55 protein-coding genes (1 of these 55 running past the window's edge) are annotated in these 55,646 nt (G+C 64.4%); 27 read left to right on the forward strand and 28 right to left on the reverse strand.

The genetic code is table 11. From position 1 onward, the window contains the following. Positions 1-144: 144 nt before the first annotated feature. Positions 145-1,779: a methyl-accepting chemotaxis protein McpP gene (gene mcpP, locus CAG44_RS17960; protein WP_085619327.1), complete on the reverse strand. Its 1,635-nt coding sequence runs from the start codon at positions 1,777-1,779 to the stop codon at positions 145-147. Positions 1,780-2,078: 299 nt separating this feature from the next. Here mcpP and CAG44_RS17965 point away from each other — a divergent pair, with 299 nt between their 5' ends. Together CAG44_RS17965 and CAG44_RS17970 are read left to right on the forward strand one after the other, a co-directional pair. After that, positions 2,079-2,909 (forward strand): undecaprenyl-diphosphate phosphatase, encoded by an 831-nt coding sequence (locus tag CAG44_RS17965; protein ID WP_025339410.1) that lies wholly within the window; start codon positions 2,079-2,081, stop codon positions 2,907-2,909. Further along, positions 2,902-3,315 (forward strand): DUF1294 domain-containing protein, encoded by a 414-nt coding sequence (locus tag CAG44_RS17970; protein ID WP_025339409.1) that lies wholly within the window; start codon positions 2,902-2,904, stop codon positions 3,313-3,315. Before CAG44_RS17965 ends, CAG44_RS17970 begins: the two co-directional genes overlap by 8 nt. Positions 3,316-3,373: 58 nt before the next feature. Here the strand turns inward: CAG44_RS17970 and CAG44_RS17975 are convergent, their stop codons facing one another. Both CAG44_RS17975 and CAG44_RS17980 read right to left on the reverse strand, forming a co-directional pair. Further along, positions 3,374-3,733, reverse strand: a complete 360-nt coding sequence (locus CAG44_RS17975) for an MmcQ/YjbR family DNA-binding protein (RefSeq protein ID WP_025339408.1) — start codon at positions 3,731-3,733, stop codon at positions 3,374-3,376. Next, positions 3,726-4,628, reverse strand: coding sequence for a LysR substrate-binding domain-containing protein (locus CAG44_RS17980; RefSeq protein ID WP_013972466.1), 903 nt, complete (start codon positions 4,626-4,628; stop codon positions 3,726-3,728). Before CAG44_RS17980 ends, CAG44_RS17975 begins: the two co-directional genes overlap by 8 nt. A 133-nt stretch (positions 4,629-4,761) precedes the next feature. Between CAG44_RS17980 and CAG44_RS17985 the strand changes: the two genes are divergently transcribed. After that, entirely contained in the window at positions 4,762-5,373 is a 612-nt protein-coding gene (locus tag CAG44_RS17985; RefSeq protein WP_049277030.1) for an FMN-dependent NADH-azoreductase, read from the forward strand. 165 nt (positions 5,374-5,538) lie between these two features. On the opposite strand, the gene CAG44_RS17990 is transcribed toward CAG44_RS17985, so the two are convergent. From CAG44_RS17990 to CAG44_RS18000, 3 genes are all read right to left on the reverse strand, one after another. Further along, positions 5,539-6,741 carry an NAD(P)/FAD-dependent oxidoreductase gene (locus CAG44_RS17990; RefSeq protein WP_085692671.1) on the reverse strand — a complete coding sequence of 401 codons (1,203 nt, stop codon included), beginning with the start codon at positions 6,739-6,741 and terminating at the stop codon, positions 5,539-5,541. 69 nt (positions 6,742-6,810) lie between these two features. After that, complete coding sequence (locus CAG44_RS17995) at positions 6,811-7,410, reverse strand: helix-turn-helix domain-containing protein (RefSeq protein WP_025339404.1); 600 nt, start codon at positions 7,408-7,410, stop codon at positions 6,811-6,813. Between the two features lie 40 nt (positions 7,411-7,450). After that, entirely contained in the window at positions 7,451-9,403 is a 1,953-nt protein-coding gene (locus tag CAG44_RS18000) for an FAD-dependent oxidoreductase (protein WP_085692672.1), read from the reverse strand. A 176-nt stretch (positions 9,404-9,579) separates the two neighbouring features. Between CAG44_RS18000 and CAG44_RS18005 the strand changes: the two genes are divergently transcribed. After that, complete coding sequence (locus CAG44_RS18005) at positions 9,580-10,623, forward strand: ABC transporter substrate-binding protein (RefSeq protein WP_085692673.1); 1,044 nt, start codon at positions 9,580-9,582, stop codon at positions 10,621-10,623. A 23-nt stretch (positions 10,624-10,646) separates the two neighbouring features. Then, entirely contained in the window at positions 10,647-11,402 is a 756-nt protein-coding gene (locus tag CAG44_RS18010) for a class II aldolase/adducin family protein (protein ID WP_085692747.1), read from the forward strand. Between the two features lie 88 nt (positions 11,403-11,490). Here the strand turns inward: CAG44_RS18010 and CAG44_RS18015 are convergent, their stop codons facing one another. Next, on the reverse strand, positions 11,491-12,888 hold the full coding sequence (locus tag CAG44_RS18015) for a cytosine permease (protein WP_085591244.1): 1,398 nt from the start codon (positions 12,886-12,888) through the stop codon (positions 11,491-11,493). Positions 12,889-13,122: 234 nt separating this feature from the next. Between CAG44_RS18015 and CAG44_RS18020 the strand changes: the two genes are divergently transcribed. The 4 genes from CAG44_RS18020 (at position 13,123) to CAG44_RS18035 (ending at position 15,317) form a co-directional block, all read left to right on the forward strand. Beyond that, a complete protein-coding gene (locus CAG44_RS18020) occupies positions 13,123-14,007 on the forward strand; it encodes an EamA family transporter (protein ID WP_085591242.1) in 885 nt (294 codons plus the stop codon). Between the two features lie 210 nt (positions 14,008-14,217). After that, the gene (locus tag CAG44_RS18025; protein WP_003258990.1) at positions 14,218-14,538 is read left to right on the forward strand and encodes a YbjQ family protein; all 321 of its coding nucleotides are present in this window, start codon (positions 14,218-14,220) and stop codon (positions 14,536-14,538) included. 138 nt (positions 14,539-14,676) lie between these two features. Beyond that, on the forward strand, positions 14,677-14,865 hold the full coding sequence (locus CAG44_RS18030) for a hypothetical protein (protein ID WP_003253897.1): 189 nt from the start codon (positions 14,677-14,679) through the stop codon (positions 14,863-14,865). 140 nt (positions 14,866-15,005) lie between these two features. Next, the gene (locus CAG44_RS18035; RefSeq protein ID WP_085692674.1) at positions 15,006-15,317 is read left to right on the forward strand and encodes a hypothetical protein; all 312 of its coding nucleotides are present in this window, start codon (positions 15,006-15,008) and stop codon (positions 15,315-15,317) included. Between the two features lie 46 nt (positions 15,318-15,363). Here CAG44_RS18035 and CAG44_RS18040 read toward each other — a convergent pair whose 3' ends face one another. Continuing rightward, positions 15,364-15,696: a hypothetical protein gene (locus CAG44_RS18040; protein WP_003253895.1), complete on the reverse strand. Its 333-nt coding sequence runs from the start codon at positions 15,694-15,696 to the stop codon at positions 15,364-15,366. Between the two features lie 301 nt (positions 15,697-15,997). Next, the gene (gene ampC, locus CAG44_RS18045; RefSeq protein WP_085692675.1) at positions 15,998-17,140 is read right to left on the reverse strand and encodes a class C beta-lactamase; all 1,143 of its coding nucleotides are present in this window, start codon (positions 17,138-17,140) and stop codon (positions 15,998-16,000) included. Positions 17,141-17,259: 119 nt separating this feature from the next. On the opposite strand from ampC, the gene CAG44_RS18050 reads away from it, so the two are divergent. Continuing rightward, on the forward strand, positions 17,260-18,252 hold the full coding sequence (locus CAG44_RS18050) for a bile acid:sodium symporter family protein (RefSeq protein WP_015270181.1): 993 nt from the start codon (positions 17,260-17,262) through the stop codon (positions 18,250-18,252). 113 nt (positions 18,253-18,365) lie between these two features. Here CAG44_RS18050 and CAG44_RS18055 read toward each other — a convergent pair whose 3' ends face one another. Together CAG44_RS18055 and CAG44_RS18060 are read right to left on the reverse strand one after the other, a co-directional pair. After that, a complete protein-coding gene (locus CAG44_RS18055) occupies positions 18,366-18,959 on the reverse strand; it encodes a DUF4157 domain-containing protein (protein WP_085692676.1) in 594 nt (197 codons plus the stop codon). Next, complete coding sequence (locus tag CAG44_RS18060) at positions 18,946-19,509, reverse strand: TetR/AcrR family transcriptional regulator (RefSeq protein WP_085692677.1); 564 nt, start codon at positions 19,507-19,509, stop codon at positions 18,946-18,948. The genes CAG44_RS18055 and CAG44_RS18060 overlap by 14 nt, the downstream gene beginning before the upstream one ends. A gap of 89 nt (positions 19,510-19,598) precedes the next feature. On the opposite strand from CAG44_RS18060, the gene CAG44_RS18065 reads away from it, so the two are divergent. Further along, positions 19,599-20,330, forward strand: coding sequence for an SDR family oxidoreductase (locus CAG44_RS18065; RefSeq protein ID WP_013972478.1), 732 nt, complete (start codon positions 19,599-19,601; stop codon positions 20,328-20,330). Between the two features lie 31 nt (positions 20,331-20,361). Next, positions 20,362-20,973 carry a 2-hydroxychromene-2-carboxylate isomerase gene (locus tag CAG44_RS18070; RefSeq protein WP_085692678.1) on the forward strand — a complete coding sequence of 204 codons (612 nt, stop codon included), beginning with the start codon at positions 20,362-20,364 and terminating at the stop codon, positions 20,971-20,973. 95 nt (positions 20,974-21,068) lie between these two features. On the opposite strand, the gene CAG44_RS18075 is transcribed toward CAG44_RS18070, so the two are convergent. The 4 genes from CAG44_RS18075 to CAG44_RS18090 form a co-directional block, all read right to left on the reverse strand. Continuing rightward, on the reverse strand, positions 21,069-21,614 hold the full coding sequence (locus CAG44_RS18075) for a cupin domain-containing protein (protein ID WP_003248033.1): 546 nt from the start codon (positions 21,612-21,614) through the stop codon (positions 21,069-21,071). An 81-nt stretch (positions 21,615-21,695) separates the two neighbouring features. Then, positions 21,696-22,901 carry an MFS transporter gene (locus CAG44_RS18080; protein WP_085692679.1) on the reverse strand — a complete coding sequence of 402 codons (1,206 nt, stop codon included), beginning with the start codon at positions 22,899-22,901 and terminating at the stop codon, positions 21,696-21,698. An 85-nt stretch (positions 22,902-22,986) separates the two neighbouring features. Further along, the gene (locus CAG44_RS18085) at positions 22,987-23,520 is read right to left on the reverse strand and encodes a cytochrome b (protein WP_085692680.1); all 534 of its coding nucleotides are present in this window, start codon (positions 23,518-23,520) and stop codon (positions 22,987-22,989) included. Then, positions 23,517-24,569 carry a catalase family peroxidase gene (locus CAG44_RS18090; protein ID WP_085692681.1) on the reverse strand — a complete coding sequence of 351 codons (1,053 nt, stop codon included), beginning with the start codon at positions 24,567-24,569 and terminating at the stop codon, positions 23,517-23,519. The genes CAG44_RS18085 and CAG44_RS18090 overlap by 4 nt, the downstream gene beginning before the upstream one ends. A gap of 124 nt (positions 24,570-24,693) precedes the next feature. On the opposite strand from CAG44_RS18090, the gene CAG44_RS18095 reads away from it, so the two are divergent. Then, positions 24,694-25,215, forward strand: coding sequence for a sigma-70 family RNA polymerase sigma factor (locus tag CAG44_RS18095; protein ID WP_013972484.1), 522 nt, complete (start codon positions 24,694-24,696; stop codon positions 25,213-25,215). After that, positions 25,212-25,964 (forward strand): anti-sigma factor, encoded by a 753-nt coding sequence (locus CAG44_RS18100; protein WP_025339389.1) that lies wholly within the window; start codon positions 25,212-25,214, stop codon positions 25,962-25,964. Before CAG44_RS18095 ends, CAG44_RS18100 begins: the two co-directional genes overlap by 4 nt. A 155-nt stretch (positions 25,965-26,119) precedes the next feature. On the opposite strand, the gene xthA is transcribed toward CAG44_RS18100, so the two are convergent. After that, complete coding sequence (xthA, locus tag CAG44_RS18110; RefSeq protein WP_025338931.1) at positions 26,120-26,932, reverse strand: exodeoxyribonuclease III; 813 nt, start codon at positions 26,930-26,932, stop codon at positions 26,120-26,122. Between the two features lie 132 nt (positions 26,933-27,064). Between xthA and CAG44_RS18115 the strand changes: the two genes are divergently transcribed. The 3 genes from CAG44_RS18115 to CAG44_RS18125 are packed head-to-tail and all read left to right on the forward strand — an operon-like array spanning position 27,065 to position 33,181. Further along, a complete protein-coding gene (locus tag CAG44_RS18115) occupies positions 27,065-27,715 on the forward strand; it encodes an N-acetyltransferase (RefSeq protein ID WP_075045090.1) in 651 nt (216 codons plus the stop codon). 52 nt (positions 27,716-27,767) lie between these two features. After that, positions 27,768-29,510 (forward strand): autotransporter assembly complex family protein, encoded by a 1,743-nt coding sequence (locus CAG44_RS18120; RefSeq protein WP_085692748.1) that lies wholly within the window; start codon positions 27,768-27,770, stop codon positions 29,508-29,510. Continuing rightward, positions 29,507-33,181 (forward strand): translocation/assembly module TamB domain-containing protein, encoded by a 3,675-nt coding sequence (locus CAG44_RS18125; RefSeq protein WP_085692683.1) that lies wholly within the window; start codon positions 29,507-29,509, stop codon positions 33,179-33,181. The genes CAG44_RS18120 and CAG44_RS18125 overlap by 4 nt, the downstream gene beginning before the upstream one ends. A gap of 19 nt (positions 33,182-33,200) precedes the next feature. On the opposite strand, the gene CAG44_RS18130 is transcribed toward CAG44_RS18125, so the two are convergent. The 4 genes from CAG44_RS18130 to CAG44_RS18145 form a co-directional block, all read right to left on the reverse strand. Further along, positions 33,201-33,755 (reverse strand): DUF2589 domain-containing protein, encoded by a 555-nt coding sequence (locus CAG44_RS18130; protein WP_025338935.1) that lies wholly within the window; start codon positions 33,753-33,755, stop codon positions 33,201-33,203. Positions 33,756-33,830: 75 nt separating this feature from the next. Then, positions 33,831-34,490, reverse strand: a complete 660-nt coding sequence (locus CAG44_RS18135; RefSeq protein WP_085692684.1) for a DUF2589 domain-containing protein — start codon at positions 34,488-34,490, stop codon at positions 33,831-33,833. 64 nt (positions 34,491-34,554) lie between these two features. Then, positions 34,555-34,935, reverse strand: coding sequence for a Mor transcription activator family protein (locus tag CAG44_RS18140; protein ID WP_046616589.1), 381 nt, complete (start codon positions 34,933-34,935; stop codon positions 34,555-34,557). Positions 34,936-35,186: 251 nt separating this feature from the next. Beyond that, complete coding sequence (locus CAG44_RS18145; protein WP_085692685.1) at positions 35,187-35,645, reverse strand: hypothetical protein; 459 nt, start codon at positions 35,643-35,645, stop codon at positions 35,187-35,189. A gap of 151 nt (positions 35,646-35,796) precedes the next feature. On the opposite strand from CAG44_RS18145, the gene CAG44_RS18150 reads away from it, so the two are divergent. Continuing rightward, positions 35,797-35,985 carry a hypothetical protein gene (locus tag CAG44_RS18150; protein ID WP_003248064.1) on the forward strand — a complete coding sequence of 63 codons (189 nt, stop codon included), beginning with the start codon at positions 35,797-35,799 and terminating at the stop codon, positions 35,983-35,985. 36 nt (positions 35,986-36,021) lie between these two features. Here CAG44_RS18150 and CAG44_RS18155 read toward each other — a convergent pair whose 3' ends face one another. Further along, complete coding sequence (locus tag CAG44_RS18155) at positions 36,022-36,396, reverse strand: fe2+ zn2+ uptake regulation protein (protein WP_025338939.1); 375 nt, start codon at positions 36,394-36,396, stop codon at positions 36,022-36,024. 195 nt (positions 36,397-36,591) lie between these two features. Here CAG44_RS18155 and CAG44_RS18160 point away from each other — a divergent pair, with 195 nt between their 5' ends. Then, positions 36,592-38,904 (forward strand): acylase, encoded by a 2,313-nt coding sequence (locus tag CAG44_RS18160; protein ID WP_085692686.1) that lies wholly within the window; start codon positions 36,592-36,594, stop codon positions 38,902-38,904. Between the two features lie 113 nt (positions 38,905-39,017). Here the strand turns inward: CAG44_RS18160 and CAG44_RS18165 are convergent, their stop codons facing one another. Both CAG44_RS18165 and CAG44_RS18170 read right to left on the reverse strand, forming a co-directional pair. Then, a complete protein-coding gene (locus CAG44_RS18165) occupies positions 39,018-39,740 on the reverse strand; it encodes a UDP-2,3-diacylglucosamine diphosphatase (protein WP_013972909.1) in 723 nt (240 codons plus the stop codon). Continuing rightward, on the reverse strand, positions 39,737-40,237 hold the full coding sequence (locus tag CAG44_RS18170; RefSeq protein WP_025338942.1) for a peptidylprolyl isomerase: 501 nt from the start codon (positions 40,235-40,237) through the stop codon (positions 39,737-39,739). The genes CAG44_RS18165 and CAG44_RS18170 overlap by 4 nt, the downstream gene beginning before the upstream one ends. 247 nt (positions 40,238-40,484) lie before the next feature. On the opposite strand from CAG44_RS18170, the gene CAG44_RS18175 reads away from it, so the two are divergent. Then, entirely contained in the window at positions 40,485-42,188 is a 1,704-nt protein-coding gene (locus CAG44_RS18175) for a glutamine--tRNA ligase/YqeY domain fusion protein (RefSeq protein WP_085591213.1), read from the forward strand. 9 nt (positions 42,189-42,197) lie between these two features. After that, positions 42,198-43,580, forward strand: coding sequence for a cysteine--tRNA ligase (gene cysS, locus CAG44_RS18180; RefSeq protein ID WP_025338944.1), 1,383 nt, complete (start codon positions 42,198-42,200; stop codon positions 43,578-43,580). A gap of 134 nt (positions 43,581-43,714) precedes the next feature. Here cysS and CAG44_RS18185 read toward each other — a convergent pair whose 3' ends face one another. From CAG44_RS18185 to csiR, 3 genes are all read right to left on the reverse strand, one after another. Continuing rightward, on the reverse strand, positions 43,715-45,106 hold the full coding sequence (locus CAG44_RS18185) for a HAMP domain-containing sensor histidine kinase (RefSeq protein ID WP_085692687.1): 1,392 nt from the start codon (positions 45,104-45,106) through the stop codon (positions 43,715-43,717). Then, positions 45,084-45,764, reverse strand: a complete 681-nt coding sequence (locus tag CAG44_RS18190) for a response regulator transcription factor (RefSeq protein WP_025338946.1) — start codon at positions 45,762-45,764, stop codon at positions 45,084-45,086. Before CAG44_RS18190 ends, CAG44_RS18185 begins: the two co-directional genes overlap by 23 nt. Before the next feature lie 211 nt (positions 45,765-45,975). After that, entirely contained in the window at positions 45,976-46,671 is a 696-nt protein-coding gene (csiR, locus tag CAG44_RS18195) for a DNA-binding transcriptional regulator CsiR (RefSeq protein WP_015270630.1), read from the reverse strand. Positions 46,672-46,866: 195 nt separating this feature from the next. On the opposite strand from csiR, the gene glaH reads away from it, so the two are divergent. The 6 genes from glaH to proP all read left to right on the forward strand — a co-directional run bounded on the left by glaH (position 46,867) and on the right by proP (position 54,576). Next, complete coding sequence (gene glaH, locus CAG44_RS18200; RefSeq protein ID WP_075045100.1) at positions 46,867-47,844, forward strand: glutarate dioxygenase GlaH; 978 nt, start codon at positions 46,867-46,869, stop codon at positions 47,842-47,844. A gap of 114 nt (positions 47,845-47,958) precedes the next feature. After that, positions 47,959-49,209 (forward strand): L-2-hydroxyglutarate oxidase, encoded by a 1,251-nt coding sequence (gene lhgO, locus CAG44_RS18205; RefSeq protein WP_085692688.1) that lies wholly within the window; start codon positions 47,959-47,961, stop codon positions 49,207-49,209. A gap of 150 nt (positions 49,210-49,359) precedes the next feature. After that, positions 49,360-50,751 (forward strand): GABA permease, encoded by a 1,392-nt coding sequence (gabP, locus tag CAG44_RS18210; protein ID WP_085692689.1) that lies wholly within the window; start codon positions 49,360-49,362, stop codon positions 50,749-50,751. 87 nt (positions 50,752-50,838) lie between these two features. After that, the gene (locus tag CAG44_RS18215) at positions 50,839-51,732 is read left to right on the forward strand and encodes a PA4780 family RIO1-like protein kinase (protein WP_025338950.1); all 894 of its coding nucleotides are present in this window, start codon (positions 50,839-50,841) and stop codon (positions 51,730-51,732) included. A 207-nt stretch (positions 51,733-51,939) separates the two neighbouring features. Further along, positions 51,940-52,914 (forward strand): porphobilinogen synthase, encoded by a 975-nt coding sequence (hemB, locus tag CAG44_RS18220; protein ID WP_013972900.1) that lies wholly within the window; start codon positions 51,940-51,942, stop codon positions 52,912-52,914. Between the two features lie 159 nt (positions 52,915-53,073). Beyond that, complete coding sequence (gene proP, locus CAG44_RS18225; protein WP_085591202.1) at positions 53,074-54,576, forward strand: glycine betaine/L-proline transporter ProP; 1,503 nt, start codon at positions 53,074-53,076, stop codon at positions 54,574-54,576. Here proP and CAG44_RS18230 read toward each other — a convergent pair whose 3' ends face one another. Further along, positions 54,577-55,278 (reverse strand): YoaK family protein, encoded by a 702-nt coding sequence (locus CAG44_RS18230; protein ID WP_085692690.1) that lies wholly within the window; start codon positions 55,276-55,278, stop codon positions 54,577-54,579. 10 nt (positions 55,279-55,288) lie between these two features. Next, positions 55,289-55,646: the 3' portion of a riboflavin synthase subunit alpha gene (locus CAG44_RS18235; protein WP_085692691.1), read on the reverse strand. It continues 269 nt past the right edge of the window; only the last 358 of its 627 coding nucleotides appear in the window; its start codon lies beyond the right edge, outside the window; it ends in the stop codon at positions 55,289-55,291.

Genomic DNA, 55,646 nt, shown 5'->3' on the forward strand with positions numbered 1-55,646 from the left:
AAGGGGTGGGGCGAGTTCTCCCACGGTCTGTACTGCTGTGAACAGTCAGATTCGGCTTTTTCGTCCCACCACCCCTTCGAGTATCACCATACAAGCGGCCTTGTGTCGCGAAAGGGGCGCAAAGCGCCCCCGGCATTCTCAACCTTATACCCGGAACTGCCGCAACAACTGCTCCAGCTCTTCGCTCAGCTGCCCCAGCGCCATCCCGGCATCGCTGGACTGCCGCGCCGCATCGGCGGTCTGCTGCGACAACCCGGCAGTATCCAGCACGTTGCGGTTGATCTCTTCGACCACGTGCGACTGCTGCAAGGTGGCGCTGGCGATTGAGGCATTCAACGCCGTGAGGTTGTTCAGCGCCTGGTTGATGGCATCCAGGCTGGCACCGGCCTCGCGGGCCTGCTCGACGGTCTGGCGCGAGGCCTCGCTGCTGGTGTCGATGGCCTTGACCGCAGCGTCCGACTGGCTTTGCAGGTGCTCGATCATGGTATGGATCTCGGCCGTCGACTGCGCCGTGCGCTGGGCCAGCAGGCGCACCTCGTCGGCGACCACGGCAAAGCCACGGCCTTGCTCGCCGGCCCGCGCCGCCTCGATGGCTGCGTTCAGCGCCAGCAAGTTGGTCTGTTCGGCGATGGAGCGGATCACGTCCAGCACACCACCGATGCGCGTGCTGTGCCCGGCCAGGTCGCGGATCACCTGCACGGCCTGGTCGATGGTCAGCGACAGCCGGTCGATCTGCGCCAGGCTGCCGTGAATGGCCTCCTGGCCGTGTGCTACCTGCTGTTGTGCGGTGCGCATTTCGCCAGCGGCCTGTTCGGCGGTCTTGGCCACGTCCTGCACGGCGTAGGTCACTTCGTTGACCGCAGTGGCCACCTGGTCCATCTGCAGCGATTGCTGGGCGCTGTGCTGTTGCGCGGCACCGGCATTGTCGCCGACATGCCCGGCGGACCGGGCCAGGGCATGGGCCGCCCCTTGCAACTGGCCGACCACGCCTTGCAGCTTGCCGTTGAAGCGGTTGAAGTGTTCGCCCAGGTGGGTGATTTCGTCACGGCCGTGAGTGTCCAGGCGCCGGGTCAGGTCGCTTTCGCCGCTGGCGATGTTGCCCATGGCCTGCACCGCTTCCTGCAGCGGGCGGGCGATGCTGCGGGCAATCAGCATCACCACCAGCGCCATCAGCAGGGCAATGGCCACGCCTACCAGCGAGGCGTCACGCAACTGGCGAGCGAATTCGGCCTGTACATCGTCGACATACACGCCTGAGCCGATGATCCAGCCCCAAGGCTTGAACAGCTGGATGTAGGACGTCTTGGCCACCGGCTCGCTGGCACCGGGCTTGGGCCAGCGGTAGTTGACCGGCCCGGCGTCCTGCTGCCGGGCCAGGGCGACCATCTCGTTGAACACGGCAAAGCCGTCGGGGTCGCGGATGGCCGACAGGTCCTGGCCGTCGAGCTTGGGGTTGGCCGGATGCATGATCATCTTCGGCCCCAGGTCGTTGATCCAGAAGTAGTCGTTCTGGTCGTAGCGCAGCGCGCGTACCACTTGCAGCGCCTGTTGCTGGGCCGCCTCGCGGCTGAGTGTGCCGGCTGCTTCCAGGCCTTGGTAATAGGCCAGCACACCGGCTGCGGTCTGTACCACGTGGCGGGTCTTTTCCGCTTTGGCCTGGTACAGGTCACCGTGGATCTGGCGCAGCATCAGCAGGCCCAATACCACCAGCATGGCCACCGCCACCAAAAGGATCAGCCACAGACGGCGGCTGATAGACATCGATCTCAGGGTTTTCATACCACAGCTCCCGCATTGTTCTTTTTATTCAGGCGCATCCAAGCATGCTTTGCGCCACGCCCCCACTCGACTAATGGCTAAGTGCTGTCCATCCAATAGTCTGCAGCAGTTTGTACAAGGCGATTGCAAACGCGCTCTGCTAGGATTTCGGCCGCGCAAGATGAAACCTTTAGGCGGCGTGAACTTTTCTACTGGCATTGCGCCCAACAGTCGCTGTAAAACAGCCGGGCCGCGTGCGGCAACTTCAAGCAAATCAAGAACAAGGGGCCTGCAACGAGCAGCGCTCCATCGGGGGAACGATGGATTTTTGGACTGCCTTCCAGGCAATCATCTTAGGCGTGGTCGAAGGGCTGACGGAGTTTCTGCCGATCTCCAGTACCGGCCACCAGATCATCGTCGCCGACCTGATCGGGTTTGGTGGCGAACGGGCCATGGCTTTCAACATCATCATTCAGCTGGCGGCGATCCTGGCGGTGGTGTGGGAGTTTCGCGGCAAGATCTTCGACGTGGTCTTCGGCCTGACCAGCCAGCCCACGGCGCGGCGTTTCACCGGTAACCTGTTGCTGGCGTTCCTGCCGGCAGTGGTGCTGGGCGTGCTGTTCGCCGACCTGATTCACGAATACCTGTTCAACCCGATCACCGTGGCGGCTGCGCTGGTGGTGGGCGGGGTGATCATGCTCTGGGCCGAGCGCCGCGAGCACCGTGTGGAGGTGGACCACGTGGACGACATGCGCTGGAGCCACGCGCTGAAGATCGGCTTCATCCAGTGCCTGGCGATGATCCCGGGCACTTCGCGCTCCGGCTCGACCATTATCGGTGGCCTGCTGTTCGGCCTGTCGCGCAAGGCGGCTACCGAGTTCTCGTTCTTCCTGGCGATGCCGACCATGGTCGGTGCGGCGGTGTATTCGGGCTACAAGTACCGCGACCTGTTCCAGCCCGGCGACCTGCCGGTATTTGCCATCGGCTTCGTGACCTCGTTCATCTTTGCCATGATTGCCGTGCGTGGCTTGCTCAAGTTCATTGCCAACCACAGCTACGCGGTGTTCGCCTGGTACCGCATTGCCTTTGGCCTGCTGATCCTGGCGACCTGGCAGTTCGGCTGGGTCGACTGGGCGACGGCACATGGCTGAGGCAGCGCGTGGGCAAAGGGGGGAGGGCGTACGTAATGTGCGCCTGAAGCTGCTGCTGTTGGGCCTGCTGTGCCTGCTGCCGGGCCTGGGCGCGGCGCGGATGGCCTGGGTCGACCAGGCCTGGTGGCCGCTGGCGCTGTACCCGGCAATGAGCCTGATCAGCCTGTTGCTGTATTGGCAGGACAAACAGCAGGCGCGTACCCAAGCCTGGCGTACGCCCGAGAAGGTGCTGCATGCCAGTGAGCTGCTGGGCGGCTGGCCGGGGGCACTGCTGGCGCAGCAGCTGTATCGGCACAAGACGCGCAAGGTGTCGTACCAGCTGGTGTTCTGGGGGATTGTGCTGGTGCACCAGGTGTTCTGGGCGGACTGGCTGTTTCTTGGCGGGCGGTATCTGCCCTTCAGTTGATATGTGACTGTGCCGGCCTCTTCGCGGGCAAGCCCGCGAAGAGGCCGGCACAGGCTAGCTAGATTACCAACCCCACCTGCAACCGCTTAGGCAACCGCCGCACCACCAACTGGTGCGAGCGCTGCAACAGATCACACAGCTCCTCACGCCCCATGGGGTAGGGCAATGCCATGCTGATCCACCGCGCCCGCGCCAGGTACGGCGCAGGCCGCACCCCCGGGCGATCGCAATAGCCGAGAAACAGTTCGTCGGCCACCTTGAACGACAACCCCGCACCCGCCAGGTCGAGCACCGCGAACATCTTGTTGCCCGCCACCGAGAACACCCGGATGCCACCCCATTTGTAGTCTTCCCGCGCACCCGGCAGGCTCAGGCAGAACGCTGCCACCTGGGCTTCGCTCATGTTCCGCTCAGACATACTTTTCTCCACAGGCCTCGAACGACGCCGCCAGGTGGTCGATCCATACCCGTACCGCAGGCAGCAAGCCGCGCCGGTGCGGGTACACCGCCTGCAGGTAGCCACCCGGCAGCGACCAGTCCGGCAGTAGGCGCACCAGTTCGCCGCGCGCCAGTTCTTCTTCACAGAACATGCTGGGCAGCGCGGTAAACCCGAGGCCTGCCCGTACAGCAGCATTACGTACTACGAAATCATCGATGGCGAGGCGCGGTTCCAGGGCGATTTCCTGCTGTTTGCCATGGGGGCCGAACAGGCGGAAGTGTACCAGCCGGTCCGCCTCGGCAGCGCCCAGCACCGGCAATGATGCCAGTTGGCCCGGTTCGCGGATGTGGTCGGCGAAACCGGGCGCTGCAACCAGCTGCATCTGCGCCTGGCGCAGGCGGCGGGTGACCAGGGCCGGGTCTTCATCGCCCAGGTCGCGTACGCGCAGGGCCACGTCGATACCTTCGGAAATCAGGTCGACCCGGCGGTTGAGCAGCACCATGTCCAGTTGCACCAGCGGGTACTGCGCGAGAAAGCGGCTGATCACATCCGGCAGAAAGGCGTGGGCCAATGCCACCGGGCAGGACACCCGCAAGCGCCCGCGCGGTTCGCTGCTCATGCTGGCGACGGCCTCGTCGGCGGCTTCGGCTTCTAGCAGCATGGCCTGGCAGTGGTGCAGGTAGCGCTCGCCCACCGCGGTGAGCTTCAGTTGCCTTGTAGTGCGTTGCAGCAGGCGCGTGCCCAGGCGTTCTTCAAGCTCGGCGATACGCCGCGACAGGCGCGACTTGGGGATGCCCAGCTGGCGGCCGGCTGCGGCGAAACCGCCGGCTTCGACCACGCGGGCGAAGTAGAAAAGGTCGTTGAGGTCTTGCATGGGAATGTCTCACTGTTCCACCTGTAGGACAAACTAACGCATTTTTGCTGCCTTATCAGCTATTGTTGATGTCGGTAGGATTCTCCCCATCGTGATCGCCCAACGTCGCGGTCTTCATTCACAGGAGAGTCCCATGAAACTGTTGCATATCGATTCGAGCATCCTGGGCGACAATTCCGCCTCCCGCCAACTGAGCCGCGAAGTGGTCGAAGCCTGGAAAGCCGCCGACCCGAGCGTGGAAGTGGTGTACCGCGACCTGGCCGCTGACGCCATCGCCCACTTCTCCGCGGCTACCTTGGTAGCGGCTGGCACCCCGGAAGACATGCGCGACGCAGCCCAGGCCTTCGAAGCCAAGCTGAGCGCGGAAACCCTGGAAGAGTTCCTGGCTGCCGATGCCGTGGTGATTGGTGCGCCGATGTACAACTTCACCGTGCCGACCCAGCTCAAGGCCTGGATCGACCGCGTTGCCGTCGCCGGCAAGACTTTCCGCTACACCGAAGCCGGCCCGGAAGGCCTGTGCGGCAACAAGAAGGTAGTGCTGGTGTCCACCGCCGGTGGCCTGCACGCTGGCCAGCCGACTGGCGCCGGGCATGAGGACTTCCTCAAGGTGTTCCTGGGCTTCATCGGTGTCACCGACCTGGAAATCGTCCGCGCCCATGGCCTGGCCTATGGCCCTGAGCACCGCAGCCAGGCGATCGATGCTGCCCAGGCGCAGATTGCCAACGAGCTGTTTGCTGCTGCCTGATCCTGCTGTCTTGCGCAAGCTTCAAAGGCTTGCGCGAACTCTGTGGGAGCGGCCTTGTGTCGCGAAAGGGCCGCAAAGCGGCCCCAGAGATCTCGGTGTAAACGCTGACATCCTGGGGCCGCTGCGCGGCCCTTTCGCGACACAAGGCCGCTCCCACAATCAACCTCAGGCCACTGGAATAGCCGGGTCAGCCGCTGCCAGCGCTGCAGCACGTTCGGCCGCCGGCGGATAGATCCACACGGTATTGATCTGCGCCTTCAACACCTTGGCCTCGGCCTTGTCCTCCGGTGGTGACACCGTGCGTTCCCACCCTTCGGTATACACCGCCCCCCAGGCCCCAAGGTCCAGGCAGGTCACGTACTTGGGCTGGCTGTAGGTCTTAGGTGCCACGCCAATCAGCTCGGCCGCCGCATTGTTGCCCGCATGACGCCCCAGCGGAATCGCATGCTGGCAGGACATCACCGCGTAATTGCCAAGCTCGTCGCAGGCGGCGTAGGCCACATCACCTGCTGCGTACACGGCATCATTGCCTTTCACCTTGAGATTGCCGTCGACATGCAAGCGGCCCTGGCGGTCGCGCTCGCCACTGATCTGCTCGGTGAGCGGGTTGGCCTTGAAACCCACGGTCCAGATCACCGTGCTGGCGTCGATGCGCTGGCCGTTGTCCAGCAGCACGCCGGCAGGGTCGACCGAGGCTACCGTGGCGCCACAGATCCACTCCACGCCCAGGGCCTCGGAGGCCTGCTCGATGGCGGGGCGGATGCCGTCACCCAGGGCCGCGCCAATCCTCGCCCCACGGTCGACCACCACCACGCGCAACGCCGCGTCCTCGCCGAGGATTTCGCGCAGGCGGGCCGGCAGTTCGGTGGCGGTCTCGATGCCGGTAAAGCCACCGCCGGCCACCACCACGGTATTGCGCGCCGGTGTGTCGGGCAGGTTCGCCAGTGACTTCAGGTGGGTTTCCAGGCGCGCGGCGCTGTCGAGCTTGTCGACATCGAACACATGCTCGATGCCGACCATGTCGGGCCGGTTGAGCACGCTGCCGCAGGCCATGATCAGGCGGTCGTAGGGCAGGTTGCACTGGGTACCGCTGCGGGTGCGGTAGCTGACGCGGCGGGCCGCTTCATCGATGTGGAAGGCCGTGCCCTGCACGAAGCGGACGTTGACGGCATCGAACAGCTCTTGCAACGGCGCGGCCATGGCATGGACGTCGGGCTCGTAGAAGCGCGGGCGCACATGCAGCTCGGCCTGGGGTGCAAGCAAGGTGACTTCGACATCCTTGCGGCCATGGAGGTCAAGCTGGCGGACGGCGCTGAGCGCGCTCCACAGGCCGGCAAAGCCCGCGCCAATGATCAGGATCTGCTTCATGGTTGTGCTCCTCTGAAGTTCGGTTAACAAGGTAGACCCTGTTGCTGGATGTTGGGGAGCGAGCATGCTTCAGAATGTTGGCGGCGTGATCACCCAGATCACCACGGCATCCACCTCGCCGGGGTTGCCATAGCGGTGCGGTTCCTGGCTCGAGAAGCTGAAACTGTCCCCTTCACCCAGCTGGAAATGCCGCTCGCCCACCCACAGCTCGAAGCTGCCGCTGAGGATGTAGCCGGCCTCTTCACCGTCGTGGCTGTAGCTCTGCTGGCTGTAGCTGCCCGGAGGGAAGCGCGAATGCAGGATTTCCAGCTGGCGGTTGGGCTGGGGCGTGAGCAGTTGATCGACGATGCCATCTTCGTAATGCACGCTCAGGCGGCTGTTGCGCCGTACCACATAACCCTGGTCCTCGGGCGCAGTGGTGGCTTCGCTGGCGAAGAACCACTGGATGGTCACCCCCAGGCTGCGGGCGATGTTGAACAGCGCCGGAATCGATGGATAGGAGAGGTTGCGCTCCAGCTGGCTGATGTAGCCAGCAGTCAGTTCACTGTGCGTGGCCAGCTCCGCCAGGGTCATGCCACGGCGTTTGCGCAGGCCGCGAATGCGGCTGCCGAGAAACTGCGGCGCGGCGCCCCCGGCTTCGCTGGCGGGGGGCTGGGGGAGTTGGCTCATGCACGTCGGTCCATCGTGAAAAGCCGCAGTATGTACAGCCTCAGAGCGCCCAGGCAACCGTCAGGCCATCGTGAATCGCTTCTTCGGCGGTACGCGGCGCCAGGCAGTCGCCAATGCGGCGCACCTCGACCAGGCCGGCCAGCTCCGTGGCCAGGCGGTCTTCCGGTTGATGGCCCAGGCACAGTACCAGGGTGTCGATACCTTCGAAGATCATCGGTTCGCCGCTGGCGGTGTGCTGCAGGTACACCGTGTTGTCGTCGCTGCCATACAGGCGGGCATACGGTGTGACGGGAATACCCAGGCGATGCAGCTCGCCGGCCAGTTGGTCGCGCACGTACAGCGGCAGGCTTTCGCCGCAATGGGTGCCATTGACCGCCAGTTGCACCTGGTGGCCCTCGCGTACCAGGCGTTCGGCGATGCCGGGGCCGATCCAGTCGCAGCGCCAGTCGATCACCAGCACCGAGCGCCCCGGTTTTGCTTCATTGCGCAGTATTTGCCAGGCATCCACCACCTGTAGCTCACCGGTGCGCTCGAAGGCCGGCCAGTAGGGGGTGGCACCGGTGGCCGCGATCACCAGGTCGGGGCGTTCTCGTTCTACCAGTGCGCGGTCGACCCGGGTGTTGCGCACCACTTCCACGCCTGCCAGGGCCATTTCCCGCTGCAGGTTGGTGCTGGCGCCACCGAACTCGCTGCGTCGTGGCAGCAACTGGGCCAGCAGCACCTGGCCACCGAGCTGCGGGCCAGCCTCGTACAGCGTGACCTGATGCCCACGCGCAGCGGCCACGGCGGCGGCTTTCATGCCGGCGGGCCCGCCACCGGCCACGAGGATGCGCTTGGGGTGGGTGGTGATGGACAGTTGCTCGTACTGCAATTCGCGGCCGGTTTCTGGCCGCTGGATGCAGGAAATGGGCAGGCCGCGGTGGAAGTGCCCGATGCAAGCCTGGTTGCAGGCGATACAGGCACGTACGTCCTCGACCTGGCCATGCTCGGTCTTGTTCGGCATCTGCGGGTCGCAGATCAGCGCACGGGTCATGCCGCAGACATCGGCCTGGCCACGGGCCAGGATCAGTTCGGCTTCCTGGGGCTGGTTGATACGCCCGGTGACGAACAGCGGGATGCCCAGGTGCTGCTTGAAGGTGCCGGCCTCCCGGGCCAGGTAGGCCGGTTGAATGGCCATCGGCGGCACGATATGCACGGCGCCGCCCAGTGATGCCGACGTGCCGGCAACGATGTGCAGGTAGTCGAGCTGGCCCTGCAAGGCAACCGCTGCAGCCAGCGATTCGTCCTCGCTCAGCCCCTGGCTGTCGCGCTCGTCGGCACTGATGCGCAGGCCGATGATGAACTGCTCGTCGGTGGCCGCTCGTACTGCAGCCAGCACTTCGCGCAGGAACCGCAGGCGCTGTTCGAGCTCACCGTTGTAGCCATCCGTGCGCTGGTTCACCCGCGGGTTGAGGAACTGCGCAGGCAGGTAGCCATGGCTGGCCACCACTTCAACGCCATCCAGCCCGGCCTGGTGCAGGCGGCGGGCAGCGCTGGCATAGCCCTGGACGATCTCGTCGATCATTGCCTGGTCCAGCGCGCGTGGCATCACCCGGAAGCGTTCATTGGGCACTGCGGACGCCGAGTAGGCCACCGCCAGCAAGCCGTCCGCCGACTCCATGATCTCCCGCCCGGGGTGGAACAGTTGCGACAGCACCACGGTGCCATGCTCATGGCAGGCCTCGGCAAGCTGGCGATAGCCGTCGATGCAGGCATCGTCGGTGGCCATCAGCACATGCGAGGTGTAGCGGGCGCTGTCATGCACCCCGGCCACCTGCAGCACGATCAGGCCGACGCCACCGGCGGCGCGGGCGCGCTGGTAGGCGATGAGCTTGTCGTTGACCAGGTTGTCGGTAGGCAGGCAGGTGTCGTGGCCGGTGGACATGATGCGGTTTTTCAAGCGTTTGCCGCAGATCTGCAAGGCTTCGAACAGGTGAGGGAAGGCGGTCTGCATACAGGCGGCTCCGGTGCGGTGTTGTTCTTGTTTTTTTATGAAAGTGTAGCGTCAGTAAAAAATCAACTTGTTTTTTTACTGGTCGACGACTAGGTTTTTCTCACCCTCATGGCGAGGGCGTGACCTCACAACAACAAGAAAACGGGCCCGTCGGGCACCGACAGGAGGCAACTACGATGCAGGTATTCCCACGTGTAAGCAGCCTTTGCGCAGCGTTGCTGGCCATGGGCCTGGGCAGTGCGCAAGCGGCACCGCAGATGGTCGTGGTCGGCTATGGTGGTGCCGGCCAGAAAGCCCAGGACGAGGCGATCTTCAAACCGTTCAGTGCCCAGGATGGCAGCAAGCTGATCCAGAGCGAGTACAACGGCGAAATGGCACGGATCCAGGTGATGGCCGACACCGGCAATGTCGACTGGGACGTGGTGCAGATCGAAGGGCCTGACCTGATGCGTGGCTGCGACGAGGGCATCTACGAGCAGCTGGACTGGCAGCGCATGGGCCATGCGGGTGAACTGATTGCCGACGCGGCACAAGCCTGCGGCTCGGCCGCGCTGGTATGGAGCGTGGCCATTGCCTATGACCGCAGCAAGCTGGCCCAGGCGCCTGCGTCGTGGGCCGACTTCTGGGACGTGAGCAAGTACCCAGGCAAGCGCGGCCTGCGCAAGCGTGCGGTGTACAACCTGGAGTTCGCCCTGATGGCCGACGGGGTCGAGGTCGAGGATGTATACAAGGTACTGGCCACTCCGGCCGGGGTCGAGCGTGCCTTTGCCAAACTCAGCGAACTCAAGCCGCATATCCAGTGGTGGGACGCCGGGGCCCAGCCTGCCCAGTGGCTGGCGGCGGGTGACGTGGTGATGACCTCGACCTACAGCGGGCGCATCGCCGTGGCGGCCCAGCAGGGCAGCCCGCTGGCAGTGGTCTGGCCTGGCAGCCTGTATGGCATGGATTACTGGGCGATCATCAAGGGCTCGCGGCATGTCGACCAGGCCAAGCGGCTGATTGCCTACGCCAACCAGCCGGACACCCAGGTGCGTTATGTGCAGCAGATCCCCTATGGGCCGACCAACACCCAGGCGGCCGCGAAGCTCGACCCGTCCCTGGCCAGTTGGGTGCCTACTTCGCCGCAGAACCTGCAGGGGGCGTTGGCGATGAATGTGGAATTCTGGGTCGACCATGGCGAAGAGCTGGAACAGCGCTTCAATGCGTGGGCCAGCAAATAGCGTTCTGCAAAGGAATAACAATGATGACCGCAACGGAACAAAGCCTGCGCCAGGAGCTGGCCGCCTGCTATCGGCTGATCGCCCATTTCCGCATGAGCGACCTGATCTTCACCCATATTTCCCTGCGTCTGCCGGGGCCGGAGCACCACTTCCTGATCAACCCGTACGGCTTGCTGTTCGATGAGATCACGGCCTCCAGCCTGGTGAAGATCGACCTGCAAGGCCGGCCAGTGGAAGCGACGCCGCACCCGGTCAACCCGGCCGGTTTCGTCATCCACAGCGCCATCCATGCTGCCCGCGAGGATGCCCGTTGTGTGCTGCACACCCACACCCGGGCAGGTTGTGCGGTGGCGGCGCTGGAATGTGGGCTGCTGCCGCTCAACCAGATGTCCATGGAGTTTTATGGCAAGGTGGCCTACCACGGCTATGAAGGGATTGCGCTGGACATGGATGAGCAGCGAAGGCTGGTAGCCGACCTGGGCGACAAGCCGGTGATGATCCTGCGTAACCATGGCCTGCTGACCACCGGGCGCAGCGTGGCCGAAGCATTCCTGCGCATGTACTACCTGGAGAAGGCGTGCGAGATCCAGTTGGCGGCACAGAGCGCCGGGCAGGTGATTTTACCGCCCGCCGAAGTGTGTAGGCATACCGAGCGGCAGTTCAATGATCCGGGGCGGGGCTTGAAGCCGGGCGAGCTGGCGGATGCGGATGCGCTGCAGCTGGCGTGGGCGGCGTTGTTGCGGATGCTGGAGCGAGTCGCGCCGGACTATCGTCGTTGACATTGGCGCGCTCGCGGTGAAAGCCGTCTTGCCCTCGCATCGCGTTTGCGGCGCGAGGGCAAGACGTTTCTACGCTGTCGGCGAGAGCTTACCGGACCTCAGGCACGATCATCGCTGCCGGTGCCTCGTGCGCCCGCCCCCGTGCCACCCAGTAGTACAGCACGCTCGGCACTACCAGGCCGATCAGCCACGAAATATCCACACCGCCCAGGTGCGCGACCAGCGGCCCTGTGTAGAGTTTGGTGTCGATGAACGGCATCTGTATCAGCACGCCCACGGTGTAGACGATGATTCCAGGCCAGTTCCAGCGGCCGTATCGGCCTTGCGGGTCGGCGAGGGCGGGGATGTCGTAACGCTCCTTGGTGATGAAGTAGTAGTCGACCAGGTTGACCGCGCTCCATGGCACGAAGAACGTCAGCAGGAACAGGATGAAGGACTTGAACGCGCTGAGAAACGAATGCTGGCCAAGCAAGGCCACCAGGGTGGCGGCGCCGACGATGCCCAGTACGAACAGCAGGCGCTGCGCACGGCTGATCGCCAGGTGGCCGCGGAAGCCGCTGATGATGGTTGCGATGCACATGAAGCTGCCATAAGAGTTCAGCGTCGAGATGGTCACCTTGCCAAAGGCGATGCAGAAATACAGCAGCGCTGCGGTGCTACCGGCGCCACCCAGGCCGACGATGTAGGCCACTTCGTGACCGGAGAACTGGGCACCGGCGATGGCGGCGGCGAACACCCCGAGGATCATTGATGCCTGGGCACCGATCACCGAGCCCAGGCCTGCGGCGAGGAAGGTCCTCACTGGCGATGTACTGCTTGGCAGATAGCGCGAGTAGTCGGCCACATAGGGGCCGAAGGCGATCTGCCAGGATGCAGCCAGTGATACGGCGAGCAGGAACGATGCCCAACTGAAGTGGCGGTTGTCGAGTAACTGCCCGATGTCGGCCAGCATCATGATGCGACTGAACAGGTAGACGAAGGCAATGATGCCCAGCACGCTGGCGATTCGGCCGATCCAGTGGATCACCCGGTATCCGGCCAGGGTGGCGAGCACGATTATGCTGGCGAAAATCAGGATGCCAGTGCTGTCGCTGACGTCGAGCAATTGGCCGATTGCCTGTCCGGAGAGCACCGTGCCGGTGGCGGTGAAGCCCAGGTACATCAGGCATACCAGCACCATCGGTATGGCCGCGCCGTAGACCCCGAACTGCACGCGGCTGGAAATCATCTGCGGCAGCCCCAGACGAGGACCTTGAGCGGCATGAAGGGCCATGACCGCGCCGCCGATCAATTGACCGAGCAGCAGGCCGATCAGCGACCAGAACACGTCGCCACCGAGCACCACGGCCAGGGCGCCGGTCACGATTGCCGTGATCTGCAGGTTGGCTCCGAGCCACAAGGTGAACTGACTGTACACGCGTCCATGGCGTTCAGTCTCGGGTATGTAGTCGATCGAGCGCCGCTCGAGTACGGGTTTGCTGGACATTCAGTGGCTCCGCTTCATTGTTTTTGTGTAAGCGAGTCAGTCATCGGCGGGACGCAAGGCGGATGACCTCGCATGATATGAGCATGTATATACAAGTTCGGTCAAGCCATCTATTGCGAGTGAAACAGTCGTGCTGTTGCGCAATGATGGGTTGCAACTGTGCTGGTCCCTGTCAAAGGAATAGCCTTATGCTGTAACGAAATATGTCTAGAAAGCTTGAAGAAGGATGTCGCAATGCCGCTCAAGGACCTGCTCATCGCCCTGGTGGTGATTGTTGCCTGGGGAGTCAACTTCGTGGTCATCAAGGTTGGCCTCGATGGGTTGCCGCCGATGTTGCTGGGGGCATTGCGCTTCTTGCTGGTGGCGTTCCCGGCGATCCTGCTGGTCAAGCGGCCCAAGTTGCCCTGGCGCTGGCTGATCGCCTATGGTGCGACCATTTCGTTGGGCCAGTTCGCTTTCCTGTTCCAGGCCATGTACAGCGGCATGCCGCCAGGGTTGGCCTCGCTGATCCTGCAGTCGCAGGCGTTCTTCACCCTCGGCTTTGCCGCGCTGTTTCTTGGCGAGCGGCTGCGCCTGGCCAGCGTGCTGGGGCTGCTGGTGGCCGCCAGCGGCCTGGCGCTTATCGGCAGCGAAGACGGCGGCCATGTACCGATGCTGGCGCTGATGCTGACCCTGTGTGCCGGTGCCATGTGGGGCATGGGCAACATCATTACCCGGCGCTTTGGCTCGGTTGACCTGGTGGCGCTGGTGATCTGGGGCGGGTTGATTCCGCCACTGCCGTTCCTGGCATTGTCCTGGTGGCTGGAGGGGCCGGAGCGTATTGGCCATGCCCTTGCCAATATCAGCTGGAATTCGGTATTGGCCCTGGCTTACCTGGCGTTTGTCGCCACCATGCTCGGCTACAGCCTGTGGAGCAAGCTGCTGTCGCGCCACCCGGCCGGCAAGGTGGCGCCGTTCTCGCTGCTGGTGCCAGTGATTGGCCTGAGTTCGTCGGCGTTGTTGCTGGGCGAGCGTTTGACCGCGACCCAGGGCTGGGGCGCATTGCTGGTGATGGCAGGGTTGCTGGTGAACGTGTTTGGCGCCCGCATTGGCCAACGGCTGCGCGCGGTCAGCGCGTAGTTGATCCTTCAATCACTGCCCGACTGAAAATCGCAAGCCAGCGCAAACCCTGTGGGAGCGGGCGTGCCCGCGAACACGGGCGAAGCCCGTGCCAACCACCGCGGTGCCTGCTTCGCGGGCACGCCCGCTCCCACAATGACGGCATATCTGCGAGTGGAATTGCGCTCTGTTAGAATCGGCCTCTTTTGCCAGGCCAATTGAGTGCACCCCATGATCATTTCCACCACCAGCCAGCTCGAAGGCCGCCCGATTGCCGAATACCTGGGCGTGGTCAGCTCCGAATCGGTGCAGGGCATCAACTTCGTGCGCGATTTCTTTGCACGCTTTCGCGACTTCTTCGGCGGCCGTTCGCAAACCCTGGAAAGCGCACTGCGCGAAGCCCGGGAACAGGCCACCGAAGAACTGAAGGCGCGGGCACGCCAGTTGCAAGCCGATGCGGTAGTGGGGGTGGATTTCGAGATCAGCATGCCGTCGGTACAGGGCGGCATGGTCGTGGTATTTGCTACCGGTACAGCGGTGCGCCTGAAGTAGAGCGTCTGCCGCTGGTCGGGTCCAGGGCTTCGGTCCGGGCGGTCCGCAAATGACCAGCTAGTCTCACCTTCACAGGTCGCGTTTGGTTGAGCAACTGTTCTGGTTGCTGGCGCGTCCGCCACTGGAGGGAGACAGGGCATGAGCGAATCCTTTTTCGAAGACCTGAACGACGCGTTCCCGATCAACAGCCAGGTGCGTTGCGGCCAGGCGGCATTCCGCCTGGGCTTCGCCCACATGACGCTGGATGATTCCGAACAGCTCCAGCCTGCACACCTGCAGCGCAGCAAAAAAGGCCGCTTCATGCCGCGGGTTCCGCTGAAGAAGTGATCCCGCTCCAGCACAACCCCGCCGAATGGCGGGGTTTTTATTGCCATTTCTTGATCCGCCTCATGGCATTGCCGGGTAGCGCTCGCAGGATGGCCAAGGCTGTGGTTTTCTTGCGCGGCATTCCAGCAACGGAGGATTGAATGCTCATGGGAGTCAGGGAAGAGACCTATTGGCAATGGGCCGACGCCCAGCTGCACAGCCGCTGCCACGACGAAGCACTCAGTGACGGCACCACGCTGGATGTGCAGGTGCGCTTGTCGCGCCTGGGGGCGACCCAGCTGTTCCTGGGGCTGTATGCCGGGGATGGGCGAGCATTGCTGGAGGAGTATTACCCCGCACGGCCAGGCGAGACCATGACCCGCGCCCTGGTGTGGGGTGTCGACCGTGCCCGGGCGATGGCAACCGGCGCCTTGCCGCTGCCAGAGCACCGCAGCCAGCGGCGCCAGGCATGAAAAAGCCCGGCCTATGCGGGCCGGGCTCAGGTAAGGGTGTGAACCCTCAGTTGAGCGGTTCGATCACCTTGACTGCCTGCTGCTCACGGGCAGCGGGCCATTCTTGTTGCAGGGTCTGCAGGACGCGGCCAACGAACTCGGTGTCAGCGGCGGCCTTCTTGCCGACGTAGCCTTGGCCACGGCGGTAGACCTTGAAGCGGGCACGCATGCTGGGCAGGTGCTCTTCGAATTCATCTTCGACGGTGTTCGGTGGCAGGCGGTCGAGGCGCACTTCACCGGTCTGGCTGACCCACAGCAGATGGTCGTCAAGGCTGTCCTTGCGTACGGCGAACAGCTGAGCCAATTGGTCGATAGTCGGATTGTTGTTCAAGTTCATCATAAAGCCCCCATTACCCATTCGTAGGTGATTTTTCACAGTTGGCGCTACCACGGTGTAGCGCACTACCAAGGCTGCTACAGCAGCATCGCAACAGGGGCTTTCTCACGCTGCCTTTTGGACAGTTTCCCTCTCCACGGACGGCCTGCGTTACCGCGCAGGCCGTCTGGAACACCCTTGCCACCGCTCCCGATCAGGGAGACGGCTTCATCATGCCCAAGGGCGATGAACGGCGTCAACCATTTTGTAGTGAATATTTTTAGCCACTACATCGTGTCGTTTTGTTCGACAATCGCTGCCCGCACTACAGCCCGGACAGAATGTCGAAGGCCGCGCGCACCCGGGCTTCGTTCGGGTAATTTCGGTTGGCCAGCAACACCACGGCCAGCTGTTCGGCGGGCACGAACGCGGCGTAGGCGCCGAAACCATTGGTCGAGCCGGTCTTGTTGTACCAGGCTGCCGGCAGCGGCGGCAGGGCTGGTTGCAAGCGCGTGGTTGCCTGCGGTTCACGGATAAGCTGCGGGCCGTTGCCATCGACCAGTGTGCCCAGCGTGACCGGGTAGGGGTAACGCTCCCAGCCCAGGCCCTGGGTCATGGCGCCGACCTGGAAGTAGCCCCGCTGGGTAATGGCCGTGGCTTGTGCCAGCGCCGGTGGTAGCCCCTCCGGCTGCATGTGCAGGCGCACATAGCGCAGCAGGTCGCTGGCGCTGGTCTTGATGCCGTAGGCTTCGTCGGCGTAAGGGCCGGGGCCGACACGCACCGGCTTGTCGGCACTGTCGTAGCCCTGGGCATACAACCCCTGGGCGCTGGCCGGGACCTGCAGATAGGTGTTTTCCAGGCCCATCTGTTTCAGCAGGCCCTCGCTCATCAGCGTGGAAAACGGCTGATGCTGCGCGCGGGCGGCCAGGTCACCGAACAGGCCCAGGCTAGGGTTCGAGTAGCAGCGCTGGGTGCCAGGTTTGGCGCGGGGTTGCCAGTGACGGAAGAAATCGACCACCTGCGGCGGCGTCTGCACCGCATCCGGGAACTGCAACGGCAGGCAGTCGGCACTGTAGGCGCCCAGTTCCAGCACGCTTGCGTCGCCGATGGGGGCGCCGGCGAGGGCAGGGTGATAGCGCTTGGCCGGGGCATCGAGGTCCAGCTTGCCTTCGGCACTGGCCAGTGCGGCCAAAGTGGCGGTGTAGGTCTTGCTCAGCGAGCCGATCTCGAACAGCGTGTCGCGGCTGACCGGCACATTGTCTGCCTTGCTGGCCACGCCATAGCTGAAGTAGTGCGCGTGGTTGCGAGCATAGATGGCCACGGCCATGCCGGTGATGCCTTGCTCCTGCATCAACGGGCGGATGATCTGGTCGACCTTGGCCTGCAACTGGTCGTCGGCCTGGGCGGCACTGTGGCCCAGGGTGAGAGTGATGGCGGCTGCAAGTGCAGCCAGGCGGGAGAGGGGCATGAGCGGGTCCTGTGCTGGAGCGTGTCCGTTGAGCGACACCGGTGGGGGTTCCGGCGTTAGCGGCGAAAAACCGAAGACCTTATCGTCTGCCCTTGCACAATGACAAGACGGAAACTGTGATGAAGTATTTGCGCATGTTATTCGACAATTTCACCCTGGCCTTGCTCGGGGTGGTACTGATTGCCACCGTGCTGCCTTGCTCGGGCGACGGCGCGGTGTATTTTGGTTGGCTGACCAACCTGGCCATCGGCCTGCTGTTCTTCCTGCATGGCGCCAAGCTGTCGCGCGAGGCGATCATCGCCGGTGCCGGGCACTGGCGCCTGCACTTGCTGGTGTTCTCCTGCACCTTCGTGCTGTTCCCGTTGCTGGGCCTGGCGTTCAAGCCACTGTTCGTGCCGCTGGTGGGCAACGAGCTGTACCTGGGCGTGCTCTACCTGTGTGCCTTGCCGGCCACCGTGCAGTCGGCCATCGCCTTCACCTCGCTGGCGCGTGGCAACGTGCCGGCGGCCATTTGCAGTGCGGCGGCATCCAGCCTGCTGGGTATCTTCCTCACGCCGTTGCTGGTGATGATGTTGCTGGGGGCCAGCGGCGATACCGGTTCCGGCCTGGATGCGGTGCTGAAGATCACCCTGCAGCTGCTGGTGCCGTTCGTGGCCGGGCAGGTCGCCCGGCGCTGGATCGGTGCGTGGGTCAAGCGCAATGCGCGCTGGCTCAAGGTGGTGGACCAGGGCTCGATCCTGCTGGTGGTCTACACCGCGTTCAGTGAGGCGGTGGTCACCGGGCTGTGGCACACGGTATCGCCGCAGCACCTGGCCGGATTGTTTGCCGTGTGCGGGATTTTGCTGGCAGTGGTGCTGTACGGTACCCGGCTGCTCGGCAAGCTGCTGGGCTTTGACCTGGAGGACCGCATTACCATCCTGTTCGCCGGTTCGAAGAAGAGCCTGGCTACCGGGGTGCCAATGGCGCAGGTGTTGTTCGTCGGCAGTGGCATTGGCGCGATGATCCTGCCGCTGATGCTGTTCCACCAGATCCAGCTGATGGTCTGTGCGGTGCTGGCGCAGCGTTATGCCAGCCGTGAGCAGGTGGCTGAAGAAGCTTCGGCGGCATCCTGACAGGGCCCTATCGCCGGCAAGCCAGCTCCCACCTCGACCGCACAGCTCTCAAGGCCTGTGCAGTCCCTGTGGGAGCTGGCTTGCCGGCGATGGGCTGCAAGGCAGCCCCAGACTTACCGGACCTGCCCTGAACCACGCTCGCGCAGCGCCTTGCTTACCTCGCCCTCGATCTTGTAGGCCGGCGCTTCCAGGTCGTCGTAGTTGCGCGTGTAGCGCCGGGCGAACTCTTCCACACCCAGCTGCTGATACTGCTGCACATGCTTGAGCTCGTGTGCCCACAACGCCACGTTGTCCTCGGCATCGGCGGGGCGGCGGAAAATGATCGTGTCGATCAGCGTCACGGCGTTCACGTCGGGGTTCTGCAGCAGCGCATTGGCCGCGCTCATCTGCTGTTCGTCACCCACCCGGAAGCGCGCCGCGTCGAGCACGGCAAAGTCGTACCAGGGTTCGAGTTGCGCACGGATATGCAACGGGATCGGCTCGACGCCGCTGGCGGTGGCTTCGTCGCGGGCCTGGTGCAGGGCGTAGGTCAGGCTGGACGAAGCCAGCACTTCCACATCCTTGAAAATCTGCCCGGCCTGCCCAGGGTCGATGGGCGCACAGAAACACCCCATCAGGCACACCTGGTACTGCCCTGGCGGGCAGGCCTGTTCGGCCAGTGCAGGCAGGCTCAGCAGTAGCCCCAGCAGTAGACTAATCCGCTTCATGCAGGGTCTTCTCGACAAAGTGGCGGCTGGCGTCCAGTACCTGCGACTGCACGCTTTCAGTGGCCAGCATGCGCCCGACCAGCAAGGCACCGACGCACTGGCTGATCAGCACCCAGGCCAATTCGTCGTCCTCCAGGGTCGCGCTCCAGGCCTGGTGCAGCTCTACCAGCCAGTGCTCGGCCACGGCGCGCACGGGTGCTTCGGCCCGGGCAATCTCCACCCCCAATGGCGGCAGCGGGCAGCCACCTTCGGCATTGTGCAGGTGGGCCAGGCTCAGGTACTGCTGCAGGCAACGGCCCAGGCGTTCGCGGCTGGCGCCCTGGTTGGCCAGGCGCGCCAGCGGGCTGTTGCACAGTTCCTGTCGCACTACCTCGGTGAACAGGTCGTCCTTGGACGGGAAGTGATTGTAGAAGGCGCCGCCGGTCAGGCCGATCGCCTTCATCAGCCCGGCCACGCCGGTGCTGGAAAAACCCCCGCGTTTGGCCAGCGCGCCGCTGCTGGCCAGCAGCCGCTCGCGGGTTTGCTGCTTGTGTTCGTTGGTGTAGCGCATTCAGTTGCCTCTGCAGGCGGGCTTGACGGTGGCGGCGATCATAACATAGCGTTCGTTTACTAAACGATCATTCACCAATGGGGACAGGCATGACAGAACAACAAAAAGTGGTGCTCGTGATTGGCGCCGGGGATGCTACCGGCGGCGAGATCGCCAAGCGCTTTGCCCGCGAGGGCTACATTGCCTGTGTTACCCGGCGCCAGGCTGACAAGTTGCAGCCGCTGCTGGACGAAATCCGCGCTGCCGGCGGCCAGGCCCACGGGTTTGGCTCCGATGCGCGCAAGGAGGAGGAGGTGGCGGCGCTGGTCGAAACCATCGAGCGTGATATCGGCCCGATCGAAGCATTTGTGTTCAATATCGGTGCCAATGTGCCCTGTAGCATTCTCGAGGAAACCCCGCGCAAATACTTCAAGATCTGGGAGATGGCCTGTTTTGCCGGTTTCCTCACCGCCCAGGCGGTGGCCCGGCGCATGGTCCAGCGCGAGCGCGGCACCATCCTGTTCACCGGCGCCACTGCCGGCACTCGTGGCGCGGCGGGCTTTGCGGCATTCGCCGGGGCCAAGCACGCCTTGCGCGCCTTGGCCCAGAGCATGGCGCGCGAGCTGGGGCCGCGGAACATCCATGTCGCCCACGTGGTGGTTGACGGGGCCATCGACACCGCCTTCATCCGTGACACGTTCCCCGAGCGCTACGCCCTGAAGGACCAGGATGGCATCCTCGACCCGGCCCACATCGCCGACAGCTACTGGTTTCTGCACGCCCAGCCCCGCGACGCCTGGACCTTCGAGCTGGACCTGCGTCCCTGGATGGAACGTTGGTAAGCCCCTTTCACCGAGCAAGGACCGTAACCACATGAACAAGACTGTCGATTTCTTTTTTGACCTGGGCAGCCCGGCCAGCTATCTGGCCTGGACCCAACTGCCTGGCCTGTGTGCCCGCCAGGGTGCCACGCTGCGTTACCGGCCGATGCTGCTGGGCGGGGTTTTCCAGGCCACCGGCAACGCCTCGCCGGTGATGATCCCGGCCAAGGGCCGTTACATGTTCACCGACCTGGCGCGCTTCGCCGCGCGCTATGGGGTACCGTTCGAGTTGCCGCCGGGGTTCCCGGTCAATACCTTGACCCTGATGCGCGGGGCAGTGGGCACCCAACTGCGTTCGCCGGAGCGGTTCGAGGCGTTGCTGGCGGTGCTGTTCAATGGGCTGTTTGCGCAGAGCCGCAACCTGGGCGATAACGCTGTCCTCGACGACACGCTGAGCCAAGGCGGCTTCGACCCGCAGGCATTTCGCGCGTTGGCGGGTGATGACGAGGTGAAGGCCGCGCTCAGGCACGCGACAGAAGAGGCAGTGGAGCGCGGGGTGTTCGGCGCGCCGACCTGTTTTGTCGGTGACGAGATGTTCTTCGGGCAGGACCGCCTGGACTTTGTCGAAGAGGTCCTGCGTAAGGGTGTCGACAGCCTTACCTGAAGGCGCCCCTCCCACAGGGTTGGCGCCTTCCCTGTGGGAGCGGCTTCAGCCGCGAACACCGGCGAAGCCGGTGCCATCCCGCACGCATGAAGCAATCAGAAGTTCGCCGGGGTATTGGCGCTGATAATCTCGGCCTCGTCCGGGCCGATGTTCTTGAAGCTGTGCGGCAGGGTAGTAGGGATGTAGTACCCGTCGCCCGAGTTGAGCACGCTCACCTGGCCATCGACCCACAACTCGACGGTGCCGCGGGTGACCAGGCCACACTCTTCACCCTCGGCATGCACGATCGGTTCGCCCGAATCGGCGCCCGGTGCATACAGTTCACGCAGCATGCGCATCTGCCGGCCTTCGACACTGGCGCCGACCAGCAGCATGCGCAGGCCATTGCGGCCCAGGTCTGGCTGCTCGCCGCCACGGAACACGTAGCGCTCTTCGCGCACCGGCTCGTCGAAACTGAAGAACTCCGCCAGGCTCATCGGAATGCCTTCGAGCAGTTTTTTCAGGGAGCTGACCGAAGGGCTGACGCGATTCTGCTCGATCTGCGAGATCGTCGAATTGGTCAGCCCGCTGCGGCGGGCCAGTTCCCGTTGGGAGAGGTTGTTGCGTTCACGCACCAGTTTGAGTCGCGTCCCCGTGTCCATAGCCGCCTTGTAATCAGAGGTGTCAATAATAATGAGCGATGCGCATTAAAACACACTCTGCGCGCTTGCGCGCTGTGCTTGTCAGGCCCGCTGATCGCGGGGCATCGGCCATGACCCGACCAGCAGCAACAGCGCCGCCACCGCCAGGAATGGCAAGCGTGGATCGACGGCATAAACCAGGGTGCCGGCCAGCGGCCCGATCACTGCGCCCATGCCCTGGGCAGCACCGATGGAGCCGGCCGTGGCGCCTTGCTCGGAGGCGTGCATGGCATTGGCCGCCAGCGCCGAAAACGCCGGGAAAACAAAGCCCATGCCCGCCGCCGCGACGAAGTAGCAAGCCCACAGCCAGGGCGCCGTGGTGGCCAGCGAGCCGCAGGCAAAGCCCAGGGCCGAAACTGTGGCGCCGACCCGGATCATCTTCAACGGCGGCCATTCCAGCTGGCGCAGCAGCACCTGCGCCAGGATCAGCGCCACACCCACCGTGGTCAGGGCGATGCCTGCGGCCTGGGCCGCCTCGGCAGGGCCCAGGTGCAGGCGGTCGAGGGCAAAGAAACCGACGATGATCTGCGATACCGTGACACTGAGCATGGCGCTGAACGCCACCAGCAAAGGCCGGCGCAGGCGCGGGTCGTTCAGCCGCACCGGGCTGGGGGCATGGCTGTGCGACAGCGCCTGCGGCTTGAGGGTGAACAGCAGGACCAGAAAGGCACTGGCCGGCAGCAGCGACATGATATGGAACGGCAGGCTCAGGCTATGCCGCGCCAGCAGCGCTGCCAGCGCCGGCCCCACCACCAGGCCTACTGCGTTGGCCGCCCCCAGCGAGGCCATGGCCCGGGCCCGGCGTTGCGGTTCGACATGGTCGGCGATCAGCGCATTGCAGCCCACCGGGATGGCAGCGTAGAAGGCGCCAATACAGCCGCGCGCGACCATCAGGCCGATGAAGGCCAGGGTCGCCCCCGGCAGCCAGCGCAGCGCACCTTCGACGAACAGGCACAGCAGCCAGTAGGCCAGGGTAAAACCGGCACTGCCCAGCAGCAGGATGCGCCGACGGCCCAGGCGGTCTGCGGCGCGCCCCCAGGGCCGGGCCAGCAGCACCCAGACCACGCCCGCCACGGTCACGGCGGCACCGGCTTGCCAGGTGGCCATGCCGAGCTGGCGGGCGATCGGGCCGATCAGGGCGACGAAGGCCATCATCGACATGGTACAGGCCATGTTGGCCAGCAGCAGGGGGCGCAAGTCCAGGGTACTGGCGGGTGCGAGTGTGGCAGGATCCTTTGCGACATTCATAGGGCAGTCCAGGGCGGTACGGCAAATAGAAAGCCGATCTTGTTGGGAATTATTATCGATTGTCGACCCCCTGGGCTGCCGAGCGTCATTCGCTGCGGCGCAGTGGGCCAGGCCACATGCTACGCAACACGCCATCGCGGCGCACCCACGCGTGCATCAAGGCCGCCCCCACATGCACCAGCACCGTGGCGAACAGCAGGTAGCCGGCCCAGCCATGGGCCTGACGCAGCACGGCGTACAACTGCAGGTCATGCGGGGCAATCGCCGGCAAGCCCAGCGGGCGGGGGTAGCCACCGGCCGACAGCATGGCCCAGCCCAGCAGCGGCATGGCCAGCATCATGCCATAGAGCAGCAGGTGCGAGGCCCCGGCTGCCCAGCGTTGCAGTGTGGGCAGGTCGTGCGGCAGGGCTGGGTGGGGCAGGGCCAGGCGAACGGCGATGCGCAGCAGCACCAGCACCAGAAGGGCCAGGCCGGTTGCCTTGTGCAACCCGATCAGCACGGGGTGGCGCGGCGACAGGTCGGCGACCATGCTCACACCGATGAACAACATGGCCAGGATCAGCACGGCCATCAGCCAGTGCAACAGGCGGGCGAGGGGGTGGAAGGCGTCGGTTTTCATGGGTGGGCTCCGGTGCCGAGCGATTCGCGGCTGCGGCGATTGAAGGATTCCGAGTAGGCGGCCGAACGGGCGGCGAGGATCGGGTCGGCGGAGGCCTGGATGCCCCGGGGCAGGATCAGTGGGTCGAAGTTGAGGTCACGGCAGGCACCTTGCTCGGGGCCGTCGACCTGCTCCAGTACCAGCGTGCCGGCGTCCACGCTGCGTCGTTCGGCAGGCCAGGGGCTGGCAGGGTCGTCCACCGCATCGCCAGGTTCCGCCAGCACCAGGCGCAGGGTCCAGCGCAGCGGGCCTTGGGCCAGCCTTTGCTGCAGGTCGTGCTGCAGGAACTGTTTGTCATCGACCTGGGCAGGCAGGGCGGCAAACGCTGTTTGCGGCTCCAGTTGCCAACGCACGGGGTGGGCCGCGCCGCTTGCATCGATCAGGCGGAAGGCGTTGATGCTGTGGTACTGCGTGCTGGCGAAGCTGTTGCTGGGCTTGTAGCCTGCCGCCCATTGGCGAAACGCCGCGCTTTCCGGGTGGGCGGCGAAGAACGCCTGCAGTCTGCCCGGGTCCGGCTTGCCGGTGGCCGGGTCTGGCGCCCCCGCCAGCACCTGTTCATAGAAGGCTTGTGGCGTGCTTACCGCCAGCACCGGCGGGTTGTTCATGCCGGTACGCCAGACCTGCCCGTCGTCGGTGCTCAGCTCGATGGCCAGGCTACGCACCGGTATGCCGGTATCCGGCGCGAACGGGTTGGCGCCGCCGATGGCGAAGCGGCCGATCACTGGCACCCGCGGCTGGCTGAACGCCCGTGCCGTGGACAGGCTGGCTGCCTGCCCGCTGGGCTGGAAGTAGCCGCTGACGCACAGGCCCTTGGCGTGGTTCTTGCGGTAACCCGGGTAATGCCCGGCCTGGGCTTCGAAGGTGTCGATGATGCGCTGCGGGGTCAGGCGGGTTTCGCCAAGCCAGCCGGCGGCATAGGCAAAGGCGGCGCCCGCGCCCAGCATCACGGCGCCGATGGCGGCCAGGCGCGGGGCCTTGGCCGGGCCGTGCAGGGGTGAGTTCATGGTCATTGTCCGGTTCGGTGAAGGTGCCGGTACGACGGCGCAGGGAAAAACTTATTCCCTCGCCGGGAATAGAATTTCCTCACAGGCGTCTGCCTCTTACACTGACAGCCCCAGAGGCCGGGACTTTGCCATGCATGATCTGGACGACCACCAGTGGCGCGAGCTGCTGGCCCGCCTGCGCCGCTTTGCCGTATGGCTGACCCGCGAGCCGGGCAGCGCCGACGACCTGGTGCAGGCCACGGTCGAGCGGGCCTTGAGCCGGCGCGACCAGCAACGCGACGCCGATGCCTTGCGGGCCTGGCTGTTCACCATCCTTTATCGGTTGTTCCTCGACGGCAAGCGCCGCGAACGCCTGCATGCGCGCTGGCTGTCCTGGTTCGGCCGTGGTGAGCGCGACGACGAGCCGGTTGGCGGCAACCTCGAGGCCATTGTCCTGGCCCAGGCCGACCTGCAGGCGTTCGCCCGGCTCACGGCAGAACAGCGTGCGCTGTTGCTGCTGGTCAGCATCGAGGGTTTGAGCTACAAGGAGGCCGCCCAGGCCCTGGGTATCCCTATCGGCACTGTGATGTCGCGCCTGTCGCGCGCCCGCAATGCCTTGCGCGAACTGACCGAGGGCAGCCCCCAGCCCCCGGCCTTGCGGAGACTGAAATGACGCGCCTGATCCCCAGCGAAGACGAACTGCACGCTTACGTCGACGAGCGCCTGGAGCCTGTGCGCCGGGCCGAAGTGCAGGCCTGGCTGGCGGCCAACCCGCAGGCCGCGGCCAAGGTCGAGGGTTGGCGTGCCGACGCCCGCCGCCTGCGTACGGCACTGGCCGGGTTTGGCGAAGTGCCCGGGGCGGCGCAGCTGGACCTTGGGCAGTTGCGCCGGCAATTGCGCCAACGCCGCCAGCGCCGCTGGGCCACGGCGGCGGTGTTGCTGCTGGCATTGGGCGTGGGTGGCCTGGGTGGGTGGCAGGTGCGCGACGCGACCTTGGCGCGTGCCGACCTGCCGATGGCCGATGCCGTCCAGGCACACCGCTTGTTTGCCGGCAGCCAGGCGCTGGATATCCAGGCCAGCGACCCGGGCCAGTTGCGCGACTGGCTGGGGCGCCACTTCAGCCGCGTGGGCCAGTTGCCGGACCTGGCGGGCTACGGCTTCAAACCGGTGGGCGCGCGCCTGCTGAGCAATGAGCAGGGACCGGCGGCGCTGCTGGTGTTCGAGGATGGCAAGGGCCAGCGCATCAGCCTGTTCCTGCGCTCACCAGGTGATCAGTATCGGCGCATGCCGGACGGGCAGCGGGTGGATGGCCAGCTGGAGGCGCGTTATTGGTCGCATGGGGCCTACAACTTTGCTCTGGTCAGCGCGGCGGACGATGTGCGCGGGGCGGGGGTGGGGGAGGCGTTGCGGTTGGGTTTGTAACAGATGCGCGGTCCCTGTAGGAGCGGCCTTGTGTCGCGAAAGGGCCGCATGGCGGCCCCAGCAATTTGTGCATCGAAGCTGAAATCCTGGGGCCGCGTTGCGGCCCTATCGCGACACAAGGCCGCTCCTACAGGTGCTGTGCGTTCAGCTGGCGATCAGCTCAATTCCAGCCAGATCGGCGCATGGTCCGACGGCTTTTCCATCCCGCGCAGTTCATAGTCCACACCCGCCGCCTTGATCCGCGGCACCAGGTGCTGCGAGGCCATGATCAGGTCGATGCGCAGGCCGCGCTTGGGTTCGTCCTCGAAGCCACGGCTGCGGTAGTCGAACCAGCTGAAGCGGTCGGAAACTTCCGGGTACAGGTGGCGGAAACTGTCCACCAGGCCCCAGCCTTTCAGACGTTCCATCCACTCGCGCTCTTCCGGCAGGAAGCTGCACTTGCCGGTCTTGAGCCAGCGCTTGGCGTTGTCCGGGCCGATGCCGATGTCGCAGTCCTGCGGCGAGATATTCATGTCGCCCATCACCAGCAGTGGCTGGTCGTTGCGGAACTGGCCTTCCAGCAGCGCCTGCAGGTCGCTGTAGAAGCGCTGCTTGGCCGGGAACTTGGTGGGGTGGTCGCGGCTTTCACCCTGGGGGAAGTAGCCGTTCATGATGGTGATCGGGTTGCCATCGGCATCGGCGAAGGTGCCCCAGATGAAGCGGCGCTGGGCGTCTTCTTCATCGCTGGCAAAGCCTTTGTGCAGGCTCAGCGGTGCCTGACGCGACAGCAGGGCCACGCCATAGTGGCCTTTCTGGCCGTGGTAATGCACGTGGTAGCCCAGCGCCTGCACGTCGGCCAGCGGGAACTGATCGTCGCTGACCTTGGTTTCCTGCAGGCCGATCACGTCCGGCTGGTGCTTTTCGATCAGCGCCGCCAGCTGGTGCGGGCGGGCCCGCAGGCCGTTGATATTGAAACAGACGATCTTCATGGAAAGATAATCCCGGTAAAAGGCGCGATGCTAGCCGACATCGCTTGCCATCACCAGCATGGCGGCTTCGGGAGCCTGCTGCTAACGTCCTTCCCAGGGCACTGTAAGCCCATTCCAGGAGGACTGCCCGCAATGCCCGAAACCACTGCCACTCCGGCCCGTGTCTGCCTGCTCGATGACGGCTACAGCCGCGAGGCGCGTTCGTTGCTGTACAACGCCTACCGTCACGAACCTACCTTCGCCTATATCTTCGAGGCCCAGCGCCCAGGCTATGAGCGGCGCCTGCGGGTGATGGTGCGCGAATGGGTACGCCAGCACTTCTACCTGCAACTGCCCGCCATCGGCCTGCTGGTGGAGGACCGCCTGATCGCCCTTGCCCTGATCGTGCCGCCGCTGCGCCGGCTGGGCGTGGCCGACAGCTGGGCCTGGCGCCTGCGCATGATGATGGGCACCGGCCTGCGCTGTACGCGCCGTTACATGGACTACCAGGCCGCCCTGGCCACCTGCCTGCCCACCGACGAGGTGCATGTGCTGCCGCTGCTGGGCGTGCACCCGCAATTTCAGGGCAAGCACTACGGCGAGCAATTGTTACAAGCTGTGCATGACTGGTGCGCAGACGACCCTGGTACCCAGGGTGTGGTGCTGGACACCGGCAACGAGCACTACCTGGCCTTTTACCAGCGCCAGGGCTATGAGGAAATTGGCGAGGTGGCTGTAGGACCAATCCGTGAGAGGGTGTTCTTCCATCCCAACCCGGTCTCTTCCAATTCTGCTTTTGCCTGAGCAGACGGCGCGGCGGCTCCCTTGAGCGCCCGGCTCTGGTAGCATGCGCCGCATGACGTATTCAGGAAGATTGACCTGGGGCCTGGTTATCTGGGTCGCCAGTTTCGCAGCATGGGGCCAGAGCGAGTTGCTGGTGAAGGTCAAACCGGCCAACAAGGCGCTCAAGGCCAATGTCGAAGGCTATATCGGTTCCCTTGGCGACCGCGATGAAGAAGCGCTGCTGCGCTTCAGTCGCGGCGCCCAGGAGCAGGCGCGCAAAGCCGCGCAGGCACTTGGCTACTACCAGGCGCAGATCGACACAGAGGTCAAGCCCGCCAGCGAGGCTGACCGTTCCCCGCAGCTGATCATCACCATCGACCCCGGCGAGCCGATTCGCCTGCGCAACGTGACCGTACGCATCGAAGGCCCCGCCAGCGAGATGAAGGCCTTTCGCGTGCCCGACAGCAAGGCCCTGCGCGCCGGTGAACAACTCAACCACGGCCATTACGAGGATGCCAAACGGCTGATCCAGAACCAGGCGTCGCGCTATGGCTTCTTCAGTGGGCGCTTCAGCCGCCAGCGCCTGGCGGTCGACCCTCAGGCGGGTGTGGCCGATATCGAACTGGTCTACCAGAGCGGCCCGCGCTATCACCTGGGCGCCGTCACCTTCGGTGGCGACACACCGCTGGACGACGACCTGCTGCAGCGCATGGTCTCGTTCAAGCCGGGAACACCTTACGACTCGGAACTGATCGCCGAGCTGAACAATGACCTGCAATCGAGCGGCTACTTCGAAGGCGTGCGCGTGGATGCGGCGCCCACCGCCGCCGTGGGCGAAGAAATCCCCGTGGATGTCCGCCTGGAAACCCGCAAGCCCCGCACCATGGGCCTGGGCCTGGGCTTCTCGACCGACGTCGGGGCACGCGGCAAGGCCAACTGGACCCGCCACTGGGTCAACCCGCAGGGCCATAGCTACGGTTGGGAAACCGAACTGTCGGCGCCCCGGCAGAACGTCGGCCTTTGGTACGACATCCCGCTCGACCCGCCGCTGACCGACAAGTTGCGCTTTGCCGGCGGCTACCAGAACGAAGAAATTGCCGGCACCGACACCCTCAGCAAACTGCTGACGGTGGGCCCCGAGTGGCACAGCAAGCTGCCCAGCGGCTGGCAGCGGGTGATTTCTCTCAAGTACCAGCGCGAGGAGTACCGCCTGGGTGATGACTCCGGGCTGAGCAACCTGCTGATGCCGGGGGTGAGTTACTCCTTCCTGCGCAGTGACAACCGCATCGACCCGCATAACGGCTACCGCCTGCAGTTCGATGTGCAGGTGGCCAAGGAAGGGCTGGTCTCGGACACCAACCTGCTGCATGGCAACGTGCTGCTCAAGGGCCTGACCACGCTTGGCCATGACCACCGCTTGCTCGGCCGGGTGCAGTTCGGTGGCAGCGCGACCAATGGCTTCAAGAACAACATTCCGCCGTCGCTGCGCTTCTTCGCCGGTGGCGACCAGAGCGTGCGTGGCTATGACTACCAGACCCTGTCGCCGAAGAACAGCGACGGCGACCGCATTGGCGGGCGCTACCTGGTCGCCGGCAGTGTCGAGTACCAGTATTCGCTGACCGAAAAGTGGCGGCTGGCAACCTTCGTCGACCAGGGCAACTCGTTCAACGACCTGGAGCTGCCAAGCCTCAAGACCGGTGTCGGTTTTGGCGTGCGCTGGGTGTCGCCGGTCGGGCCGCTGCGCCTGGACCTGGCCAAGGCGCTGGATGATGAAGGGGGAATTCGCCTGCACTTTTCCATGGGGCCTGAGCTGTGAAACGCGTGATCAAGTACATTCTGGCGGGCCTGCTCGGGGTAACCGCAAGCCTGGGCCTGGTACTCGGCCTGCTGCTGGGGACCGAGGCCGGCAGCCGCTGGGTGCTGGGCAAGGTGCCCGGGCTTGAGGTGGCTGACTTCCAGGGCCGCCTGGCCGGTAGCTGGCAAGCCAGCCGGCTGAGCTGGGCCGATGCCGGCAGCACGGTAGAGGTGCAGGCACCGCTGCTGGCCTGGTCGCCGGCATGCCTGCTGCGCTCTACCTTGTGCATTGACCAGTTGCAGGCGCAGCGCATCGACATGGCCTTTGCGCCCAGCGCCGAATCGGCCGACAGCGGCCCGCTGCAGTTGCCTGCCCTGCGCTTGCCGCTGGCGATCGAACTGGGAGAGGTCAAGGTTGGCCAGTTGCGCCTGGATGGCAGCGACCTGCTTGGCGACTTGCAACTGGCGGCGCACTGGACCAATACCGGGCTGCGCATCGACAGCCTGCACCTGCAGCGCGATGACCTGCAATTGAACCTGCAGGGCGACCTGCAGCCCGAAGCTGACTGGCCGGTGCAACTCCAGGCGCAGCTGCAACTGCCAGCGGTGGACGGCAAACCTTGGCAGCTGGCGCTGACCGCCACCGGCGAGCTGCAGAAAACCCTGAAACTCGCCGGCACCAGCAGTGGTTACCTTGACGCCACGCTGAACGGGCAATTGCAGGCGTTGGCCGAGCACCTGCCGGCGACCTTGCAGATCCGCTCCGAGGCATTCAAGCCGGCCGCCTCGTTGCCCGACACCGTGCAGTTCAACCAGCTCAAGCTCGACGCGCGGGGCGACCTGCTCAAGGGCTATCAACTGTCGGGGTCGGCCAGCCTGCCGGCCGAGCAGTCGCCGATCGCCTTGCTGTTGTCCGGGCTGGTCGACAGCAAAGGCGCCAGGCTCGATGCCCTGGACCTGAACGCCAGCGATACCCAGCGGGTCAAGTTGCAAGCCACGGCTGACTGGCAGCAAGGCCTGGTCGCCGACGCCCAGTTGGACTGGCAGGACTTTCCGTGGCTGCGCCTGTATCCGCTGGAGACGCCCCCTGAGGTCACCCTCAAGCGGCTCATGGCCCAGGTGCATTATCGCGATGGCAACTACCAGGGCACCTTCAATGGCGACCTGGATGGCCCGGCCGGCGCGTTCAGCCTGGCCAGCCCGTTCGAAGGTGACCTGAGCCAGGTGAAGCTGCCGCAGTTGGCGCTGAGCGCCGGGCAAGGCAAGGCTGCCGGCAGTGTCGCCGTGCGCTTTGCCGACACCCTGGCATGGGATGTCGACCTGCAGTTGTCGGCGCTCGACCCGGCCTATTGGCTGGCCGAGCTGCCGGGTACCCTGGCGGGGCCGCTGCGCAGCAAAGGCGAGATGAAAGGCGACGCCCTGAGCCTCGATGTCCAGCTTGACCTGAAAGGCCGCCTGCGCGGCCAGCCGGCAATGCTCAAGGTCGAGGCCCAGGGGGCAGGGCAGAGCTGGACCTTGGGCGCCCTGGCAATCCAGCTGGGGGACAACCGCATCAATGGCAGTGGCAGCCTGCAGCAGCGCCTGGCCGGGCGGGTCGACCTCGACCTGCCGCGCCTGGGCCAGTTGTGGCCAAGGTTGCAGGGCCAGGTCAAGGGTCGGCTGGACGTCGCTGGCACCTTGCAGGCCCCGCAAGGTACGCTGACCCTCCAGGGCCAGCGGCTGGCCCAGGCGGAAAACCGCTTGCAGCAGCTGGACCTGGATGCCCGCCTGGATAACGCCCAGCGCGGCGTGATCGAACTCAAGGCCAGCGGCATTCACCTGGGTGACACGGTATTGGGCACCTTGCAGGCCAACGGCAAAGGCGACATTCGCCAGCAAGCGTTGACCCTGGCGCTGGACGGCCCGCAGCTCAAGCTCGACCTTGGCCTGGACGGCCAGTTGAACAAGGGTGACTGGCGTGGGCGCCTGGCCAGTGGGCGGATCCAGGCCGGCGGCCAGGACTGGCAGTTGCAGGCACCGGCCCGCCTGCAGCGGCTGGCCAGCGGCCAGCTGGACTTTGCTGCGCACTGCTGGCGCTCCGGCCAGGCCAGCTTGTGTGGCGACGACCAGCGCCTGGCCCCCGAGCCACGCTTGCGCTACCACCTCAAGCAGTTCCCGCTGGACAGCCTGGCCCAGTGGCTGCCGAAGGACTTCGCCTGGCAGGGCCTGCTCAATGCCGACATCAATCTGGACATCCCGGCCAGCGGCCCCAAGGGCAACATCGTCGTCGACGCCAGTGGCGGTACCCTGCGCGTGCGCGACAAGGACCGCTGGGTCGACTTCCCGTACCAGGCCCTGCGCCTGGACAGCATGCTGGCGCCACGGCGCATCGATACCCGCCTGGCGTTCCGCGGCGAGCGCCTGGGCGAGCTGAACGTCAACACCCGCCTCGATCCGCTGGGCAAGAACAAACCGCTGTCGGGTGATTTCCGCCTGGCCGGCCTCGACCTGTCGGTGGCGCGCCCGTTCGTGCCTATGGTCGAGCGCCTGGCCGGGCAGCTCAATGGCAGTGGCCGGCTGTCGGGCACCTTGCTGGCGCCGCAGGTCAACGGCAACCTGATGCTCAGCGGTGGCGAAGTCAGCGGCGCCGAGCTGCCGGTCAGCCTCGAGGACCTGTCATTGCAGGCATTGATTGCCGGCGAGCAGGTACAGCTCAATGGCGGCTGGCGCAGTGGCGAGGCGGGGCGTGGCCAGTTGAATGGCAACCTCACCTGGGGCCAGGCCCTGGGCATGGACCTGCGTCTGCAGGGCCAGCAACTGCCCGTCACGGTCGAGCCCTATGCGACGTTGGAGGTCGCCCCGGACCTGACCTTGCGCCTGATCGACGACAAGCTGGCGGTGACCGGCAAGGTACAGGTGCCCAAGGGCACGATCACTGTACGCGAGCTGCCACCGTCCACTGTCAAGGTCTCGGATGACACGGTGATCGTCGGCCACCAGACCGAAGAGGGCAAGCCACCCATGGCGATGGCCATGGACATCGATGTCGAAGTGGGCCGCGACAAGCTTTCGTTCAGTGGCTTTGGCCTCAAGGCCAACCTGCTCGGCCATGTGCACATCGGCGACAACCTCGACACCCGTGGCGAGCTGAGCCTGGCCGATGGCCGCTACCGTGCCTACGGCCAGCGCCTGACCATTCGCCGTGCGCGGCTGCTGTTCGCAGGCCCGATCGATCAGCCGTACCTGGACATTGAAGCGATCCGCAAGGTCGACGACGTGATTGCCGGTATCCGCCTGAGCGGCAGTGCCGAGCAGCCCACCAGCAAAGTGTTCTCGGAGCCGGCCATGAGCCAGGAGCAGGCGCTGTCGTACCTGGTACTGGGGCGGCCTCTGGGCGCGTCCGGCGAAGACAACAACATGCTTGCCGAAGCGGCCTTGGGCCTGGGCCTGGCGGGTAGCGCCGGGATCACCGGCAGCCTGGCCTCGAGCCTGGGTATCGACGACTTCCAGCTGGACACCGAAGGTTCGGGCAATACCACCAGCGTGGTTGCCAGCGGCAACCTCACCGAGAAACTGAGCCTGCGTTATGGGGTGGGGGTGTTCGAGCCTGCGAACACCATTGCATTGCGCTACAAGCTGAGCAAGAAGGTGTACCTGGAGGCTGCCAGCGGGCTGGCCAGCTCACTGGACATCTTCTACAAGCGCGACTTCTGAGCCGTCGCGGGGGCGGCCGTCAACGGACGATGGCCGCCTCGATGAACTCATTGGTGTCGGGCGAGGGCGGCGGGCTGGGGGCGCGTACCGGGATGATCAGGCTGGTGTACTCCTCGATCAGCCGGTTGAGGGCTTCTGGTGGTTCGCTGGCCTGGAACTGCATGCGGATCTGCACTTCATCGGGGTCACGGTTGTCGCCCTGACGGCTTTGGCCACCGATGGTGACCTTGAAGCTGGCCGCCTTGTTTTCGCCTGCGGTCAGCAGTGCCTGCTGTGCTTCGGTGCCTTTGACCCTTACCGAAAGGTCGACCTGCATGCGCTCGAGGGCCAGGCCCTTGGGCGACACCAACGCGAACAGCGGTACGCGCATGATGTGCTGGCCGTCCATGGCCACTTCGACCATCTTGGCTTTCATGGGCGCGCCCAATGCTTCGGTGTCGCATTCGAAGAACTGGTCGAACAGGTTGATGTACTGCTGCGCGATCAGGCTGTTGGTAGCACTGGCGGCTTCCTGCAGGCCACGGGTGATTTCGCGCAGGTCGATGGAAGTCATGGGGGCGGGGGATTTATCCAATGCTTCGACTCCTCAGGCCAGGTGGTGCCCCCCTGTTGCTGGTCAGGGGGGCTGTTCGGGGCGGGGAGGTGCGCCTCAAGAGGTGGCGGTGCCGAGGGCCGGAGCGCCGTCGGCGGCAGGGTTCTTCAAGGTATCGGCCTGGGAAATCAAGTCCTGGCTTTCCAGTTTGGCGGTTTTGACCACGGTCGGCTTTGTCGCGGCGTCGGTCAGGAAGTCGATCACCCGCATCATCGCTTCAGGCGGGTCCTGGCGTTTCAAGGTCGTGTTGAAGGCGTAGCGGGCGCGGGTGTCAGTCTTGCGGGTTTGCGTGGACTTGTGGCTGACGCTGCCTTTCACGTTGAGCCTGAACGGCCCCCAGCCCAGCGAACCGCTTGCCTCGGCATTCATGTCCTTGCTGGAAACGTCTTCCGACATCTGGTTGATGACCAGTTCGAACTCGACATTACCTTCTTCGATGGAAATGTTCGGGTGGGTGATGGCTGCCACCAGCGGCACTTTCATGGTCTTGCTGACCACGCCCTTGTACTCGCCTTGTTCGTCGACGATGGTTTCGTCGTAGTCGAACTGGATGGCCACGGCCTTGCCGTCCTGGACGCACACCTGCATCAGGAAGTCGGCGTAGGATTTGCTGGCCGTGACCTGGGCCTGGACCATGGCCTGCAGGGGGCCTGCGATCATGCGGTCCATCGGCAAGGCATTGATTACGGAACCGATGAGGCTGTTATCTATCGACATTGCTGGGTTCTCTTCTGGTTGAGTTCAAAACGTGGCTATCAATCGTGGTCACGATGCCTGGGCTTCAGCGCGCGCAATGTTCCTGGCGGCGGATGTTGCCGATCTGGCGCAGGCTCAGGCCGTACTTGTCAGCGAGCAGGCTGCGAGACAGGCCGCTGGCGCTTTCCTTCTGGATCTGCAGGTTGCGCAACTGGCGCATGAAATGGTCAGCCTTGGGGATTTCCAGAGCGACACCGGCAAAGCGCTTGATCAGTGCGTCGAGCGCTTCGGCCGGCAGCACGTCGGCAAGCTTGGTGCGCTCGCGGTGCTTGGGGATGTACTTGGGCCTGCCGCCGTAGGCGCAGGTCAGCTGGTAGGCGTTGTCGATGCCGATGCAGTCGATCAGGGCCTGCAGCGAGTGGGGCAGTTGGCTGATATCGATGTGGCTCAAGTCTGGCAGTTGCATATGGCGCTCCTTCGGGACGGATGGGCTGTGCTAACCGATCACCAGCGGCGTTATGTCGAAGGTGTGGCTGGATTTTCTGTGACAGCCGAGGCATGTCGCTAGGCGCCATATGGGTTGGGGCTTGTAGCTTCCGCGAACAGGTTTTGCAGGCAGCGATATCCGGCGTTGTAGGACATGGCTTCAACATTTGGCTGTGGCGGGTGATTTCCCATCACGTCACTGCCTGTGCAGCGCGTTGGGTGTGGTAACCCTCAATCGCACGGATAGCTGCTCAGCAGGCTGGCGCTGCGCAGGTAGGCCTGGGGGGAGTCGCGCATGCCTTGTGGCAGCGTGCGCCAATCGACCAGCAGGCACAGCGCATGCAGCGGCTGCCCGTCACGGTGGCCGATGACCTGGTCGGCAAAGCTGCGGCGGTACAGTGCCTGGGTCTGCTGCTGCGCTTGTACCTGGTCGGCCTGGGCCAGGGTTTGCCGGGCCAGCTCGGGCAGTTGCACCAGGGGGACACTGAAATGCACCGACGCACCTTTTGCCTGCAGGTAACCGGCCTGGCGCACGCGCTGCCACAGTTGTTGCCATTGGCTGGCGCCAGCTTGGCCAGCCAGTTCGCGGCCCAGTTCGAGCAGTTGCTCGGCCGAGGTCTGGCGGGTGTCCAGCGCATGAAGGGAAAAGGGGGTCAGCAATAGCGACGCGAACAGAAGGGGTTTGTACATGGTGCCTCCGGCATGGGTGCTTGGGAGCCCCATGCTTTCAGGCAGGCGCCGCCCCACCCAGCAGGAAATGCAGCGCCGGGGCCGGTGGCCGTTGTATCATTGCCGCGGCTCGTTGCGAGCCATTTGCCCCTGATGTTGCAAGGAACCTTCGATGACACACGTGCAGCGCCTCAAATATTCCCTTCTGATCATCCTGGTGGTACTGGGTCTGATGCTGGGCCTGTCCCACCTGCAGAAGCAGGGCACGATCAGTGAGCAGACCTTCCAGATGCTGGCCATTGCCATCGCCGTGGTGGTCGTGGTGATCAACGGCATCCTGCGGCGCAAGGTCAAGCCCTGATCCTGGCGGGCCGGCCAGTCATGGCCGGCCATGCGCTCAGCGCACAGGCGTTCGCTCCAGCACGGCGCGTGCCTGCGGGTCGAGGCTGTAGCATTTGTCGCTGCCCAGTTGGATGACGCCCTCGCTGCACAGCCGCTTGAGCACTTCGCGCACGCTGAGGAACGACAGCGGGATATCCAGCTGTTCCAGTTGCGCGTGCACCCCGCGCACGCCAATGCTGCGGCCATTGCGGTCGGCGGCGTGCAAGGCATCGATGACCTTGAGGCGGATCAGGCTGGTACGCAGGCCAAAACTGCGCAACAGCTCGCGGATCTGTTCGTTGCCGATGCGTTCGTCAGCAAAAACGTCCTGTTCCCTGGGCGCTTTGCCTGGGACGCGCCCAGCCTGGATCGAGGGTTGCGGGTTGTACATGTGAATGCTCCTTTTCGTGGACGAACCCGAAATTTGGGTGCCTCACTTACTAGGACGAATGAGAACGGAAAAACTGCAGCCCACGCGCAAAAAAAAGCCTGGTTCTGTTCAAGACGTTCCATTGCCTGGTAATACGTAAAATTTTCATCTGGCCATTCGTCTGATCGGGATGACCCCCGAACCCGAGGAGTGCCCGTGTTTCCACTTTCCCGTCCCATGACTTGCGCTGGCCTGGTCGCCGCCCTGGTAGCCTTCAACGTCGGCGCAGTGCCGGTGCAGTCCGCCGCCGCCGATGCCAGTGCGCAGATTCGACGAACCAGTTACGGGGTGCCGCACATCGTGGCCAAGGACGAGCGGGGCCTGGGCTATGGCATCGGCTACGCCTACGCCCAGGACAACCTGTGCCTGCTGGCCAATGAAGTGCTGACCGTGAGTGGTGAGCGCTCACGCTACTTCGGTGCCAAGGGCAAGACCCTGGAGCAGCGTGACAACCTGGCCAGCGATGTGTTCTTCGCCTGGCTCAACACGCCGGCGGCAGTCGAGGCGTTCTTGCAGGCGCAGCCCGCGCCGGTGCAGGCGCTGCTGGCAGGTTATGCCAGCGGCTACAACCGGGCACTGGCCGAGCGCCGCAGCCAGGGGTTGCCTGCCGAATGTGGCAACGGCGAGTGGCTGCGGCCGATCAGCAGCGAGGACCTGATCAAGCTGACCCGCCGGCTACTTGCCGAAGGCGGTGTCGGGCAGTTCGTCGAAGCGCTGGCGGGGGCGCAACCGCCAACGCTGGCCAGCCAGCAGGCGCCGGCAGGGTTTGCCGCGGCGCTGGCCAGGCAGCAGCGTTTTGCCACGGAACGCGGTAGCAATGCGGTGGCCGTCGGGGCGCAACGTTCGGCCAATGGCCGCGGCCTGTTGCTGGCCAACCCGCACTTCCCGTGGATGGGGGGCATGCGCTTCTACCAGATGCAGCTGACCATTCCCGGCCAGCTCGATGTGATGGGGGCGGCATTGCCGGGCCTGCCGGTGGTCAACATCGGTTTCAACCAGCATCTGGCCTGGACGCACACCGTCGATACATCGAAGCACTTCACCCTGTACCGCCTGCAACTCGACCCCAAGGACCCGACCCGTTACCTGGTCGATGGCAAGTCGCTGCCGCTGGCCCGTCAAACCGTCAGCGTTGCGGTCAAGGCCGAGGATGGCAGCCTGAGCCAGGTACAGCGCCAGGTCTACAGCTCGCAGTTCGGCCCGGTGGTGCAATGGCCGGGTCGCCTGGACTGGGATGCGCATGCCGCCTACAGCCTGCGCGACGCCAACCTCGAGAACACTCGGGTGTTGCAGCAGTGGTACCAGATCAACCGTGCCGACAGCCTGGCTACGTTGAAAGGCTCGATCGAACAGCTGCAGGGTATTCCCTGGGTCAACACGCTGGCGGTGGACCCGGCAGGCAAGGCCTTGTACCTGAACCAGTCAGTGGTGCCATATGTGGATCAGCAACTGCTGAGTGCGTGCAGCAACCCGCAGGCACAAGGGCGCCTGGTGGTACTGGATGGCTCACGCAGCGCGTGCCAGTGGAAGGTCGATGCGCAGGCCGCGCAGCCGGGGATCTTCCCCGCGCGGCTGCTGCCGAGCCTGGAGCGCGAGGATTTCGTGCAGAACTCCAACGACCCGGCCTGGATGGCCAACCCGGCGCAGCCGCTGACGGGTTATTCGCCGCTGGTCAGCCGCAGTGACCAGCCGCTGGGCATGCGTGGCCGCTTTGCCCTGCAACGCCTGCAGGGTACGGCCCGCCTGGGCGTTGACGACCTGCAGCGCATGGTGACCGATGACGAGGTCTACCTGGCCAGCCTGCTACTGCCTGACCTGCTGCAGTGGTGCAAGGGCGCCGATGCGGATGTGCGGGCGGTATGCAGCAGCCTGGCGGCCTGGAATGGCAAGGCTGACCTGGACAGCGGCATTGGCCTGGTGCATTTCCAGAACCTGTTCGATGCCCTGGCCGAGCACCCGGAAAGCTGGCGGGTGGCCTTCGACCCGGCCGACCCGCAGCACACCCCGCGCGGGCTGGCGGTAGAGCAGGCGGCCGTGCGCAAGCTGCTGCACCAGGTCGCGCTGGCGTCGCTCAAGCAGGTGCGTGACAGCGGCATGGCAGGGGAGGCGCGCTGGGGGCAGGTGCAACAGGCGAGCGATGGCACGCCGGTGCCGGGTGGCCCGCAGGCGTTGGGCGTGTACAACGCGATCTACAGCGTGCCGCACGGGCAGGGCAAGCGGCTGGTGGTCAGTGGTACCAGCTACCTGCAACTGGTCAGCTTTACCGACAAGGGGCCGCAGGCCCGTGGGCTGTTGGCGTTTTCCCAGTCGAGTGAAGCGGCTTCGGTGCATGCCGGTGACCAGACCAAGGCGTTTGCGGCCGGAAAACTGGCGGTGATTCCGTTTACCGAGGCGCAGATCAAGGCTGACCCGGAGTACCGGGAAGTGGTGATCAGTGAGCGGGACAAGGGGGCGGTGGTCCAGCAGTAAGGCATGCCGGCCTCTTCGCGGGCACGCCCGCTCCCACAGGTACTGCACCAGGGCTACAAGCGGTGCGGTACCTGTGGGAGCGGGCGTGCCCGCGAAGAAGGCGACTCGGTCGGTCAGGAAAACTCGAACGGGGCCAGCTGAAACCCTTGCTCGTCAACCTGCAAGGCCCAGCCACGGCGGTCCCAGTCGCCCAGCACGATACGCCGTGCCGGTTGCCCGTCGACCACCAGCTTGTGTATCGCCGGCCGATGGGTATGCCCATGCACCAAGGTACGTACGCCATGCGCCGCCATCACCTTCGGCACTTCCTCTGGCGTGACATCGACGATCTCGGTGGACTTCATCCGCGTTTGCGAGCGGCTTTCGCTGCGTAGCTTGCGTGCCAGCTTGTAGCGGGCCGACAGCGGCAGGTGCCGCAACACCCACAGGCTCAGCGGGTTGCGCAGCAAGCGGCGCATTTTCATGTAGGCCAGGTCGCGGGTGCACAGGGTATCGCCATGCATCAGCAGCACCTGCTCACCACCCAGCTCGATCACGCTGGGGTCGTGCAGCAACGTGCAGCCCGCAGCGTCGCAGAAGGCCTGGCCAATCAGGAAATCACGGTTGCCATGCATCAGGTAGATGGCCGTGCCGCTGTCGCTCAGCCGCCGCATGGCCTGGCAGACCGACTGCTGGAAGGGCGTCATGGCGTCGTCGCCGATCCAGGCTTCGAAGAAGTCGCCAAGGATGTACAACGCCTTGGCGTGGCGGGCACGGCCATCGAGCAGATCAAGAAACGCCCGGGTAATGTCCGGGCGTTCTTCTTGCAGGTGCAGATCGGAGATCAGCAGGATCACTCAACGATCTCGGCTTTCTCGATGACCACGTCGTCCTTCGGAACGTCCTGGTGGCCAGCCTTGGAGCCGGTGGCGACCTTTTCGATGGCGTCGACGATTTCACGGCCTTCGATCACTTCGCCGAATACCGCGTAGCCCCAGCCCTGCACGTTCTTGCCGCTATGGTTGAGGAAGTCGTTGTCGGACGAGTTGATGAAGAACTGCGCCGAGGCGGAGTGCGGCTCCATGGTACGGGCCATGGCGATGCTGTACTTCTTGTTCTTCAGGCCGTTGTCGGCTTCGTTCTGGATGCTGGCGCGGGTCTTCTTCTGGCTCATGCCAGGCTCGAAGCCGCCGCCCTGGATCATGAAGCCCTTGATCACACGGTGGAACACGGTGCCATTGTAGTGGCCGTCCTTGACGTACTGAACGAAGTTTTCGGTAGTCAGCGGCGCTTTCTCGGCGTCCAGTTGCAGGACGATGTCGCCGTGGTTGGTGCTCAGTTTGACTTTGGACATGCTGAAACTCGCTCTTTCAAGGCAATCGGAATTAGGGTGCGCAGGGCGCGGGTTATCACCTGACGCAGGATCAGGCGATCGCGACACATGGCGCGCACTGGCCATTTTGCCAGGCTGCGGCAAAAAGCCGTGATAAATCACGCCAGTTTGTCCGGGCCCGACTGTCAGCAGCTTGACTGCTTCGGCTATGATAGGCCCTTTGATTCAATCGGCCTACCCAGGCCGGACACGTGCATTCAAGGATCCTATGAGCAAGCCCACTGCCGACAACGCGCCCAACGCCGCTGCCAAAGGCGCCCCCGCTGTCCCTGCGAACTTCCTGCGGCCGATCATCCAGGCCGACCTGGACTCGGGCAAGCACAGCAGCATCGTCACCCGTTTCCCGCCGGAGCCCAATGGCTACCTGCACATCGGTCACGCCAAGTCGATCTGCGTCAACTTCGGCCTGGCCAAGGAATTCGGGGGCGTCTGCCACCTGCGTTTCGACGATACCAACCCGGCCAAGGAAGACCAGGAGTACATCGACGCCATCCAGAGCGATGTCAAGTGGCTGGGCTTCGAATGGGCCGGCGACGTGCGCTACGCCTCCGACTACTTCGACCAGCTGCACGACTGGGCAGTCGAGCTGATCAAGCGCGGCAAGGCCTACGTCTGCGACCTTACCCCCGAGCAGGCCAAGGAATACCGTGGCAACCTCAAGGAGCCGGGCAAGAACAGCCCGTTCCGCGAGCGCAGCGTTGACGAGAACCTCGACCTGTTCGCCCGCATGAAGGCCGGCGAGTTCAAGGATGGCGAGCGCGTGCTGCGGGCCAAGATCGACATGGCCTCGCCGAACATGAACCTGCGCGACCCGATCCTGTACCGTATCCGCCATGCCCACCACCACCAGACCGGTGACAAGTGGTGCATCTACCCGAACTACGACTTCACCCATGGCCAGTCGGACGCCATCGAGGGCATCACCCACTCGATCTGCACCCTGGAGTTCGAAGGGCATCGTCCGCTGTACGACTGGTTCCTCGACAACCTGCCGGTGCCGGCACACCCGCGCCAGTACGAGTTCAGCCGCCTGAACCTGAACTACACCATCACTTCCAAGCGCAAGCTAAAGCAGCTGGTGGACGAAAAGCACGTCGAAGCCTGGGACGACCCACGCATGTCGACCCTGTCCGGCTTCCGTCGCCGTGGCTACACCCCGGCCTCGATCCGCAACTTCTGCGAAATGATCGGCACCAACCGTTCCGACGGCGTGGTCGACATGTCGATGCTCGAGTTCAGCATCCGTGACGACCTGGACCGTACCGCACCGCGCGCCATGTGCGTGCTGCGCCCGCTGAAGGTCGTCATCACCAACTACCCGGAAGGCCAGGTCGAGCAGCTCGAACTGCCGCGCCACCCGAAGGAAGACATGGGCGTGCGCGTGCTGCCGTTCTCCCGTGAACTGTACATCGACCGCGACGACTTCATGGAAGAGCCGCCGAAGGGCTACAAGCGCCTGGAACCGGCCGGTGAAGTGCGCCTGCGCGGCAGCTACGTGATCCGCGCCGACGAGGCGATCAAGGATGCCGACGGCAACATCGTCGAGCTGCGCTGCTCGTACGACCCGGACACCCTGGGCAAGAACCCGGAAGGCCGCAAGGTCAAGGGCGTGATCCACTGGGTGCCGGCCGAGGGCAGCGTCGAGTGCGAAGTGCGCCTGTACGACCGCCTGTTCCGCTCGCCGAACCCGGAAAAGACCGAGGAGGGCGGCAGCTTCCTGGACAACATCAACCCAGGCTCGCTGCAAGTGCTCAGCGGCTGCCGTGCCGAGCCGTCGCTGGCCCAGGCGCAGCCCGAGGACCGCTTCCAGTTCGAACGCGAAGGTTACTTCTGCGCCGACCTGAAAGACAGCCAGCCGGGCCGCCCGGTGTTCAACCGCACTGTCACCCTGCGTGACTCCTGGGGCAGCTGAGGAACCGCCGTGCTTACCATCTACAACACGCTGAGCAAAGCGAAGGAAACCTTCAAGCCGCTCGATGGCAACAAGGTGCGCATGTACGTGTGCGGCATGACCGTATACGACTACTGCCACCTGGGCCATGGCCGCAGCATGGTGGCCTTCGACCTGGTCACCCGCTGGCTGCGCAAGAGCGGCTACGAGCTGACCTATGTACGCAACATCACCGACATCGATGACAAGATCATCAACCGGGCCAACGAGAACGGCGAAAGCTTCGACGCCCTGACCGCCCGCATGATCGACGCGATGCACGAAGACGAGCGCCGCCTGAACATCCTGCCGCCGGACCAGGAGCCGCGTGCCACCGACCATATCGCCGGCATGCACGCGATGATCCAGACTTTGATCGACAAGGGTTATGCCTACGCACCGGGCAATGGCGACGTGTACTACCGCGTCGGCAAGTTCGTCGGTTACGGCAAGCTGTCGCGCAAGAAGATCGAAGACCTGCGCATCGGTGCCCGTATCGAGGTCGACGAAGCCAAGCAGGACCCGCTGGACTTCGTGCTGTGGAAGGGCGTAAAGCCGGGCGAGCCGAGCTGGGAATCGCCATGGGGCCCGGGGCGTCCGGGCTGGCACATCGAGTGCTCGGTGATGTCCACCTGCTGCCTGGGTGAAAGCTTCGACATTCACGGCGGCGGCAGCGACCTGGAGTTCCCGCACCACGAGAACGAGATTGCCCAGAGCGAGGCGGCCACCGGCAAGCAGTACGCCAACGCCTGGATGCACTGCGGCATGATCCGGATCAATGGCGAGAAGATGTCCAAGTCGTTGAACAACTTCTTCACCATCCGCGACGTGCTCGAGAAGTACCACCCTGAAGTGGTGCGCTACCTGCTGGTGGCCAGCCACTACCGCAGCGCGATCAACTACTCGGAAGACAGCCTGCGCGATGCCAAGGGCGCACTGGAGCGCTTCTACCACGCCTTGCGCGGCTTGCCACGGGTGGCGGCCAAGGGTGGCGAAGAGTTTGTCGAGCGCTTCAGCGTGGCCATGAACGACGACTTCGGCACCCCCGAAGCCTGCGCCGTGCTGTTCGACCTGGTGCGTGAGATCAACCGCCTGCGCGACAGCGACCTGGAGGCCGCTGCCGGCCTGGCCGGTCGCCTGCGCGAGCTGGGTGATGTGCTGGGTGTGCTGCAGCTGGAAGCCGATGACTTCCTGCGTGCCGGTGCCGAAGGCAAGGTGGATGCCGCTGAGGTCGAGGGCTTGATCCAGGCGCGCCTGCAGGCGCGTGCGGACAAGAACTGGGCCGAGTCCGACCGCATTCGCGACCAGCTGACCGCCATGGGTGTGGTGCTGGAAGACAGCAAGGGTGGGACTACCTGGCGTCTGGCTGACTGATCGATGTCATCGGGGCTGCTGCGCAGCCCATCGCCGGCAAGCCAGCTCCCACAGGAACCGCGCAATACTGAAGAACTGCGCACTCCCTGTGGGAGCTGGCTTGCCGGCGATGGGCCGCATAGCGGCCCCAGCTTCTATTTGGCTAGCCCGGCGAGCGGGCAGTGCAGTACCAGCCTCGCCCCACCCAGCTCGCTTTCCCCCACCTCCAGCCCGAACCCATGCAGGTCGACGATCGCCGCAACGATCGACAACCCCAGCCCGAACCCCGCATGGCGGTGGCCTTCATCGCTACGGTAGAAGCGCTTCAGCACTGCCGCCCGTTCCTCTTCCGGAATACCCGGCCCGCTGTCCTCGATGGCCAGGTACAGCCCTTTGTCGTCCTGCGTCGCAGTAATCCGCACCAGCCCACCCTCGGGCGTGAACTTGATGCCGTTACCCACCAGATTGGCCAGTGCCTCGAACAGCAGTTCGCGGTCACCGTGCAATGCCGGCAGTTCGGCTGGCTGCTGCAGTTCCAGGCGGATGCCGACGTCTTCGGCCAGCGGCAGGTAGAAGTCGTGCAACTCCACCAGCAGTTCGTGCGGGTCAAGCTGGACGAAACCGGCCCGCCGCTGGCGGTCTTCCAGTTCGCTGATACGCAACAAACCGCGAAAGCGCGCCATCAGGGTGTCGGTTTCGCCGATGGCCTGGTCCAGTGCCTCGGCTTGGGTGGAGTCGACGTCACTTTGCTGGCGAATGCGGTACAGCTGGGCGCGCAGGCGCGTGAGCGGGGTGCGCAGGTCGTGGGCGATGTTGTCGCACACGCCCTTGACCTCGTGCATCAGCCGCTCGATGCGGTCGAGCATGGCATTGACGATGGCCGCCAGCATGTCCAGCTCGTCACGCCGGGCCGACAGCGGCAGGCGGTGGGTAAGGTCACCGGCGACGATCAGTTCGGCCTGGGCCTGGATCGCGCGAATGCGCTTGAGCGGGCGGCGCCTGAGCAGGTACCAGCCGGCAAAGCCTGGGATCAGGGTCAGCGAGATCCCCCAGAGCAGGGCATGCAGGATGATCCGGGTGACCACGAACAGCGAGCCGTTGTCGCGCACCAGCACCAGCCAGCGGCCATCCTGCACCTTGATCGCCACCGCGTCGCAGCTGTCACGCGGCATGTGTGGGTCGTCGGCGTCCAGGCAGCGCTTGAGTTCGTGAACCTTGCCGTCCAGCCCCAGCTCTGGCGGGATGGCGCGAATGCGCCCGCCGATCGGGTTGAGCTGGTTGTCGAACAGGCCGTAGGCGTCGAAGCTGCGCTCTTCGAAGGCCTGGCTGGCGACCAGGGCGTCGTCCAGCTGTTTGCCGCTCATGTGCGCGAACAGGTGCTGGCGCTGCAGCATCGAATGGCGGGTGAGTTTGTTCAGGTAGCTGGACACCTCGAAGTACAGCACCCCCATGAGGATGCTGCTCCAGGCCACGAACAGAAAGCTGTACAGCGCCAGCAGACGGCTGGTCGAGGAGCTCCAGCCCTTAGACGGGTTCAGCAATGGCATAGCCGGAGCCCCGTACCGTACGGATCAGCGGCGATTGGCCGGGTGAGTCGATTTTCTTGCGCAGGCGGCCGATGTGCACATCGATCAAGTTGGTGCCCGGGTCGAAGTGGTAGCCCCAGACTTCCTCGAAAATCATCATCCGCGTGATCACCTGGCCGCTATGGCGCATCAGGTATTCCAGCAGTTTGTACTCGGTGGGCAGCAGGTTGAGGGTCTGTTCGCCACGGCGGGCTTCGTGGCTGATCAGGTCCAGTTGCAAGTCGGCGACCTGCAGGCGGGTCTGGGTCATGGGCACGCTGTTGCGGCGCAGCAGCACTTCGACGCGCGCGGCCATCTCGTCGGAGGCGAACGGTTTGGTCAGGTAGTCGTCACCCCCGGCACGCAGGCCGCGCACTCGCTCGTCGACGTCGGAGAGGGCGCTGATCATCAGGATCGGCGTGGCGATCTTGAGGCTGCGCAGGGTGGTGACGATGGTCAGGCCATCGACCTCGGGCAGCATGCGGTCCAGGGTAATCAGGTCGTAGCCGCCGGCAATGGCCTTGGCCAGGCCTTCACGGCCATTGTCGGCCCAATCCACCTCAAGGCCGTGGCTGGTAAGTTCGGCGACGATTTCCTGGCCGGTGACGGCGTCGTCTTCGATGGTCAGTACGCGAGGCATGCTGGTTCCCGGGCATCTAATGGAGACTTGATTGTGCCAAAGAATAGCCAAACGGCGATTTAAGAAAAATTCATCTGGCGCGTTTTGCCTGCACTGGCCCTATCGCCGGCAAGCCAGCTCCCACAGAGACCCCACAGGCCCCGAAGGCAGCGCAGTACCTGTGGGAGCTGGCTTGCCGGCGATAGGGCCCTGAAAGGTACAAAGCAACCCTCTAGCGTGCGCCGATACCCTCGGCATGCATGATCTGCGCAATGATCGGCACCGGAGTCATCAGGTGCGAACGCATCATGGCGCTGGCGCGCTTGGCGTCCCGGGCCAGAATCACCTCGACCAATGCCGCATGCTCCTGGCGCTTGAGCTCCAGGGCCTGTTCGGAAAACACCGTCTGGGTCAGCCACAGATGCCGGTAGCGCTCGGCCTGATCGAACAGATAGGTGCGCGCCTGCAGCAGGTGCTTGGAGCCGCAGCCTGAGGCAATGGCCGTGTGGAACGCCTTGTGCCGTTCGTCCCATACATCCAGGCGTTGCTCGCGGGTCTTCACTTCCACCACCTTGGCCAGGGTATGCGAGTGGGCCAGTACCGACGCCTCCCAGGCGTCGTCGCCACGTTCGATGGCCAGGGTGATGATCATCGCCTCCAGGTTGGCGCGGGCATCGTAGATGTCGTTCATCTCGTCCAGCGACATGGGCGCCACACGGTAGCCCTTCTGGCTGATCGCGTTGACCAGATGCTCGGCCACCAGCTGCGACAGTGCTTCGCGCAGCGGGCCCACGCCCAGGTCGTAGCGTTCCTTCAGGGTGCTCATCAGCAGCTTTTCTCCGGGCTTGAACACGCCGCGGATGATGTCCTTCTTGAGCCTCTCATACCCGCTGAATGCTGAGTTTTGTCGGGGGGCGAGCGCTTCCAAGGTCCTGTTCCTCAAACGGTTTTGTCGATCATACCGAAAGCGTTCGCTGGCGAAAAACAATGGACAAACACGTGTTTTGTCTGTGAAAAATAAAAATGTAGACATTTTGCGTTTATGGCGATAATTTTAGCTCGCCCGCACTGATCCAGGTCATGACCGGACGGCGCCACTCACTTTCTCTGCCAGGACACTGCCATGAACGCTTTTACGCAGATCGACGAACTTGTGATGCCACTGCCGCTCGAACCGCGTGGTTTCACCATCGCCCCCTCGAAACAGTCGCCGCGCCTGCTTGAGCTCACCTTTGCCCGCGAAACGGTCGAAGCGTTCGTCCAGGCTGTTGCCCAGTGGCCGGTGCAGGCGCTGGAGTACAAGTCGTTCCTGCGCTTCCGGGTTGGCGAGATCCTCGACGAGCTGTGCCAGGGCACCCTGCGGCCGGTACTGCTCAATACCATCCTCAACCGCGCCAGCGGCGGCATGCTGATCACCCCGGTCGGCCTGGATGACGTGAGCCAGGCCGAGGACATGGTCAAGTTCACCACCGCCTGCGCACACCTGATCGGCCGCTCCAACTACGACGCCATGAGCGGCCAGTTCTATGCCCGCTTCGTGGTGGTCAACACCGACAACTCCGACAGCTACCTGCGCCAGCCGCACCGGGTCATGGAGCTGCACAACGACGGCACCTTCGTCAACCAGATCACCGACTACGTGCTGATGCTGAAGATCGACGAAAAGAACATGGAAGGCGGCAACTCGCTGCTGCTGCACCTGGACGACTGGGAACAGTGCGACGAATTCTTCCGCCACCCGCTGGCCCGTCGCGAGATGCGCTGGACCGCACCGCCGAGCAAGAAGGTGTCCGAGGATGTATTCCACTCGGTATTCGACACCGATGCCGAAGGCCGCCCGACCATGCGCTACATCGACCAGTTCGTGCAGCCGGAAAACTACGAGGAGGGCATCTGGCTGAACGCCTTGTCCGAATCGCTGGAAGGCAGCGAGAAGAAGCTTTCGGTACCGGTTGGCGTGGGTAGCTTCCTGCTGATCAACAACCTGTTCTGGCTGCATGGCCGTGACCGCTTCACGCCGCACGAAGGCCTGCGCCGCGAACTGATGCGCCAGCGCGGCTATGTGGCCTTCCCCAAACCGCTGTACCAGCGCGGGCAATAATGACAGGGCGTGGGGCGGGCGCCCGCCCACGCGTCTTTGCACAAAACGATGCCACCAGGGCCCGCGCGGGCCTTGGTGAGCCAGTCAGGCAATGCCTGCGTGTGAGGTAAGGCTGTGTACGATTTCATCATCATTGGCGGTGGCATTGTGGGCATGTCCACGGCCATGCACCTGATCAAGGTCTACCCGGATGCAAAGATTCTCCTGCTGGAGAAAGAGTCCGGCCCGGCCCGCCACCAGACCGGCCACAACAGCGGCGTGATCCACGCCGGCGTGTATTACACCCCCGGCAGCCTCAAGGCGCGCTTCTGCCTGGAAGGCAACAAGGCCACCAAGGCTTTCTGCACCCAGCACGGTATCCGCTTCGATGAATGCGGCAAGCTGCTGGTGGCTACCAACGACCTGGAAATGCAGCGCATGAAGGCGCTGTGGGAGCGCACCGCGGCCAATGGCCTGGAGCGCTACTGGCTGTCGGCGGCCGAACTGCGCGAGCGCGAGCCCAATATCGTTGGCATGGGCGGCATCTTCGTGCCCTCCAGTGGCATCGTCAATTACGCCGAAGTGACTGCTGCCATGGGCGCCGAGTTCCAGCGCGCCGGCGGTGAAATCCGCTATGGCGCCGAGGTGGTCGGCCTGCAGGAGCTGGCCAGCGAAGTGGTCGTGCGCACGCAGGGTGACGAATTGCGCAGCCGTTTCCTGGTGACTTGCTCGGGCCTGATGGCCGACCGCGTGGTGAGCATGCTGGGCCTGCGTACCGAATTCGTCATTTGCCCGTTCCGTGGCGAGTACTACCTGCTGCCCAAGCAGCACAACCAGATCGTCAACCACCTGATCTACCCGATTCCCGACCCGTCCATGCCGTTCCTGGGCGTGCACCTGACACGCATGATCGACGGCACCGTCACCGTTGGCCCCAACGCCGTGCTGGCGATGAAGCGCGAGGGCTACCGCAAGCGCGATATCAGCCCCGGCGACCTGTTCCAGACCTTGACCACCCCCGGCATCCTCAAGGTGCTGGCGAAGAACTTCCGCCCTGGCCTGATCGAGATGAAGAACTCGCTGTTCAAGGGTGGCTACCTCAAGCAGGTCCAGAAGTACTGCCCGAGCATCACCAAGGCCGACCTCACGCCTTACCCGGCCGGCGTGCGAGCCCAGGCCGTGTCGCGTGACGGCAAGCTGATCGACGACTTCCTGTTCGTCAACACCGCTCGCAGCGTCAACGTGTGCAATGCACCGTCGCCGGCCGCCACCTCCGCCATCCCGATCGGCGCCTACATCGTCGACAAGGTATGCGAGCAGGTCGGCCGCCAGGGCGGCAGTTTCCCCAAGGCCGACCTGGCGCCCCGTCAGCGGGCTGCCGGCTGACCTACCCGTAATACGTTCTGCGGTTTCGTTTTACTCAACCCGTACTGCCCTACTCACCACCTGGGGCAGGGCGGGCTTTTTCGCGCCTGCGTCGGTGACGTGCAAGCCGGCGGCCCCTGCGTGGGCATGACAAAAACAAAAGGTAGCGCCATGCAAACCCACAAGAACAATTTGAGTCATGGATTGAAATCCCGGCATGTCACCATGCTGTCCATTGCCGGCGTGATCGGTGCCGGCCTGTTCGTCGGCTCCGGCCGTGCGATTGCCGAAGCAGGGCCAGCCACCATCCTGGCCTATATCCTGGCCGGCGCGCTGGTGGTGCTGGTGATGCGCATGCTGGCCGAAATGGCCGTTGCCTCGCCGGACACCGGTTCGTTCTCTACCTATGCCGACCTCGCCATCGGCAAGTGGGCCGGCTACACCATCGGCTGGCTGTACTGGTGGTTCTGGGTACTGATCATCCCCATCGAGGCCAATATCGCCGCCACCATCATCAATTCCTGGGTCCCGCAGCTGGAGATCTGGGTCTTGTCGTTGGTGATTACTCTATTGCTGACTGCCACCAACCTGTTCAGCGTGAAGAACTACGGTGAGTTCGAGTTCTGGCTGGCGTTGGTGAAGGTGGTGGCCATCGTCAGTTTCATCGCGCTGGGGGTGTGCGCCATCTTCGGCCTGCTGCCAGGCTCTGGTGTCAGCGGCGTGTCGCGCCTGTGGGATAGCGGCGGCTTCATGCCCAACGGTTTTGGTGCGGTGCTCAGCGCCATGCTGATTACCATGTTCTCGTTCCTCGGTGCCGAGGTGGTGACCATCGCCGCGGCCGAATCCGACGAAGCGGGCAAGCATATTTCCAAGGCCACCAACTCGGTGATCTGGCGAATCACCCTGTTCTATATCCTGTCGATCTTCATCGTCATCGCGCTGGTGCCGTGGACCGACCCGCGCCTGGCCACCGAAGGTTCCTATGTCACGGTACTGGACACCCTGGGCGTGCCGAATGCCAAGGCCATCATCGACTTCGTGGTGCTTACGTCGGTGACCAGCTGCCTCAACTCGTCGCTGTATACCGCGTCGCGCATGGTCTACTCGCTGAGCCGCCGCGGTGATGCGCCGGCCTGTGCCCAGGTGACCAGCCGCAGCGGCACCCCCGTGATAGCTGTGCTGCTGTCCACTGGCGCAGCTTTCCTGGCAGTGATCGCCAACTACCTGGTACCGGCCAAGGTGTTCGGCTTCCTCATGGCAAGCTCCGGCGCCATTGCCTTGCTGGTGTACCTGGTGATCGCCGTTTCCCAGCTGCGCCTGCGCCAGCGCCTGACCGCACAGGGCAAGACACTGGGCTACCGCATGTGGCTGTTCCCGTGGCTGACGTGGGGCGTGATCCTGTTCATCAGTGGCGTGCTGGTGCTGATGCTGTTCCGCCCGGACCACCGCCTGGAAGTGGTATCGACCATGGTGCTGGCGGTGCTGGTGGTGTGTTCGGGCCTTCTGGTCACACGGCGTCGGGCGCGCGAGGTGGTGGTTGGCCGCGTAGGGCAGGGCGCCTGAGCCGTTCGGCCTGAAGACAGACGAGCAAGTCGCATCAGGCTGTGAGAGGATGTCCGTCATCACAGCCAGGACCCCGAACGCAGCCTGATGAAGACACCCAAAAGAATCGAACCCCTGATCGAAGATGGCCTGGTCGACGAAGTACTGCGGCCGTTGATGAGTGGCAAGGAAGCCGCCGTGTATGTGGTGCGCTGTGGCAGCCAGGTGCGCTGCGCCAAGGTTTATAAAGAAGCCAACAAGCGCAGTTTCCGCCAGGCTGCCGAGTACCAGGAAGGCCGCAAGGTTCGCAACAGCCGTCAGGCCCGGGCGATGGCCAAGGGCAGCAAGTACGGCCGCAAGGAAGCCGAAGACGCTTGGCAGAACGCCGAAGTGGCGGCGCTGTTCCGCCTGGCCGGCGCTGGCGTGAGGGTTCCCAAGCCTTACGATTTCCAGGACGGCGTGCTGTTGATGGAGCTGGTGACCGATGCCGACGGTGACGCGGCCCCGCGCCTGAACGACGTGCACCTCGAGGCCGAGGATGCCCGGGCGTTCCATGCCTTCGTCATTCGCCAGATCGTGCTGATGCTGTGTGCCGGGCTGGTGCATGGCGACCTGTCGGAGTTCAACGTGCTGCTTGGCCCGGACGGGCCGGTGATCATCGACCTGCCGCAGGCGGTGGATGCAGCGGCCAACAACCATGCCTTCAGCATGCTGCAGCGCGATGTGGCCAACATGGCCCATTATTTCGGGCGCTTTGCGCCGGAGCTGAAAAGCACCCGGTATGCGCAGGAAATGTGGGCCTTGTACGAGGCGGGCGAACTGCGCCCGGACAGCCCGCTGACGGGGCTGTTCGAGGATGACGAGCATGCGGCTGACGTGGCCGGGGTGATGCGCGAGATCGATGCGGCCCGGCTGGATGACGCGCGCCGGCGCGCCGCGCGGGCCGAGGCTGAGCATGGGGCGGCCAGGGCGGAGGAACCTGCGCCGCCCTGGCTACAGTAATGTGTTGCCTGTGCCGGCCTCTTCGCGGGCACGCCCGCTCCCACAGGAATCGCGCAGTACTTGTGGGAGCGGGTTTACCCGCGAAGAGGCCGGCACAGGAAAAATGCAGCCATTGCCTTTGACGCAAGACAATATCTCGTCATCTGGCCTTTTCACTGGCGCGTGACAGGCATAAGGTATACGCCGTTCAAATTCCCTGGAGCTGTCATGTCCAACCAATTCCCGTCCGTTCGTCCACGCCGCCTGCGCCAGAACGAGTCCCTGCGCACGATCTTCCAGGAAACCGAGTTCCGCCTTGAAGACCTGATCCTGCCGATCTTCGTCGAAGAGGGCATCGATGACTTCGTGCCGATCACCAGCATGCCGGGCGTCAACCGCATCCCCGAGAAGCTGCTGGCCCAGGAAATCGAGCGCTATGCCCGCGCCGGTATCAAGTCGGTGATGACCTTTGGCGTTTCGCACAACCTGGACGCCGTCGGCAGCGACACCTGGAACGAAAACGGCCTGGTCGCGCGCATGTCGCGTATCTGCAAGGACACCGTGCCGGAAATGGTGGTGATGTCCGACACCTGCTTCTGCGAATACACCAGCCACGGCCACTGCGGCGTGCTGCACGACCACGGCGTGGACAACGACGCCACCCTGGCCAACCTGGGCAAGCAGGCGGTCATCGCCGCTGCTGCCGGTGCCGACTTCATTGCCCCGTCGGCGGCGATGGACGGCCAGGTCCAGGCCATCCGCAGCGCGCTGGATGGTGCCGGCTTCCACGACACCGCGATCATGGCCTATTCCACCAAGTTCGCCTCGTCGCTGTATGGCCCGTTCCGTGAAGCCGGTGGTACCGCGCTGAAGGGCGACCGCAAGAGCTACCAGATGAACCCGATGAACCGCCGCGAAGCCGTGCGTGAGTCGCTGCTCGACGAGCAGGAAGGGGCGGATGTGCTGATGGTCAAGCCGGCCGGTGCCTACCTCGACGTGATCGCCGATATCCGTGCCGCCTCGCGCCTGCCGCTGGCGGCGTACCAGGTGAGCGGCGAGTACGCGATGATCAAGTTCGGCGGCCTGGCTGGCGCCATCGACGAAGGCCGGGTGGTGCGTGAAAGCATTGGCGCGATCAAGCGTGCCGGTGCCGACCTGATCCTCACCTACTTCGCCATGGACCTGGCCCGCGAAGGCATCTGACCGCGAGCCGTTGCCCATGCAAGCCGCTGCCATCGCAGCGGCTTTTCTTTGCCTGCGCCGCAACCGGTGAGGAAAAGCACAAAAAAACCGTAAGCGCTGAATTATTTAGTGTCCCGTTGTATCTCATCCCTTAGAGCATTCATCGACAGGGATACGGACATGAAACCTCGCAAGAAAAGCCTCCAGCCAATCGGCCTGAAGGACATCACCATTGTCGACGACGCCAAGATGCGCAAGGCAATCACCGCGGCAGCCCTGGGCAATGCCATGGAGTGGTTCGACTTCGGCGTCTACGGCTTCGTCGCCTACGCCCTGGGCAAGGTTTTCTTCCCCAATGCCGACCCGAGCGTGCAGATGATCGCGGCGTTGGCCACGTTCTCGGTGCCGTTTCTGATCAGGCCTCTGGGCGGGCTGTTCTTCGGTGCCTTGGGTGACCGCTTCGGGCGGCAGAAAATTCTCGCTGCGACCATCGTGATCATGTCGCTCAGCACCTTCGCCATCGGCCTGATACCGTCCTATGCCAGCATCGGTATCTGGGCGCCGATCCTGCTGCTGCTGGCCAAGATGGCCCAGGGCTTCTCGGTGGGGGGCGAGTACACCGGTGCGTCGATCTTCGTCGCCGAATATGCCCCAGACCGAAAACGGGGGTTTCTCGGCAGCTGGCTGGACTTCGGCTCGATTGCCGGGTTCGTGTTGGGTGCCGGTGTGGTGGTGTTGATTTCTACGGTGCTGGGTGAGGACAAGTTCCTCGAATGGGGTTGGCGCCTACCGTTCTTCCTCGCCTTGCCGCTGGGCATCATCGGCCTGTACCTGCGTCATGCGCTTGAGGAGACACCAGCCTTCCAGCAGCACGTCGACAAGCTGGAAAAAGGCGACCGCGAAGGCCTGGCGACCGGGCCCAAGGTGTCGTTCAGGGAAGTGGCCACCCAACACTGGCGCAGCCTGGTGACCTGCATTGGCGTGGTGATCGCCACCAACGTGACTTACTACATGCTGCTCACGTACATGCCCAGCTACCTGTCGCATAACCTGCACTACAGCGAAGACCATGGTGTGCTGATCATCATCGCGATCATGGTCGGCATGCTGTTCGTGCAGCCGATGATCGGGCTGCTCAGCGACAAGTTCGGCCGTCGACCGTTTATCATCGTCGGCAGCGTCGGCCTGTTTGCGCTGGCCATTCCGGCATTCATGCTCATCAACAGCGGCGTACTGGGGGTGATCTTTGCCGGGCTGCTGATCATTGCCGTGATGCTGAACTTCTTCATCGGCGTGATGGCCTCGACGCTACCGGCAATGTTTCCCACGCACATCCGCTACAGCGCCCTCGCCAGCGCCTTCAATATCTCGGTGCTGATCGCCGGCCTCACCCCGACCATCGCCGCCTGGCTGGTGGAAAGTACTGGCAACCTGTACATGCCGGCCTATTACCTGATGGTGATCGCCGCCGTGGGGCTGGTCACCGGCCTGACCATGAAGGAAACCGCCAACAAACCGCTGCGCGGCGCGGCACCGGCAGCATCGGATATCGAGGAAGCGCGTGAGCTGCTGCAGGAGCACCACGACAACATCGAGCAAAGGATCGAGGACATCGATGCGCAGATTGCCGAACTGGAGGCCAAGCGCAAGTTGCTGGTGCAGCAGCACCCGCGCATCGAGTGATCAGTGTGGCATGTAGCCACGCTGCCAGGTCCGTGGAATGAACCGCGACACCAGGGCCAGCACGCAGGCCAGCGCACAGCTGCCGGTCAGTGCCTGCAGGCCCAGGTGGTGCTCCAGCCAGGCACCCAGCGAGGCGCCCAGCAGCATGCCGGCCCAAGGCACCAGTTGCACCCGCCAGCCATCGCGCCGCTCGCCCAGCAGCCAGCGCCCCAGCCCACGACCGAAGCGTGACAGGGCACCGGTGACGTAGGTCAGGCCGATGGGCAGGCCGTTCACCTGCTCGACCACGGCATTGATCATGCCCATGGCCAGTGTGGCAGCGAGCAGCGCTGGAAAGGTGGCTGCCAAGGGCCATGCTGCTGCAAAGCCCAGCAGGGCGGCGACTACCAGCAGCACCGGCCACGCCCGACGGCGGAAAGCGCGCGCCAGCAGCACGCCCAGGGCGTTGCCGACGACGAAGCTCAGCACCGCACCACTCAGGCGCAGCACCAGGGCCAGGTCCCCATCGCTGATGGCGACGGCCAGGCGTGTGGTGTTGCCACTCATGAACGACACGAAGTCGCCCAGCGCCAGCAGGCCGATGGCATCGGTCATGCCGGCCAGTACGGACAGGCCGGCGACCAGGCCGAGGCCCACGCGACCACGCAGCATCTGCAGGCGCAGCCGCTTGGCTGTGCGCGCGGGGAGGGTGTTGGGCAGCATCCTCGGGAACTCAGCGAGGCATTTCGCGGGCCAGGGTGCTCTTGATGGTGTGCTCCACTACATCGACCAGCACCATTGTCTGGTGGTCCACTTCGATGTTGAGCAGCTCGCCGGCCTTGTAGCTGGGGAAGGTGGTCTGGCGCAGGGTTTCCGGGATCAGGTTGATGGTGATCACATTGTCCTCGACATCGGCTACGGTCAGGCTGCAGCCGTTGACCCCGATGAAGCCGCGCGGGAACACGTACTTGCCCCATTCCGGTGGCATGCGGAACCTGATGAAGGCGCCGGTTTCCTTGATCGACAGCTCGACGATTTCGGCGGTGGTGGCGATGTGGCCGGCCATCAGGTGGCCGCCGACTTCGGCGTTC

It is taken from the genome of Pseudomonas sp. B13(2017) (assembly GCF_002113245.1).
Lineage (GTDB): Bacteria > Pseudomonadota > Gammaproteobacteria > Pseudomonadales > Pseudomonadaceae > Aquipseudomonas > Aquipseudomonas putida_Z.

Coding starts and splice junctions, on each gene's coding strand:
- CAG44_RS18040 (WP_003253895.1), bottom strand. CDS start 15,696: ATGATGAACTTGAACAACAATCCGACTATCGACCAATTGGCTCAGCTG.
- hemB (WP_013972900.1), top strand. CDS start 51,940: ATGTCCAACCAATTCCCGTCCGTTCGTCCACGCCGCCTGCGCCAGAAC.
- CAG44_RS17980 (WP_013972466.1), bottom strand. CDS start 4,628: ATGCAAGACCTCAACGACCTTTTCTACTTCGCCCGCGTGGTCGAAGCC.
- CAG44_RS18150 (WP_003248064.1), top strand. CDS start 35,797: ATGACACACGTGCAGCGCCTCAAATATTCCCTTCTGATCATCCTGGTG.
- CAG44_RS18215 (WP_025338950.1), top strand. CDS start 50,839: ATGAAGACACCCAAAAGAATCGAACCCCTGATCGAAGATGGCCTGGTC.
- CAG44_RS18055 (WP_085692676.1), bottom strand. CDS start 18,959: ATGAAGCGGATTAGTCTACTGCTGGGGCTACTGCTGAGCCTGCCTGCA.
- CAG44_RS18005 (WP_085692673.1), top strand. CDS start 9,580: ATGCAGGTATTCCCACGTGTAAGCAGCCTTTGCGCAGCGTTGCTGGCC.
- CAG44_RS17995 (WP_025339404.1), bottom strand. CDS start 7,410: ATGAGCCAACTCCCCCAGCCCCCCGCCAGCGAAGCCGGGGGCGCCGCG.
- CAG44_RS18185 (WP_085692687.1), bottom strand. CDS start 45,106: ATGCCATTGCTGAACCCGTCTAAGGGCTGGAGCTCCTCGACCAGCCGT.
- CAG44_RS18025 (WP_003258990.1), top strand. CDS start 14,218: ATGATCATTTCCACCACCAGCCAGCTCGAAGGCCGCCCGATTGCCGAA.
- CAG44_RS18190 (WP_025338946.1), bottom strand. CDS start 45,764: ATGCCTCGCGTACTGACCATCGAAGACGACGCCGTCACCGGCCAGGAA.
- glaH (WP_075045100.1), top strand. CDS start 46,867: ATGAACGCTTTTACGCAGATCGACGAACTTGTGATGCCACTGCCGCTC.
- CAG44_RS18035 (WP_085692674.1), top strand. CDS start 15,006: ATGCTCATGGGAGTCAGGGAAGAGACCTATTGGCAATGGGCCGACGCC.
- CAG44_RS17985 (WP_049277030.1), top strand. CDS start 4,762: ATGAAACTGTTGCATATCGATTCGAGCATCCTGGGCGACAATTCCGCC.
- CAG44_RS18095 (WP_013972484.1), top strand. CDS start 24,694: ATGCATGATCTGGACGACCACCAGTGGCGCGAGCTGCTGGCCCGCCTG.
- CAG44_RS18175 (WP_085591213.1), top strand. CDS start 40,485: ATGAGCAAGCCCACTGCCGACAACGCGCCCAACGCCGCTGCCAAAGGC.
- CAG44_RS18155 (WP_025338939.1), bottom strand. CDS start 36,396: ATGTACAACCCGCAACCCTCGATCCAGGCTGGGCGCGTCCCAGGCAAA.
- CAG44_RS17990 (WP_085692671.1), bottom strand. CDS start 6,741: ATGAAGCAGATCCTGATCATTGGCGCGGGCTTTGCCGGCCTGTGGAGC.
- CAG44_RS18100 (WP_025339389.1), top strand. CDS start 25,212: ATGACGCGCCTGATCCCCAGCGAAGACGAACTGCACGCTTACGTCGAC.
- ampC (WP_085692675.1), bottom strand. CDS start 17,140: ATGCCCCTCTCCCGCCTGGCTGCACTTGCAGCCGCCATCACTCTCACC.
- gabP (WP_085692689.1), top strand. CDS start 49,360: ATGCAAACCCACAAGAACAATTTGAGTCATGGATTGAAATCCCGGCAT.
- CAG44_RS18010 (WP_085692747.1), top strand. CDS start 10,647: ATGACCGCAACGGAACAAAGCCTGCGCCAGGAGCTGGCCGCCTGCTAT.
- xthA (WP_025338931.1), bottom strand. CDS start 26,932: ATGAAGATCGTCTGTTTCAATATCAACGGCCTGCGGGCCCGCCCGCAC.
- CAG44_RS18230 (WP_085692690.1), bottom strand. CDS start 55,278: ATGCTGCCCAACACCCTCCCCGCGCGCACAGCCAAGCGGCTGCGCCTG.
- CAG44_RS17970 (WP_025339409.1), top strand. CDS start 2,902: ATGGCTGAGGCAGCGCGTGGGCAAAGGGGGGAGGGCGTACGTAATGTG.
- proP (WP_085591202.1), top strand. CDS start 53,074: ATGAAACCTCGCAAGAAAAGCCTCCAGCCAATCGGCCTGAAGGACATC.
- CAG44_RS18085 (WP_085692680.1), bottom strand. CDS start 23,520: ATGAAAACCGACGCCTTCCACCCCCTCGCCCGCCTGTTGCACTGGCTG.
- CAG44_RS18170 (WP_025338942.1), bottom strand. CDS start 40,237: ATGTCCAAAGTCAAACTGAGCACCAACCACGGCGACATCGTCCTGCAA.
- CAG44_RS18030 (WP_003253897.1), top strand. CDS start 14,677: ATGAGCGAATCCTTTTTCGAAGACCTGAACGACGCGTTCCCGATCAAC.
- CAG44_RS17965 (WP_025339410.1), top strand. CDS start 2,079: ATGGATTTTTGGACTGCCTTCCAGGCAATCATCTTAGGCGTGGTCGAA.
- CAG44_RS18075 (WP_003248033.1), bottom strand. CDS start 21,614: ATGGACACGGGGACGCGACTCAAACTGGTGCGTGAACGCAACAACCTC.
- CAG44_RS17975 (WP_025339408.1), bottom strand. CDS start 3,733: ATGTCTGAGCGGAACATGAGCGAAGCCCAGGTGGCAGCGTTCTGCCTG.
- CAG44_RS18140 (WP_046616589.1), bottom strand. CDS start 34,935: ATGCAACTGCCAGACTTGAGCCACATCGATATCAGCCAACTGCCCCAC.
- CAG44_RS18050 (WP_015270181.1), top strand. CDS start 17,260: ATGAAGTATTTGCGCATGTTATTCGACAATTTCACCCTGGCCTTGCTC.
- CAG44_RS18120 (WP_085692748.1), top strand. CDS start 27,768: ATGACGTATTCAGGAAGATTGACCTGGGGCCTGGTTATCTGGGTCGCC.
- CAG44_RS18015 (WP_085591244.1), bottom strand. CDS start 12,888: ATGTCCAGCAAACCCGTACTCGAGCGGCGCTCGATCGACTACATACCC.
- mcpP (WP_085619327.1), bottom strand. CDS start 1,779: ATGAAAACCCTGAGATCGATGTCTATCAGCCGCCGTCTGTGGCTGATC.
- CAG44_RS18000 (WP_085692672.1), bottom strand. CDS start 9,403: ATGCAGACCGCCTTCCCTCACCTGTTCGAAGCCTTGCAGATCTGCGGC.
- CAG44_RS18145 (WP_085692685.1), bottom strand. CDS start 35,645: ATGTACAAACCCCTTCTGTTCGCGTCGCTATTGCTGACCCCCTTTTCC.
- CAG44_RS18070 (WP_085692678.1), top strand. CDS start 20,362: ATGAACAAGACTGTCGATTTCTTTTTTGACCTGGGCAGCCCGGCCAGC.
- CAG44_RS18080 (WP_085692679.1), bottom strand. CDS start 22,901: ATGAATGTCGCAAAGGATCCTGCCACACTCGCACCCGCCAGTACCCTG.
- CAG44_RS18115 (WP_075045090.1), top strand. CDS start 27,065: ATGCCCGAAACCACTGCCACTCCGGCCCGTGTCTGCCTGCTCGATGAC.
- CAG44_RS18065 (WP_013972478.1), top strand. CDS start 19,599: ATGACAGAACAACAAAAAGTGGTGCTCGTGATTGGCGCCGGGGATGCT.
- CAG44_RS18090 (WP_085692681.1), bottom strand. CDS start 24,569: ATGACCATGAACTCACCCCTGCACGGCCCGGCCAAGGCCCCGCGCCTG.
- CAG44_RS18135 (WP_085692684.1), bottom strand. CDS start 34,490: ATGTCGATAGATAACAGCCTCATCGGTTCCGTAATCAATGCCTTGCCG.
- CAG44_RS18060 (WP_085692677.1), bottom strand. CDS start 19,509: ATGCGCTACACCAACGAACACAAGCAGCAAACCCGCGAGCGGCTGCTG.
- CAG44_RS18020 (WP_085591242.1), top strand. CDS start 13,123: ATGCCGCTCAAGGACCTGCTCATCGCCCTGGTGGTGATTGTTGCCTGG.